33 protein-coding genes are annotated in these 49,526 nt (G+C 72.1%); 24 read left to right on the top strand and 9 right to left on the bottom strand.

Annotation, left to right across the window (positions count from 1 at the left end; all coding sequences use genetic code 11):
• Positions 1–75 precede the first annotated feature (75 nt).
• Both ACWGKJ_RS33005 and ACWGKJ_RS33000 read right to left on the bottom strand, forming a co-directional pair.
• Positions 76–1,185, bottom strand: a complete 1,110-nt coding sequence (locus tag ACWGKJ_RS33005) for a 3-dehydroquinate synthase II family protein (protein WP_385026291.1) — start codon at positions 1,183–1,185, stop codon at positions 76–78.
• A 25-nt stretch (positions 1,186–1,210) separates the two neighbouring features.
• On the bottom strand, positions 1,211–2,044 hold the full coding sequence (locus tag ACWGKJ_RS33000) for a 2-amino-3,7-dideoxy-D-threo-hept-6-ulosonate synthase (RefSeq protein WP_453315890.1): 834 nt from the start codon (positions 2,042–2,044) through the stop codon (positions 1,211–1,213).
• A gap of 257 nt (positions 2,045–2,301) precedes the next feature.
• Here ACWGKJ_RS33000 and ACWGKJ_RS32995 point away from each other — a divergent pair, with 257 nt between their 5' ends.
• From ACWGKJ_RS32995 to ACWGKJ_RS32915, 17 genes are all read left to right on the top strand, one after another.
• Positions 2,302–3,318, top strand: a complete 1,017-nt coding sequence (locus tag ACWGKJ_RS32995) for an aromatic ring-hydroxylating dioxygenase subunit alpha (RefSeq protein ID WP_385026297.1) — start codon at positions 2,302–2,304, stop codon at positions 3,316–3,318.
• A gap of 81 nt (positions 3,319–3,399) precedes the next feature.
• Complete coding sequence (locus tag ACWGKJ_RS32990) at positions 3,400–4,347, top strand: PDR/VanB family oxidoreductase (RefSeq protein ID WP_385026300.1); 948 nt, start codon at positions 3,400–3,402, stop codon at positions 4,345–4,347.
• A 43-nt stretch (positions 4,348–4,390) separates the two neighbouring features.
• Positions 4,391–7,486 carry an amino acid adenylation domain-containing protein gene (locus ACWGKJ_RS32985; RefSeq protein WP_385026303.1) on the top strand — a complete coding sequence of 1,032 codons (3,096 nt, stop codon included), beginning with the start codon at positions 4,391–4,393 and terminating at the stop codon, positions 7,484–7,486.
• 27 nt (positions 7,487–7,513) lie between these two features.
• Complete coding sequence (locus ACWGKJ_RS32980; protein ID WP_385026306.1) at positions 7,514–14,032, top strand: amino acid adenylation domain-containing protein; 6,519 nt, start codon at positions 7,514–7,516, stop codon at positions 14,030–14,032.
• Positions 14,029–15,006: a 2,3-diaminopropionate biosynthesis protein SbnA gene (gene sbnA, locus ACWGKJ_RS32975; RefSeq protein WP_385026309.1), complete on the top strand. Its 978-nt coding sequence runs from the start codon at positions 14,029–14,031 to the stop codon at positions 15,004–15,006. Before ACWGKJ_RS32980 ends, sbnA begins: the two co-directional genes overlap by 4 nt.
• The gene (locus ACWGKJ_RS32970) at positions 15,000–16,277 is read left to right on the top strand and encodes an MFS transporter (protein ID WP_385026312.1); all 1,278 of its coding nucleotides are present in this window, start codon (positions 15,000–15,002) and stop codon (positions 16,275–16,277) included. The genes sbnA and ACWGKJ_RS32970 overlap by 7 nt, the downstream gene beginning before the upstream one ends.
• Complete coding sequence (locus tag ACWGKJ_RS32965) at positions 16,249–17,436, top strand: ATP-grasp domain-containing protein (RefSeq protein WP_385026315.1); 1,188 nt, start codon at positions 16,249–16,251, stop codon at positions 17,434–17,436. Before ACWGKJ_RS32970 ends, ACWGKJ_RS32965 begins: the two co-directional genes overlap by 29 nt.
• 266 nt (positions 17,437–17,702) lie before the next feature.
• Positions 17,703–19,280 carry a 4-hydroxyphenylacetate 3-hydroxylase family protein gene (locus ACWGKJ_RS32960; protein WP_385026318.1) on the top strand — a complete coding sequence of 526 codons (1,578 nt, stop codon included), beginning with the start codon at positions 17,703–17,705 and terminating at the stop codon, positions 19,278–19,280.
• The gene (locus ACWGKJ_RS32955) at positions 19,277–19,768 is read left to right on the top strand and encodes a flavin reductase family protein (protein WP_385026321.1); all 492 of its coding nucleotides are present in this window, start codon (positions 19,277–19,279) and stop codon (positions 19,766–19,768) included. The genes ACWGKJ_RS32960 and ACWGKJ_RS32955 overlap by 4 nt, the downstream gene beginning before the upstream one ends.
• A 14-nt stretch (positions 19,769–19,782) precedes the next feature.
• A complete protein-coding gene (locus ACWGKJ_RS32950) occupies positions 19,783–21,432 on the top strand; it encodes an aromatic amino acid lyase (RefSeq protein WP_385026324.1) in 1,650 nt (549 codons plus the stop codon).
• Positions 21,433–21,434: 2 nt separating this feature from the next.
• A complete protein-coding gene (locus ACWGKJ_RS32945; protein ID WP_385026327.1) occupies positions 21,435–23,126 on the top strand; it encodes a class I adenylate-forming enzyme family protein in 1,692 nt (563 codons plus the stop codon).
• Between the two features lie 10 nt (positions 23,127–23,136).
• Positions 23,137–24,432, top strand: a complete 1,296-nt coding sequence (locus tag ACWGKJ_RS32940; RefSeq protein ID WP_385026330.1) for an AMP-binding protein — start codon at positions 23,137–23,139, stop codon at positions 24,430–24,432.
• A gap of 67 nt (positions 24,433–24,499) precedes the next feature.
• Positions 24,500–25,285 (top strand): 2,3-dihydro-2,3-dihydroxybenzoate dehydrogenase, encoded by a 786-nt coding sequence (locus tag ACWGKJ_RS32935; RefSeq protein WP_385026333.1) that lies wholly within the window; start codon positions 24,500–24,502, stop codon positions 25,283–25,285.
• Positions 25,286–25,344: 59 nt separating this feature from the next.
• Positions 25,345–25,998, top strand: coding sequence for an isochorismatase family protein (locus tag ACWGKJ_RS32930; protein WP_385026336.1), 654 nt, complete (start codon positions 25,345–25,347; stop codon positions 25,996–25,998).
• Positions 25,995–27,911 (top strand): anthranilate synthase family protein, encoded by a 1,917-nt coding sequence (locus ACWGKJ_RS32925; protein WP_385026339.1) that lies wholly within the window; start codon positions 25,995–25,997, stop codon positions 27,909–27,911. Before ACWGKJ_RS32930 ends, ACWGKJ_RS32925 begins: the two co-directional genes overlap by 4 nt.
• A 4-nt stretch (positions 27,912–27,915) precedes the next feature.
• Complete coding sequence (aroF, locus tag ACWGKJ_RS32920) at positions 27,916–28,974, top strand: 3-deoxy-7-phosphoheptulonate synthase (protein ID WP_385026342.1); 1,059 nt, start codon at positions 27,916–27,918, stop codon at positions 28,972–28,974.
• Between the two features lie 33 nt (positions 28,975–29,007).
• Complete coding sequence (locus ACWGKJ_RS32915) at positions 29,008–30,960, top strand: FAD/NAD(P)-binding protein (protein WP_385026345.1); 1,953 nt, start codon at positions 29,008–29,010, stop codon at positions 30,958–30,960.
• Positions 30,961–30,998: 38 nt separating this feature from the next.
• Here ACWGKJ_RS32915 and ACWGKJ_RS32910 read toward each other — a convergent pair whose 3' ends face one another.
• Entirely contained in the window at positions 30,999–31,475 is a 477-nt protein-coding gene (locus tag ACWGKJ_RS32910; RefSeq protein ID WP_453315889.1) for an RrF2 family transcriptional regulator, read from the bottom strand.
• A gap of 166 nt (positions 31,476–31,641) precedes the next feature.
• Between ACWGKJ_RS32910 and ACWGKJ_RS32905 the strand changes: the two genes are divergently transcribed.
• Positions 31,642–33,054, top strand: a complete 1,413-nt coding sequence (locus ACWGKJ_RS32905; protein ID WP_385026350.1) for a class-II fumarase/aspartase family protein — start codon at positions 31,642–31,644, stop codon at positions 33,052–33,054.
• Between the two features lie 51 nt (positions 33,055–33,105).
• Here the strand turns inward: ACWGKJ_RS32905 and ACWGKJ_RS32900 are convergent, their stop codons facing one another.
• Positions 33,106–34,251 (bottom strand): MalY/PatB family protein, encoded by a 1,146-nt coding sequence (locus ACWGKJ_RS32900; protein ID WP_385026353.1) that lies wholly within the window; start codon positions 34,249–34,251, stop codon positions 33,106–33,108.
• A gap of 58 nt (positions 34,252–34,309) precedes the next feature.
• A complete protein-coding gene (locus tag ACWGKJ_RS32895) occupies positions 34,310–35,005 on the bottom strand; it encodes an alpha/beta fold hydrolase (RefSeq protein ID WP_385026356.1) in 696 nt (231 codons plus the stop codon).
• 195 nt (positions 35,006–35,200) lie between these two features.
• Between ACWGKJ_RS32895 and ACWGKJ_RS32890 the strand changes: the two genes are divergently transcribed.
• The gene (locus tag ACWGKJ_RS32890; protein ID WP_385026359.1) at positions 35,201–36,520 is read left to right on the top strand and encodes an MFS transporter; all 1,320 of its coding nucleotides are present in this window, start codon (positions 35,201–35,203) and stop codon (positions 36,518–36,520) included.
• A gap of 47 nt (positions 36,521–36,567) precedes the next feature.
• Here the strand turns inward: ACWGKJ_RS32890 and ACWGKJ_RS32885 are convergent, their stop codons facing one another.
• Positions 36,568–38,013, bottom strand: coding sequence for a purine-cytosine permease family protein (locus ACWGKJ_RS32885; RefSeq protein WP_385026361.1), 1,446 nt, complete (start codon positions 38,011–38,013; stop codon positions 36,568–36,570).
• 329 nt (positions 38,014–38,342) lie between these two features.
• A complete protein-coding gene (locus tag ACWGKJ_RS32880) occupies positions 38,343–38,927 on the bottom strand; it encodes an RNA polymerase sigma factor (protein WP_385026364.1) in 585 nt (194 codons plus the stop codon).
• 64 nt (positions 38,928–38,991) lie between these two features.
• Between ACWGKJ_RS32880 and ACWGKJ_RS32875 the strand changes: the two genes are divergently transcribed.
• Together ACWGKJ_RS32875 and ACWGKJ_RS32870 are read left to right on the top strand one after the other, a co-directional pair.
• Positions 38,992–41,016, top strand: a complete 2,025-nt coding sequence (locus ACWGKJ_RS32875; RefSeq protein WP_453315888.1) for a protein kinase domain-containing protein — start codon at positions 38,992–38,994, stop codon at positions 41,014–41,016.
• A 65-nt stretch (positions 41,017–41,081) separates the two neighbouring features.
• Positions 41,082–41,873 carry a DUF4232 domain-containing protein gene (locus tag ACWGKJ_RS32870; RefSeq protein WP_385026370.1) on the top strand — a complete coding sequence of 264 codons (792 nt, stop codon included), beginning with the start codon at positions 41,082–41,084 and terminating at the stop codon, positions 41,871–41,873.
• Between the two features lie 186 nt (positions 41,874–42,059).
• Here ACWGKJ_RS32870 and ACWGKJ_RS32865 read toward each other — a convergent pair whose 3' ends face one another.
• Together ACWGKJ_RS32865 and ACWGKJ_RS32860 are read right to left on the bottom strand one after the other, a co-directional pair.
• Positions 42,060–42,635, bottom strand: a complete 576-nt coding sequence (locus ACWGKJ_RS32865; protein ID WP_385026373.1) for a DUF4232 domain-containing protein — start codon at positions 42,633–42,635, stop codon at positions 42,060–42,062.
• A gap of 231 nt (positions 42,636–42,866) precedes the next feature.
• Positions 42,867–44,174: an MFS transporter gene (locus ACWGKJ_RS32860; protein WP_385026376.1), complete on the bottom strand. Its 1,308-nt coding sequence runs from the start codon at positions 44,172–44,174 to the stop codon at positions 42,867–42,869.
• A 220-nt stretch (positions 44,175–44,394) separates the two neighbouring features.
• On the opposite strand from ACWGKJ_RS32860, the gene proP reads away from it, so the two are divergent.
• The 3 genes from proP (at position 44,395) to ACWGKJ_RS32845 (ending at position 49,478) form a co-directional block, all read left to right on the top strand.
• Complete coding sequence (gene proP / locus ACWGKJ_RS32855) at positions 44,395–46,020, top strand: glycine betaine/L-proline transporter ProP (RefSeq protein WP_385026383.1); 1,626 nt, start codon at positions 44,395–44,397, stop codon at positions 46,018–46,020.
• 117 nt (positions 46,021–46,137) lie between these two features.
• Positions 46,138–46,596 carry a MarR family winged helix-turn-helix transcriptional regulator gene (locus ACWGKJ_RS32850; RefSeq protein ID WP_385026378.1) on the top strand — a complete coding sequence of 153 codons (459 nt, stop codon included), beginning with the start codon at positions 46,138–46,140 and terminating at the stop codon, positions 46,594–46,596.
• The gene (locus ACWGKJ_RS32845) at positions 46,593–49,478 is read left to right on the top strand and encodes an FUSC family protein (RefSeq protein WP_385026381.1); all 2,886 of its coding nucleotides are present in this window, start codon (positions 46,593–46,595) and stop codon (positions 49,476–49,478) included. Before ACWGKJ_RS32850 ends, ACWGKJ_RS32845 begins: the two co-directional genes overlap by 4 nt.
• Positions 49,479–49,526 lie beyond the last annotated feature (48 nt).

The raw sequence follows: 49,526 nt of genomic DNA, 5'->3' as shown, positions 1-49,526 counted from the left end.
ACCTGAAGAAGGTCGTCCGGGCCGGCGTCGTCGGTGGGCCGCGCTGCGGGCCCGGTCCTGCCGGGCCCGGTCCTGCTACTGCTCGTGGAGGAACTCGCGGATGGGGTAGCCGACATGGCGCTGGTCGGTCAGCGAGTATCCGAGGATCACATCGCCGGGCTTCAGCTCGGTGATGTTGTGGACGCTCCCGCCGGGGCCGAGCACCCTTACGTGCCAGTCGTCCTGGGCGATGACGTTCACGGTGTTCCCGGACGGCGACTGCGCCTCGATCAGCAGCATCGGACGGCTCTCCATCTTGGTCCGGCCCACCACGATGCGCCGGGTGTTGCCCTCGGTGTCGACGGCCAGCAGCTCGGAGCCCGCCCGGAGTTCCGCCAGGTAGCGCGTGCGGTTCTCCGGGGTGAGGGAGTAGGAGTGCAGCGCCGCCGCGTTCACCCGGAACGGGCGGGTCGGCATGTAGGGGAGCGGGTGCGTCTCGCTGCTCACCAGGATCATGCCGGTGGCGTAGGAGCCGACGAGGATGCCCTCGTTCTGCCGGAAGTGCGTGCAGGTGTCGACGCACACCCGGTCGCCGAGCCCGAGGTGCGCGAGCCGGGTGACGGTCAGGTGCTCCAGCTGCAGCTGCTCGGAGGTCTCCTGGCACACCTCCGTGAGCGTCGTGGCCTCGCCCACCGCCGTGGGGTTGAGCAGGACGCCCTCGGGGCCGCGCTCCAGGACGCCCAGGGTGATCTCCGCGTCCTCCAGATCGGCGACGACGGTGACCAGGTTGCCGAGGGCCTTGTCGGTGGCGCCGAGCAGGATCTCCAGCGGGATCTTGCTCGGGTCCTGCTGGAAGTCGACCAGGGTCCAGGCGGACTTCGACGCCACGGCGCAGGCGATGTCGAGGGTCTCCTCGCCGGTGACGGTGACGTACACGCCCTGCTGCGCCTCTTCGAGGCGGGGCGACAGCTTGCCCAGCATGGTGTGGTCGACCACCAGCAGGTCGGCGGCCTCCGCCAGCTTCTCCGCGATGGCCTGCGGGGTCTGCGGCAGGACGAGGCCGACCTTGCGTTTCGACGGTGGGATGGTGGCGAGCAGTTCGGGATCGTCCGAGACGAATCCCTCGATGCCGATGTGCACTGCCTCCTCCACCACGGCTGCGGTGATGTCCTTGAGGCCGCGCAGATCGATCCAGGCGAGCTTCATCGGGTGCTCCTTCGGGGTCGGCGGTTCAGAGTCGGGCGGGTGCGGTGAGCAGGGGTGCGGAGAGTCCGGAGGCCGGGAGGTCCGGCCCGCCGGCGAGGTGTACGGCATCGGAGATGCGGCGGACGGTACGGGCGGGCTGGGCGGATTCGAAGACGTTCCGCCCCATCGCCACGCCCAGCGCGCCCGAGGCCACGACGTCCCCGACGACCTTCGCCAGCCGCTCGTCGTCGCCGAGCGGGGCGCCGCCCGCGGTGATGATGCCGATCGGGCAGCTCGCGACCACATCGGCCATGGTGTCGACCGATCCCGTGTAGGGGACCTTGGCGATGTCGGCGCCGAGGTCGGCGGCCAGGTTCGCCGCGTGGGCGACGAGTCCGGGGTCGGTGGGGTCGGTGACCCGCGGGCCGCGCGGGTAGACCATGGCCAGCAGCGGCAGCCCCCAGCGCGCGCAGCCCTCGGCGGCCCGTGCCAGGTCGGTGAGCTGTCCCGCCTCGGTGTCCGAACCCATGTTGATGTGGATGCTGACGGCGTCGGCGCCGAGCTCCAGCGCCTCTTCGACCTCGGCGAGCCGGACCTTGGCGTTCGCGTCGGGGGCGTGCCGGGTGATGCCGTTCAGATGGATCACCAGCGCCGTGTCGCGGAACACCTCGCGGGGGAGGAAGCGCATACGCCCCTTGTGGACCAGCAGGGCGTCGGCGCCGTTCCCGCTGATCGCCAGGGCGATCTTCCGGAACGCCGCCACCGGTGCCACGGGACCGTCGGCCACGGAGTGGTCGAGCGGCACGACGAAGGTTCGGCCCGAGACCGGATTGATCAGCCTGCTCAATCGCAAGCTCTTTCCGAGTGAATGCTGAGCCATTTCCATGGCGCGTCCTCTCGCCTAGTTGGGCATGGGCCAAGAGAAATGGTTCGGTCTTTGCCGTGTCAAGTGCCAATATCCAGGCCCCTGTTGGGTGCCGCGAATGTTTGACAGGGCGAATCGCATGCGTAATGTTGTTGCCCGTCGCATTGCGCCGGGCCGGTCGGCGAGCCCCCAAAGTGTGGGCGCCGATATGGAGTTGCCGACCGATTGATCTGTAGCCCGTAGTGCGCTTCACTGAGAGCCAGGGGAGTTCCATGAGTGCGTTTCCGCAGAACCATTGGTATGTCGCCGCCTGGAGCACGGAAGTCGGCAGGGAGCTGCTGGGCAGGACGATCTGCGGGGAGCCGGTGGTGTTCTACCGCACCCGCGACGGCCGGCCGGTGGCGCTGACCGACCGCTGTGTGCACCGCCGCTACCCCTTGTCGCTGGGACGTCTCGACGAGGACGGCATCGAGTGCGGCTACCACGGCTTTGTCTTCGACTGCTCCGGGTCCTGCACCTTCGTGCCAGGTCAGGAGCGCATTCCGCGGACGGCACGGGTGCCCGGATACCAGCTGGTCGAGCGTGACAAGTGGATCTGGATCTGGATCGGCGACCAGAGCAAGGCCGATCCCGCGCTGGTGCCCGACGCGCACTGGCTCGACGACCCGGCCTGGACGTCCGTCGAGGACATGGCCTACTCGCCGTTCCGCTACGGGCTGCTCATGGACAATCTCATGGACCTCTCCCACGAGTCCTATCTGCACGCCGGTCTGATCGGGACCCCGGAAATCGCCCGTACTCCGTTCACGACCGATGTCGATCACGAGCAGCACCGTGTCTCGTTCTCGCGGCACATGGAATCCGTGGAATGCCCGCCGTTCTACGAGAGGACCACGGGATTCACCACGCCGATCGACCGCTGGCAGGACGTGGAATTCCTGCCGCCCGCTTTCTGGGTCAACAATGTGCGGGTCGCGCCGCACGGAGTTCCGGACACGGGGGAAGGGGATGAAAGGGCCGCACACGTGAAGATCATTCACGGCCTCACCCCGGAGACCGAGAACAGCACCTGGGATTTCTGGGCCGTGACGAGGGACTTCGCCCTGGACGACGAATCGGTCAGTCACACACTGCTGACGCTCAACCAGGAGGTCGTGCAGCAGGACCTGGACGCGCTCACGGTACTCGAAACCGTGGTCGCCAGCGAGCCGCCGGGGACCCAGGAGCTCAGCGTGGCCATCGACGCCGGGGGACTCGCCGCCCGCGAGATGTTCCGCAAGCTCCTCTAGGCGCCCGGCCGCCCGGCCGCCCGGCCGCTTCCTTCCCGACGTTCCCGAGCCCTGCCCAACCGCGACACGGAGAGCAGACAGATGCAAGGCGACGCATTCGATGTGGTGGTCCGCGCGCGGACCCGACTCGCCCGTTCCGTAGTGGAGTTCGAGCTGGCGGCCCCGGCGGGCTCCCTCCCCGCCGGGACACCGGGCGCGCATATCGACCTGGAGCTGCCCTCGGGGAGGGTCAGGCAGTACTCGCTGTACTCCGGGTCCGGCGTGCCCGGGACCTGGCGCATCGCCGTGCTCCGCGAGGACGCAGGGCGCGGCGGGTCGGCGGAACTGCACGACGAGGTGGCAGTGGGGACACGGCTGCGGGCGGTGGGCCCGCGCAACCGCTTCCCCCTGCACCCGTCCGGCGCGTATCTGTTCATCGCGGGCGGTATCGGGATCACCCCGCTGCTGCCCATGGTGGAGCAGGCCGAACAGCGGGGCGCACAGTGGCAGTTGGTGTACGGAGGCAGGAGCCGGGAGTCGATGGCCTTCCTCCCCCGCCTCGCCCGGTACGGCGAGAAGGTCCGGGTCGTACCGCAGGACACCGAGGGGCTGCCCCGCATCGACACACTCCTGTCCGGCCTGCCCGACGGCGCGCTCGTCTACTGCTGCGGGCCCCAGGGCCTGCTGGACGCGGTCGGCGACCGCTGCTCCGCGATGCCCCCGGGATCGCTGCACACCGAGCGGTTCACGCCGACCGGTGAACGGCCGGCGGACAGCGGGGGTACGGCGTTCGACGCCGTACTGGAGCGCTCGGGGCGGACCGTACGGGTGCCCGCCGGGACCTCCGTGCTGCAAGCGGTCCGCGACGCGGGTGTCGCGGTGCTCGCCTCCTGCGAGGAGGGCACCTGCGGCACCTGCGAGACCGGGGTGCTGGGCGGGGTTCCCGAACACCGCGACACCCTCCTGACGGCCGACGAGCGGGCCGCCAACGATCTGATGCTCATCTGCGTGTCCCGCTCGCACACGCCCCAACTCGTCCTCGACCTGTGAACACCGGCCAACGGCCCGCAGATTCGCGTCAGGAGAGCCACCGATGAACACACCACCGTCCTGGGACAGCCGGATCGAGGACTGCTTCAGGGAACAGGTGGCCGCCCGGCCGGCCGCCACCGCCCTGGTGGACGGCCCGCTCCGGCTGACCTACCGGGAGCTGTACGAGCGGGCGGCCACGGCCGCCGCGGGACTGCGGCGGCTCGGTGTGGAGCGGGAGACACCCGTCGGCCTGGCCTTCGACCGCTCGGCCGACGCCGTCGTCGCCATGCTGGCCGTGGTACTGGCGGGCGGCGCCTATGTCCCCCTCGACCCCGGGTATCCGGCGGACCGGCTGCGGCACATCGTGACGGCCACCGGTCTGCGGATCCTGGTCTGCGCGCCCGGGGAGCGCGAGCGGCTCGCGGCTGCGGGAGCGGACTCCGTACCGGACCTGGCGAGTCTGCTGGCGCTGGGCGAGCGCCCCGACGACCGGTCGCCGGACGCCCCGCGTGGAAGGTCCCCGCTCGCCTACACCATGTTCACCTCCGGCTCCACCGGCCGGCCCAAGGGGGTGATGGTCGAGCACTGCGGTGTGCTCCGCCTGGTCAAGGACACCGACTACGTCGACCTCTCGCCCGACCGGCGGGTGCTGCACGCGGCCTCGCCCGCCTTCGACGCGGCCACCTTCGAGATCTGGGGCGCGCTGCTGAACGGGGCGTCCCTGCACATCGTCGACCGCGAGACGGCCGTGGTGCCCGGGCTGTTCGCCGCCGCGGTCCGCGAACAGGCCATCACCGACGCCTGGATCACGGCGCCGCTCTTCCACCGGATCGCAGACGAGGACCCTACTGCCTTCGCCCCTCTGCGCACCCTGCTGACCGGTGGTGACGTCGTATCACCCGGCCATGTGGCGAAGGTGCTGGCCGCCGCCCCCGGGCTGACCGTGATCAACGGGTACGGACCGACCGAGAACACCACCTTCACCACCACCTTCGCGGTGCCCCGCGGCCACAGCGGGCCGCTCCCGATCGGCCGCCCGCTCCCCGGCACCACCGTGCTGGTCTGCGACGAGCAGGGCCGGCCGGTGGAGCCCGGCACCGTCGGTGAGCTGTACACCGCGGGCCGCGGTCTGGCCCGCGGGTATCTGGGCGAACCCGGGCTGACCGTACGGAAGTTCGTACAGGTCGCCGGGGTACGCCACTACCGCACCGGGGATCTGGTGCACACCGGCCCCGACGGCCTCCTGTACTTCCACGGACGCCAGGACGACCAGGTGAAGATCCGTGGCCATCTGGTCGAGCTCGCCGAGGTCGACGCCGCGCTGCGGGCCCTGCCCGGGGTCCGTGACGCCGTCGCGCACGTGCTCGGCGGGGCGGGGGAGGAGCGCACGCTGGCCGCCTATGTCGTGGCGCCGGGACAGGATCCGGCGCAGCTGCGGCGGACCCTGCGGGAGCGGCTGCCGGACTATCTCTGCCCCGACCGGTTCGTCCCGCTGGACCGGCTGCCTCTCACCGAGAACGGCAAGGTGCGCCGGAGCGCGCTGCCCGCTCCGGGGCCGCGGCACTCCGGCGCCGGAGCGGCCGGCCTCACCGGGCCCCAGCGCGCTCTGGCCGACACCTGGGCGCAGGTGCTCGGACTGCCCCCGGGGAGCATCGGCCCGCAGGACGACTTCACCGGCCTCGGCGGCAACTCGCTGCGGCTGGGCACCCTGCTCGGCCGTCTGAGCCGCGACCACGGGGTGCGCCTGGGCTTCGCCGAGGCCTTCGCGGCCCGCACGCTCGCGGAGATGGCGCAGGCGGTGGCCGCGGCCGGTGACGCCCCCGCGCCCGCCGTCCCGCCGCTCGCCCCGGGCACCTCCGCGCCCCTCCACCCGCAGCAGCGGGGGCTGTTCGCCATCTGGCAGGCCGACCCGGACTCCCTCGCGTACAACGTGCCCGTCCGTATCGACCTGACAGGCCCGCTGGACGAGGAACGGCTCAGGGCCGCCCTGACCACCCTGGTCGCCCGGCACGACGCGCTCCGGATGCGGTTCACGGTCGACGCGTCCGGCGGCGTACGGCAGACTCCGGGAAGCCCGGGCGAGCCGGAGTTCGTCCGCCACCGCGCACCGGCCCCGGGGGCCGTCGCCCGGTTCGTACGGCCCTTCCGGCCGGACGGCGAACCCCTGCTGCGGGCCCTGCTGGTGCCCGGAGAAGGTCCGGACCGGCACACCCTCTACCTCGACACCCACCATGTGGTCTTCGACGGGGTCTCGCTGCGCACCCTGGCCGCCGAACTGCTCGCCCTCTGCACCGGAACCCCCCTGCCGGAACCGGCCGTCGGCTACGCGGAAGCCGCCGGATGGGCCCATGACCGGCTGGAGAGCGGGGCCTGCGCGGCGGACGAGGCGTACTGGGTACGGCAGCTCGCCCACGCCCCGCAGGAGCCGGTCCTGCCGGTCGACCGGGAGCGCGGGCCCGTCAGGGCCGTGGCGGGCGCGGTGGTGCGGCGGGCCCTGGGCGCCGCGGAGTGCCGGGAGGTGCGGGCCGCGGCCCGCCGCCACGGCACCACCGCGTTCGGCGTGCTGTTCGCCGCGTACGCCGCCACCCTGGCCCGGATCTCCGGACGGCAGGACCTGGTGATCGGCACCCCCACCAGCGGCCGGACCCATCCGCAGCTGGACACCGTGGTCGGCATGCTCGTCAACACCGCCTGTCTGCGCGTACGCCTGCCGGACGGCTGCACGCTCGGCGGGCTCGTCGGCCAGGCCGACCGGCTCGCCCGGGAGGCGCTCAGCCACCAGGACTACCCCTTCGAACGGCTGGTGCACCGCCTCGCGGCCACCCCCGGGCCCGGCCGCAACCCGCTCTTCGACGTGATGTTCGCCCTCCAGGACATCGACTTCCACACCTTCGCCACGGAGAGCCTGCACGCCCGGGTGGAGCTGCTGAACCCCGGCACCACCCGCTTCGACCTCAACCTCCAGGCGTATCTGCGGCCGGACGGGCTGCTGCTGGACCTGGAGTACGCGACCGGCCTCTACGACGCCTCATCGGCCGGCTACCTGCTCGACGCGTACCTCACGACCCTCACCGATCTGCTGGAGCGCCCGGACGAGCCGGTGGCCCGCACCGCCACGGCCACGCCGCCCGCGCCCGTCCCGGACTTCGACTTCTGAAGGACCTTGCGAAATGAAGGACTTCTCATGACGACCACGTTCCACCAGAGCCGCACCGTCCAGAGCTTCCCCGAGCAGGCCCAGTACTGGCAGACGCTGCTGGCCGGCTGGGAGCACCCGACCGTGCTGCCGCGCGACTACCTGGGCCGGTCCGCCGACCCGTCCCTGGCCACCGTCTCCGTACCGCTGGACCCGGAGGCGGCCGGGCGGGTGCTGTCGCTGAGCCGCGGCGAACCGGCCCTGGTCCGGGTGGTCTGCACCGCCCTGCTCGCGGTACTCGCCGCCCGCGCCACCGACACCGAAGAGGTCCGGGTGGTCACCGCACGCCCGGCGACGGCTCCCGCGGACGGCGCCGCCTTCCCCGTCGGGCTCACGGTGCGCGGCCGGGACACCCTGCGGGACCTGCTCGGGGCGGCACGTGAGAGCTATGCGGAGGCCACCGCCCGGCTCGATGTGCCGGTGGCCCATCTGCTCCGCTCCGCCGGAGTGACCCCCACCGACTTCGCGGTCTGCGCGGGCGGCGACGTCACACCTTCCGAGACCGGTGAACTGGGCTGCGCGGTCCAGTGGGACGTCCGGCTGCACGCCCCCGCGCCCCGGCTCGACCTGCACTACCGGGACGACCTGTTCACCGCGGAGACCGCCCGGCGGCTGGCGGACACCTACGCCCGGCTGCTGGCGGAGGCACCGCGCACCCCGGACGAGCCCCTCGCCCCGCTGCTCGCGGCCGACCCGGCCGAACACGCTCTGATCGACGGGTTCAACGCCACCGCGGCCGACTACCCGCTCGACCAGCCGCTGCACCGCTTCCTGGAGCGCCGGGCCGCCGAAACACCCGGGCTGACCGCCATCCGCGACGACGGCACCACCTACGCCGAGCTCGACCGGCGCTCCAGCCAGCTCGCCCACCGGCTGCGGGCCGCAGGTGTGCGCACCGGGACCGTCGTGGGGGTCTGCCTGCCGCGCTCACCGCTGCTCCTCACCACCGTCTACGCCGTGCTCAAGGCGGGCGGCGCCTATCTGCCGCTCGACCCCTCGCTGCCCGCCAACCGCCTCGCGTACATGCTGGAACACAGCGGAACCCGCACCGTCCTGGGCGAGCCCGCCACCCGGGACGCGGTGCCGGGCGCCGGGACCTTCGTCGACGTGACCCTGCCGGGGACCTTCGACGGCGATGCGCCCGCGCCCGACAGCGGTACGGGCCCGGACGACCTCTGCTACGTCATCTACACCTCGGGCTCCACCGGGCGCCCCAAGGGCGTGGCCGTCGAGCACCGGGCCATCGTCAACCGGCTGCTCTGGATGCAGTCCGCCTATCCGCTGGACGAGCACGATGTCGTCCTGCACAAGACGCCCTTCACCTTCGACGTCTCGGTCTGGGAGATCTTCTGGTGGTCGCTGGCCGGGGCCTCGGTGTGCACCCTGCCGTCCGGACAGGAGAAGGAGCCGGCCCGGCTGGCCGCCCGGATTGCCGAACACTCCGTCACCACCATGCACTTCGTACCCTCGATGCTGCAGGCGTTCCTCCAGTACACCGAGGACCGGACGGACCGGCTCACCACCCTGCGCAGGGTGTTCGCCAGCGGTGAGGCGCTCGGCACCGCGCTCGCCGTCCGCTTCGCCGAGACGCTGACGGCCGCCACGGACGCGGCGCTCATCAATCTGTACGGGCCCACCGAGGCCGCCGTCGACGTCACCCACCAGCCCTGCGCGCAGACCGACCCCCGGCGCCCGGTCCCCATCGGGCGGCCCATCGCCAACCTGGCGCTGCGGGTGCGGACCAGGACAGGGGCGACGGCGCCCATCGGCACACCCGGTGAACTGTGCATCGGCGGCACGGGACTCGCCCGCGGCTATCTGCACGCGCCGGAGCTGACCGCCGAGCGGTTCACCGCCGACCCCGCGCTGCCGGGCGGACGCGGCTACCGCACCGGCGACCTGGCCCGCTGGCTGCCCGACGGCACCATCGAGTACCTGGGCCGCCTGGACACCCAGGTGAAGATCCGCGGCTACCGGATCGAGACGGGCGAGATCGAGCATGTCGCGGCGGGCGACCCGGCCGTCCGGGACTGCGCGGTGCTCGCGCGGACGGACGGCGCGGGGGACCGGTATCTGTGCCTCTACGCCGTGCCGGGGGAGGGGTTCTCGGAGGACCGGCTGCGCGCCCGGCTGGCCGCAGAGCTGCCCTCGTACATGCTTCCCCGGTATGTGGTCGCGGTCGACGCCATCCCCACCGGGCACAACGGGAAACGCGATCCCGCCCGGCTGCCGGAGCCCGAACGGGCCGCGGGCGACGGCGGGCAGGAGCCGTCGGGCCCGGTCGCCGGGACGCTGGCCGCGATCTGGTCGCGCGCCCTGGGCGTCGAGCGGGTGAGTACGACCGACAACTTCTTCGCACTCGGCGGCGACTCCATCAAGTTCGTACGGGTACTGGCCGAGGCCCGCGGGGCGGGGCTCGACTTCTCCTTCCAGGACCTGTTCGCCCACCCCACCATCGCCGAACTCGAACCCCGGGTGCGCCAGAGCGGCCCCGCGGCCGTCAGCACCGGCCCCGCCGGACTGCTCAGCTCTGCCGACACCCAACTGCTGCCGCCGGACGCGGTGGACGCCTGCCCGCTGTCTGCCCTCCAGTCCGGGCTGCTGTACGAGATCGACGCGGCGGGCGGCAAACCCGGCCTCTACCACGACATCGTCAGCTTCCGTATCGCGGACCCGCTCGACCTGGACCTCTTCCGGGAGGCCGCGGCGCGGCTGGCCGCCCACCACCCGATGCTGCGCACCTCCTTCCATGTGACGGGCTTCTCCGAGCCGCTCCAGATCGTCCACGCGGACGCCCCGGACCTGGTGGGCGTCACCGATCTGTCGGAGCTGGACGAAGCGGCCCAGGAGCGCGAGCTGGCCGCGTTCTACGGCGCGGAGACCGCCACCGGGTTCCGGCCGGGCGCGGTCGACCTGGTCCGGATCCGGCTCCATCTCCTCGGGGAGCGCGGCTTCCAGTACAGCCTCAGCTACCACGCGGCGGCCCTGGACGGCTGGAGCGTGAGCCTGGTGCACCGCGATCTGTTCGCCGCCTACACGGCGCTGCGCGCCGGGAGCGAACCGGACCTGGAAGCGCACGGCACGGGCTACCAGGACTTCGTCGCGCTGGAGCGCGAGGCGGTGGCCTCCGGCGAGCAGCGCGACTTCTGGCTCGGTCTGCTGGAGGACCACGAGGGCGGCCGGCTGCCCCGGCTCCCCGGCGCACTCGGCGACTCCGGCATCACGATGCACGATGTACCCCTGGCCGACCAGGTGTCGGCAGGTGTCCTGCGGGTCGCCGAGTCGCTGCGGGTGCCGGTCAAGACCGTGCTGATGGCCGCGCATGTGGCGGTGCTCGGTTTCGTCACCGGGACCGACGACGTACTCACCGGCTACGAGCACAGCGGCCGCCCCGAGGTCACCGGCGGGGACCGGCTGGCCGGGCTGTTCCTCAACACCCTGCCGTTCCGGGCGCGGATCACCGACGGCAGCTGGGCGGAGCTGATCCGCACCGTCTACCGTGCGGAGACCGGACTGCTGCCGCACCGGCGCTACCCGATGGGCGAGATGAAGCGCCTGCTGGGCCGCCGGGAGCCGCTCTTCGAGGCGATCTTCAACTTCACCCACTTCCATGTCCTGGACGATCTGCGCGGCGAGCACGGCGTCACCCTGGTGCGCAGCCAGGTCGCCAGCGAGACCGAGTTCCCGTTCCGGGCCGAGTTCTGGCAGGACGCCTTCACCGACCGGGTCCAGCTCGCCCTGCACTACCGGCGCAGCGACTTCCCCGCCGAGCAGATCGGGCGGATCGCCGGATACTACGCACGCGCCCTCGAAGAGCTGGTCCGTGACCCGGAGGCCCGCCACCGCGCCGCCGTGCTCCTCGGAGACGACGAACTGCGCCAGCTCACAACGGAGTTCACCGGGCCCCGGCGGGAGCTGCCCGCCGGAACCGCCCTGGATCTCTTCGACGCCCAGGTACGGGCCCGCCCGGACGCCGTCGCCGTACGGCACGGCGGATCGCAGCTCGGCTACCGCGAACTCGACGCGCTGTCCGCCCGGTTGGCGGCCCAGCTGCGGGCGGCCGGTGTGCGTAACGGTGATGTCGTCGCCGTGCCCATGGACCGCGGGACCGACTGGGCCGTCGCCGTGCTCGCCGTCCTCAGGTCCGGTGGCGTCTATCTGCCGCAGGACCCGGCCGACCCGGTCGCCCGGCTGGCCGCCATGGTGCGGCGTGCCGGATGCCGTCATGTGCTGACCGGCTCCCGCCACCAGCAGGCCCTGGGGAAGGGGCTGGCCGCCGAGCTGACGCCGGATGCCGGCGGGGCGCCGGGGGCCGCCGGGACGGCTGAGGCAACCGGGACGGTGGAGCTGCCCGCCGTACTCGCCTACGAGGAACTGCTCGACGCACCGGCGCCCGCGCACACCCCGGCCGTGTCCCCGGCCCCGGCGGACCCGGCGTACCTCATCTTCACCTCGGGCTCGACCGGAGAGCCCAAGGGCGCCCTGGTCCACCACCTGGGCCTGCTCAACCACCTGCTGGCCAAGACCGGCGAACTGGCGATGACCGAACGGGACCGTGTCGCACAGACCGCCACCCAGTGCTTCGACATCTCGCTCTGGCAGCTGCTGTCGGCCTGGCTCACCGGAGGCCGCACGGTGATCTTCGACTCCGGCCTGGTCACCGATCTGCCACGCTTCGCACGGACCCTGGAGGACGAGCGGATCAGCGTCCTGGAGGTGGTGCCCTCCTTCCTGGACGCCCTCATGTCCGAACTCGACGCCAGGCCACGGCCGTTGGAGAAGCTGCGCTGGAACCTCGTCACCGGCGAGGCGTTCCCGCCCGCGCTCAGCCACCGCTGGTTCGCCCGCTACGGCGTCCCCCTGGTGAACGCCTACGGGCCGACCGAGACCTCCGACGACATCACCCACCAGGTGGTCACCGCACCCGTGACCGGTGACCGGGTGCCCGTCGGGCGCGCCATCGCCAACACGGGTGTCCATGTGACAGGACCCGGCGACCGGCTGGTGCCCGTCGGCACCTACGGCGAAATCCTGGTGACCGGCACCGCGGTCGGGCTCGGCTACCTCAACGACCCGGACCGCACGGCTGCCGCCTTCCGGCCCAACACCCTCGACACCACGTCCGAACGGCTCTACCGCACCGGGGACATCGGCCGCTGGCTGCCCGGCGGCATACTCGACTGCGCCGGACGCGTGGACCACCAGACGAAGATCCGCGGGTTCCGGATCGAACTCAGCGAGGTGGAAGGGGCGCTGGCCCGCCTCCCGGGCGTCGACCACGCCGTCGCGCTGGTCCGCCGCGAACACGGCAGGGAGCTGCTGGTCGCCCACTACACCGGCGACGCCGAACCGGACCGCACCGCCTTCCGGGAGGCCCTCGCACCGACCCTGCCCGCGTACATGCTGCCGGACGCGGTGGACCGGGCGGACGCCTTCCCGGTCACCCGCAACGGCAAGGTGGACCGACGCGCCCTCGCCGCGAGGCCCCTCACCACGACCGCCGGGCCCGCGCCCGAACCGGCCGCCGACACGGCCGAGTCCGCCCTGGTGGACGCCTTCGCCGATGTGCTCGGCCTGCCCGCCGAAACCATCGGCGCCACCGGTGACTTCTTCGGTCTCGGCGGCCACTCGCTCGCCGCGATGCGGCTCGCCGCCCGGCTCCCCGGACCCCTCACCCTGCGCGACATCCTGGAATCGCCCACCCCCCGGGCCCTCGCCGCCCGGATCGCGGGCGGCGGCGCGGGCCGTGCGGAAGCGGCCGAAGGCGCGGACGGAACACTGACCGACCTCACGGCGGCTGCCGGGCTCAGCCCCGGGCCCGGCGCGGTCACCGTGGTCTGTGTGCCGTTCGCGGGCGGCGGGGCCGTCAGCTATCTGGCCTTCGCCAAGGCGCTGCACCGGGCGGGTCTGCCCGCCCGGGTCCTCGGCGTGGAGCCGGGCGGCGCCGGCGGCGGCGAACTGGCCGCCGCGATCGCCGCACGGTCCGGCGGCGCGCCGCTGGTCCTGCTCGGCCACTCGGCCGGCGCCGTCCGGGCGCTGAGCGCGGCACTGGCCCTGCGGGGTACCGGCAGCGAGCCCGCCCATGTGTTCGCGGTGGCCGCACTGCCCCAGCCGGACGGGGCCGCGGCGCCCGACCCGGACGAACCGCTGCGCCTCACCGACGGCGAGGTGACCCACTGGCTGGCGGCCCACACCGGTCTGGACATCGGCGAACTGGCCGAAGGGGAGCGGCGCCGCGTCATCGACGGGTTCCGCGCCGACGCCTCCGTCGCCGCCCGCTCCTGGCGCGATCTGTCCGCCCGCGGCGATGCCCGGCTGGACTGCCCGCTGACCGTGCTGCTCGCCGCCGACGATCCGCTGACGCGCGACCACGCCGAGCGCGTGCACGGCTGGGCGCGGTTCACCCGGAGCCTCGCGGTGGAGTTCTGCGGCGAGGGCGGCCACCACCTCAACGCGACACAGCCTCGGTTCCTCGCCGAGCAGATACGGAAGGCGGTCGGCCGGTGACGGCGCAGTGGGCCTACGAACTGGGGACGCCGGACGCCTTCGTCGAACTCCCGGGATTCGCACCCGGGTTCACCACCAGCGTGAAACTGGAGGGGCTGAATCCGGCGGGTTCGATCAAACTCAAGGCCGCCCGCGCCATGGTGGAGGCCGCCGAGGCGAAGGGCGTCCTGGGCCCCGGTACCCGGCTCATCGAGTCCACATCGGGGAACCTCGGCGTCGCGCTGGCCTCGGTGTGCGCCGCCAAGGGCTACCCCATCACCCTGGTGACCGACCCCAACGCCAACGAGCGCAGCATCCGCTTCATCCGGGCTCTCGGCGCCGAGGTGACGGTCGTCGGTGAACGCGACGCCATGGGCGGCTTCCTGCAGACCCGGATCGATCTGATCCACCGTCTGCTGGTGGACGACCCCAAGCTGGTCTGGCTCAACCAGTACGCGAATCCGGCCAATCCGGGCGCGCACCGGGACGGTACAGCGGCCGAGATCTTCACCCGCTTCGGCGAGCCCGACTGGCTCTTCGTGGGCACCGGCACCGGCGGCACCCTGATGGGCTGCGCCGAGTACGTACGCACCCATGGCGCGGCCACCCGGATCGTGGCGGTCGACACGGCCGGCTCGGTCACCTTCGGCGGGCCGCCCGCCCGGCGCTGGATCCCGGGTCTGGGGACCAGCCGCCGCCCGGAGATCTTCCAGGACGACGGCACCTTCGACAAGGTGCTGGTCGAGGAGCGCGACACCGTACGGATGTGCCGCCGGGTGGCCCGCGAGTACGGGCTGCTGCTCGGCGGCTCGTCCGGGACCGTGCTGGCCGCGGTGCAGGCGCTGCGGTCCACCGTCCCGGCCGGCAGCTCGGTCCTGGCCATCTCGCCCGATCTGGGGGACCGTTACCTCGAATCCGTCTACGACGACACCTGGGTACGGGAGCGCTTCGGCGTGGACGCGCTGCCCGCCCCCGAAGGGAGCAGCCCGTGGTGAGCAGCGCGGCCCCGCCGCTGACCTCCCGGCACCTGGTGGCGCTCGTGGTCGTCCGTGCGACGAGCTGTGCGGGGTTCTTCGCCGTACTGCCCTATCTGGGGCTGTGGCTGGTGGAAAGCCGCGGTCTCTCCGGCGCCGACGCCGGGCTTGTGGTCGGGGCGGCGATCCTGGCCAACCGGGCCGGGGGCGTGCTGATGGTGCCGCTGGTCCAGCGGATCGGGCTGAAGGCCTCGGTCGGCCTCGGCTATCTGGGCGCCGTCGCCGTGTTCACCCTGCTCGGCGCCGGGCTCTCGCTCCCGGTGGCCGGCTGGCTGGTGCTCGCCGCGCTGGCCGGGCTCTTCCTGGCGGCGGCGACCACGGCCATGAAGGCGCAGATCGCCGCCTTCGACGCGGGGCAGCGGCTGCGCGGATTCAGCTACCTCAACATGGCTGTCAACGCCGGTTCGGCCCTGGGGCCGCTGCTCGGCGGCCAGTTGCTGGAGTGGCACGCCGACCGGCTTCCGCTGGGCGCGGCGGCGCTCGACGCCGTGGCGCTGCTCGCGGTGCCCGCCCTGCCCGGCCGCTGGCGCGCGGCCGACCGCCCGGCCGGGGGAGGGGCACGTGAGAGGATCCTGCCCGGCCGCCGCTTCGCCGTCTTCTCGCTCCTGGTGTGCGGCACCTGGCTGGCGTACGCCCAGGTCTTCGACGTCCTGCCGACCTATCTGCACACCACCGTGAGCACCGGCCGGATCGGCCTGGTCTTCACGGTCAACGCCATTCTCGTCATCGTGCTCCAGGTGCCGGTCTCCGCCCTGTCGCGGCGCGTCCTCGCCCACCGGCGCGGCGGGTTCGGCCCGCTGTGCTGCGCGGCGAACGTGGTGCTCGCCGCAGCCGTGCTGCTGTTCGCCGCGGGGCGCTTCGGCGGCCTGGGCCTGGTGCTGGCCGCGATGGTGGTCTTCACCCTCTCGGAGCTCGTCTGGAGCCCGCTGTACGACGTCGAGGTCAGCGAGCGCAGGGGCGGTCTCTCCGCCACCGCCGCCTACGCGGTCGCCGGGGTCGCCTGGGGCGCCGCCGAGTCGGCCGGTGCGTGGCTCGGGCTGCTGCTGGTGGCAGGGGACGGCGGCGGCCACCAGGGGTGGCTGCTGCCCTCGATGCCGTACTGGGCCGCCGCCGCGCTTGCGCTCGTCACGGGGGCCGCGCTGCTGCGGGGGCGCGAGCGCCCCCGGGAACCGGATGAACACCGCGAGAACACAGGGAGTACTGATGAGGTGGATCTGCCTGCTCGGGCCTAGCCCCGGCGGAGCCAGGGCGGCCACGCTGCACGGCCGCGAGCTGGTGGTGCTGGTGCCGCCCGGTGTGGCGGTGCCCGCCGAGGTCGCCCGGCACGCGAGCCGGGTCGTCTTCGGCGGGATCACCCGGTACGAGGAGGCCCGGGAGACCGTGGACCGGCTCACCGCCGAACTCGGCCCGCCCGAACTGCTGCTGAGCTTCACCGAGTACGCGCAGGAGACCTGTGCGCGGATAGCCACGGAGCTGGGTCTGCCCTCGGTGTCGCCGCAGGCTGCGGCGATGACGCGGGACAAGGCCCGGATGCGCCACGCGCTGGCCTGCACCCCGTACGCCTGGCCTTATGTCACGGGCACGGCCCGGGAGGTGGCGGACGCGGTCACCGCGAGCCCGGAGGGGACCGCCTGGATCGTCAAGCCGGTGGACGGGGCCGGCAGCGGAGGGGTGGCGGCGCTGGGCTCCCGTGCGGCGGTGGCCGACTGGCTCGGCGGCGCCGACGGCACCCAGCTGTACATCGCGGAACACGAGGCGGGCGGGCCCGAGTTCAGTGTCGAGGCGGTCAGCGCGGCGGGGGAGCACACCATCCTCGCCGTCACCGCGAAGCAGACCACCGGCAGCCCCGGCTTCGTGGAGACCGGCCATGTCGTCCCGGCGCCCCTGGACGACCGGGAGACCGGCCTGCTGCACACGGCGGTCCGGTGTGTCCTGGACACCCTCGGTATCGAGTTCGGCGCCAGCCACACCGAGGTGCGGCTCGACCCCGGGCACGGCCCGGTCGTCATCGAGACCCACACCCGGGTCGGCGGCGACTGCATCCCCGAACTGGTCGAACTCGCCACGGGAGCCGACCAGTACGAGCGGTCCGTGGCCGCACTGCTCGGCACAGCACCGGCCCTGACGGCGGAGCCCGCGGCGGGCGCCGCGGCCATCGCCTTCGTGGTGCCGCCGGTGCCCGGACGGCTCAGGGGACTGGTCACCGGAGCCGCGGAGGGCGTCGTGCGCTGGGAGTTCGAGCACGGCATCGGTGCGGACATCGCCCCGGTGCGCAGTTCGGCGGACCGGCTCGGGTACGTCCTGGTCTCCGGAGCGGGCCCCGCCGAGGCCGCCGAGCGTGCCGCCAAGGCCGTCGCGGCCGTGGACGTGGTGGTGGACGACCGGGTCTGAACCGCCCCCACCCACGACTGACGCGCTCTGTCCCGCCGGCGGGACAGAGCGCGTTGCCGTGCGCCCCTCAGCTCCTTGCCCGCTCGAACACCGGCTGGTTATTCTCGTCGAACCGTTCGAGGGAGTTGAGCCGGACCTGAATTCGTCCGAGCCGCCCACCGGGCCCCGTCCGGAAAAGCCGAGTGTGCTGTGATCGGCGCTTCCTTCGATTTTCCCCTCGAAACGTTCTATGTATCCGTGCTTGCGTCTGTGCAGGGAGATCACCCATGTCCGTCACCCCGCCTGATTCCACAGGCAAGAGCCGTCCCTACACCGGAGCCGAATACCTGGAAAGCATTCGGGACGGACGCGAGGTGTGGATATACGGCGAGCGCGTCGACGACATCACCACCCACCCGGCATTCCGCAACAACGCCCGTATGGTGGCCCGTCTCTACGACGCCCTGCACGACCCGCAGAAGAACGCGGAACTCGTCGTGCCCACCGATACCGGAAGCACCGGATTCACCCACCCGTACTACCGGGTCCCCCGGTCGTCCGAAGACCTTCAGGCGAGTGTCGACGCGATGACGGCCTGGGCGCGTATGACCTACGGCTGGATGGGCCGGACCCCCGATTTCAAGGCCGCCTTCCTCGCCACGCTCGGCTCCAACACCGAGCGCTACGGCCCCTATGCGGCCAACGCCGAGCACTGGTACCGCGAGGCCCAGGAGAAGGTCCTCTTCGTCGGCCACGCCATCGTCAACCCGCCCATCGACCGGGACCGCGGCATCGAGGAGGTCAAGGACGTCTATCTGACGGTGGACGAGGAGACCGAAGCCGGCCTGGTGGTCTCGGGCGCCAAGGTCGTCGGCACCAGCGCCGCGCTCACCCAGTACATCTTCGTCGGCAACTACGGCATGGTGCCCGCGGGCGCCAAGGAGTTCTCGGCGTACTTCATCGTGCCGACCAACGCACCCGGACTGAAGATCATCTCCCGTGCCTCGTACGAGTTCTCGGCCGCTGTCACCGGCAGCCCCTTCGACCAGCCGCTGAGCAGCCGGATGGACGAGAACGACGGCATCATGGTCTTCGACCGCGTACTCGTGCCGTGGGAGAACGTCTTCTGCTACGACGTCGACAAGGCCAACGACTTCTTCCACGGATCCGGTTTCTACTTCCGTTCCATGCTGCACGGCTGTGTACGTCTCGGGGTCAAACTCGACTTTCTCACCGGGCTGCTCGCCAAGGGCCTCGACGCCACAGGCGCCATCGAGTTCCGCGGAGTGCAGACGAGGCTCGGGGAAGTCCTTTCCTACCGGCACACCCTCTGGGCGCTCGTCGACTCCATGGTCCGCAATCCCACCCACTGGCCGGACGGCACCGTGGTGCCCAACACCGAAAGCGCCCTCGCCTACCGGGTGTTCGCATCCACGGTCTATCCCAAGGTGAAGGAGATATTCCTGCGCGACCTGGGAAGCGCGCTTGTCTACAGCAACTCGCATGCGAACGACTGGGGCGTCGAGGAACTGCGGCCCTATCTCGACACCTATGTGCGCGGCCGGAACGGAATGCCGGCGGTCGAGCGTGTCAAGCTGATGAAGCTGATCTGGGACGCCGTGGGAAGTGAATTCGGCGGCCGGTGGGAACTGTACGAAATGAACTACGCCGGCAGCCACGAGAACATCCGGATCGAGGCACTCAAGCGGTACCAGGCCACCGGCGGGTTCGCCCACTGCACCGAGCTGGTCGAGCAGTGTCTCTCGGACTACGACGTCAACGGCTGGACCTCCCAGGACCTGGCCGGCCCCGAGGACGTCAGCGTCATCGGCGGACACCCCGAGGCACCCGCGGCGAAGCCTTGACCGCCGACGGCCCGGGGCAGGTGCTGCGCGAGGTCATGGGGGAGTTCGTCACCGGTGTCTGCGTGGCGAGCACCTGGGCCGCCGAGGGCCACGACGCCATCGTCGTCAACTCCCTCACCTCCGTCTCGCTCGATCCGCCCCTGGTCTCCGTCTGCCTGCGCGAGGACTCCACCTTTCTGCGTGAGCTGCGGTCGGCGGGCGTCTGGGCGGTGTCCATCCTCCCGGAGTCGCGGCACGCGCTCGCCCGTGCGCTCACCGCCCCCGCCACCCGCCGCCCGCGCCCCCAGGACGCCGCCGAGTGGACACCGGGGGACCGCACGGGCTGCCTCACCCTGGCGGACGCCCCCGGGGTCATCGAATGCGAGAACTACCGCCAGGTGGCGCTGGGCGACCACGTTCTCGTCGTGGGCCGGGTGGTGGGCCTGCTGCGCCGTCCGGTCATGCCTCTCGTCTTCCACCGAGGCTCCTTCTCTCTGCCCCTTGCCTGAAAGGCGAACCGTTCATGACGATTTCAACCGAGCCCCTCCGCCCCACAGGTGACGACGCCGCGAACGGCGCGCTGCCGGAGCTGGACGGCCGCACCCTGACCCTGGACGACGTGGTCCGGGCCGGCGGCTCCGCCGGCTCCGCGTTCCGGGTCAGCGAGGACGCGGCGAAGCAGCTGGCGCACTCCCGCGGGCTCAAGCTCGACCTGATCGCGAACCGCAAGCCGATCTACGGGGTGACGACCGGCTTCGGCGACAGCGTCACCCGCCAGATATCCCCGGAGAAGGCCGCCGAGCTCCAGCGGAACATGATCCGTTACCACCTCAACGGCACCGGCCCCAAGGCCCCCGACGCCGTCGTCAGGGCCACGCTGCTGATCCGCGCCAACTGCCTGGCCCGCGGCAACTCGGGCGTCAACCCCGTCGTCATCGACCGGCTGCTCGACCTGATCCGCCACGACATCCTGCCGGAGGTCCCCATCCGCGGGTCGGTCGGCGCGAGCGGGGACCTGGTGCCGCTCTGCTACGTGGCGTCCGCGCTGATCGGCGAGGGCGACGTCAGCTACCGCGGCGAGAGCCGCCCGGTCGCCGACGTCTTCGCCGAACTGGGCATCGAGCCCCTCGTACCGGAGGCCAAGGACGGCCTCGGTCTCATCAACGGCACCTCCTACAGCTCCGCGTGGTCGGTACTTGCCATCGCCGAGGCCGAGCGGCTGGCGCGGGTCGCGGACATCTGCACCGCCCTGGCCAGCGAGGCGCTGCTCGGCAACCGCGGCCACTTCGACGCGTTCATCCACGCCCAGAAGCCGCACCCCGGCCAGACCGCCAGCGCCCGGCAGATCAGCGGACTCCTCGACGGCTCGCGGCTCGCGCTCTCGCACGGCCAGGTCGTCGACCTCAACCAGGAGCTGGACGACCGCGGTTACCAGCAGCTGCGGCGCAGCATCCAGGACCGCTACTCGATCCGCTGCGCCCCGCATGTCAACGGCGTCCTGCGCGACACCCTCGACTGGTCCAGGCGGTGGGTGGAGACCGAGATCAACTCCTCCAACGACAACCCGCTGTTCGACCTGGAGACCAACAGCGTGCACAGCGGGGGCAACTTCTACGGCGGCCATGTCGTACAGGCGATGGACTCGCTCAAGGTCGCGGTGGCCAACATCGCCGACCTGCTGGACCGCCAGCTGGAACTGGTGGTGGACGAGAAGTTCAACAACGGCCTGACCCCCAACCTCATTCCGCGCTTCGCCGACGACGAGTGGCAGGCCGGCCTGCACCACGGGTTCAAGGGCATGCAGATCGCCTCGTCCGCGGTCACCGCCGAGGCGCTGAAGTCGTCCAACCCGGTGAGCGTCTTCTCCCGTTCCACCGAGGCGCACAACCAGGACAAGGTCAGCATGGCCCCGATCGCGGCCCGCGACGCCTTCGCCATCACCGGGCTCGTCGGCGAGGTCGCCGCGATCCACCTGCTCGCCGCCTGCCAGGCGCTCGACCTGCGCGGCCCCGAGAACATGGCGCCGCGGACCCGCGCGGTCCACCGCCTGGTCCGTCAGCACGCCCCCTTCGTGGACCGGGACCGCCGTATGGACGGCGACATCACCGCGGTCATGGGGCTCATCACCGACGGCTCCCTGATCGAGGCCGCCGACGCAGCGGAGGAGTTCTGATCATGCCGCTCAGCCCAGGCACCCTGCTCGACGCGGATGCCCGGCGGAAGCTGGCGGGCCTGCCCGGGCTCGGCGGCGGGAACGTCTGGCACACCGCAGCCCGGCTCAGCCCCTGGCCCGACCTGCCCGCCGTCGTCGCGGACCGGCCGCTGGTCAACGCGGACGGCGAGCTCCAGAGCGAGTTCAGCCTCCGGCAGCTCGACGAGCTGTCCCGGGTCTGGTCCGCCTGGTACCTCGACCAGGGGGTACGGCCCCGCGACCGGGTCGCCGTCTACCTCAGCGACTCCTTCGAGGACCAGCTCCACCTGGCCGCGCTGGCCCAGATCGGGGCCATCGCACTGGTCATCAACGGCCGCATGGAGGCCGACACCGCGCTGCGGCTGATGGCCAGGACCGGGCCGGTCGGCCTGTACACCGACGAGACCCACCGGGGCGCGCTGGCCGGCCGGGAGCGTACCGCCGGAGTCCGCTGGACCCGCACCCGCGCCGACGCGGCGGTGCTGGGCCACTGCACCCTGCCGGACGCGGCCCGCTTCCACCACGCACCGGACGACCCGGTGATGCTCTGCCACTCGTCCGGCACCACGGGCGACCCCAAGCCCGTCATCCACGCCCACTGGCAGAGCGTCGCCGGGGTCTGCCACCGGCTCACCGGCCATGCCGAGCCGCCGACGTCCGTCCTGCTGTCGGCCGCCCCGCACTCGCACGCCGGAGCCACCGCCTTCACCTTCTACGCCCTGCTGGCCGGACTGCCGCTGATCGCGGTGGACGACCCCAGCGGCCCCGGAGTGGCGCGGGCGGTACGGACCCACCGGCCCACCACCGTCCTCGCGTTCAACCAGACCCACTCCGCCCTGGCGACCATGGAGCTGGACCCCGCGGACTTCGCTTCGGTGGCCTACTGGATCAACATGGGCGACGCCGCCCACGACGCGCACATCCGCAGGCTCATCCGGCTCGGCCACCACCGGGTGGACGGAGAGCTGGTGGCGGGCTCCGGATTCGGCGACGGCCTCGGCTCGTCCGAACTGGGCTGGGCGGCCCTGCGCCGTACCATCACCGCGCAGACCCCGCCCAGCCCCCGCCTCCTGGGCCGCCCCGAGGAGTGCGCGGAGGTCGTGGTCCTCCGCGAGGACGGCGCCGCCGCCGCACCCGGCGAGGTCGGGATGCTCGGCGTACGCAGCGAGACCGTGGCACCCGGCTACTGGAACGACCACGACACGAACTACCGCAGCAGGCTGGCCGGTTACTGGCTCTCCGGGGACCTGGCCTACCGCACGGCCGACGGCGACTTCTACCACGCGGACCGGATCGTGGACGCCATCCACACCCCCGGCGGGACCGGCTACTCGGTCCTCATGGAGGAGACGCTCCTGCTCCAGCTGCCCGAGGTCGCCGACTGCGCTGTGGTCGCGGGCGGAGCCGGGGGCGTGACGCTGCCCGTCGCCCTCGTACGGCTGCGCGGCGAAGCCGACCCCGGCGACCTGCTGCGCAGGGCCAACAAGGCGCTCGCCGATATCGGACAGCCCCCGCTGGCCCTGCTGGAGACCGCCCGTGACGCGTCGGACATCCCGGTGGGCTCCACCGGCAAGGTCCTCAAGCGTCTGCTGCGCGAACGCTACGGCGATCTTCGCGGCCACATCGAAACCCACCCGACCGGCGTGGCGGCAGAGCTGCCCGTCCCCCACTCCTGAGAGAGCGGCGATGAGTTCAGATCTGCCCGGCATCGGGGACTGGCACAGCTTCGCGGAGCTGCGGCTGCTGCAGGACCGGCTCCTCCCGGCCGTACTGGAGCGTGCCTCCCGTTCGCCCTTCTACCGCGGCCGGCCGGCCGCGGAGCAGTCAGCGGGACTCGCGGAGCGGGCCCTGACCACCAAGTCCGACCTGCGCGACAGCTACCCGTTCGGGATGCTGGCCGTGGACCGCGACCAGCTCGCCACCTACCACGAGTCCAGCGGCTCCACCGGAACACCGACCCCGTCGTACTACACCGAGCGCGAGTGGGTGGACCTCGCCGAGCGCTTCGCCCGCAAGTCGGTGCCGATGTCGTCGGCGGACACCCTGCTGGTCCGTATCCCGTACGCGCTCGTGATCGCCGGTCATCTGGCCCACCAGGCCGGGCTGATGAAGGGCGCCACGGTGATCGCGGGTGACTGCCGCACGATGGCGGCGCCCTACTCACGGATCATCCGGGTACTGCACGACCTGGGCGTCAGCCTCACCTGGTCGACCGCGAGCGAGTGCCTGGTCTGGGCCGCCGGGGCGCGGCTCGCGGGATACGACCCGGGCCGGGACTTCCCCGCCCTGCGCGCGCTGTACGTCGGCGGCGAACCCCTCAGCGGGGCCCGCCGCGACCGGATCACCGAACTCTGGAACGCGCCCGTCGTCGAGGAGTACGGCTGCACCGAGGTCGGCACCATGGCGGGCACCTGCCCGCACGGCCGGATGCACTTCTGGGCCGACCGGGTGCTGCCCGAGATCCTCGACCCGGACACCGGTGAGGTGACCCGCGAGGGGACCGGCCGGCTGGTCATCACCCCGCTCCACCGCGAGGCCATGCCGCTGCTCCGCTACAACCTGGAGGACCAGGTCGAGCTGCGCCACGAGGAGTGCCCGTGCGGCTGGTACCTGCCGACGGTCCGGGTGCTCGGCCGGGTCGCGCACGGCCTCACGGTCGCCGGCCGGGGCGTCTCGCCGCTGCAGGTGGAGGAGGCGGTCTTCCGGCTGCCCGCCGAGTACGGCGTGCTGTTCTGGCGCGGCCGTGCGGAGCCCGGGCTGCTGCGGGTGCAGCTGGAGGTGGCCGACGCGTACGCGGGGGACGCCTGCGCCGAAGCGGCCCGGCATCTGAAGGAAGTGCTCGACGTACCCGCCGAGGTGACCGCGCTGCCGCCCGGCAGCCTCGTCCCGGAGCCCCTGCTCCTGGGCCGCCTCGACGCGATGAAGCCCCGCAAGCTCTTCGGGCCCGACGAGGACTGGGACGCGGCCGTACTGGCCGGCTGACCGCACGTCACCCGCAGACCACCGCACACCCCTATCACTGGGCACAGCACAGGAGTTGATCGGCAGGATGGACGAGAAGGAGTTCTCCGGCAAGGTGGCACTGGTCACCGGGGCCGGTGGCGGCATCGGCCGCGCGGTCGCCCAGGTCCTGGCGGAGGCCGGGGCCCGGGTCGTCGCGGTGGACCTGGACGGTACGGCCGCCGAGGAGCTGGCCACCGATCTGCGGGCGGCCGGCGGCAGCGTCGTGGCCGTGGCCGCCGACGTCTCCGACAGCGCGGCCGCCACCGCCGCCGTGGCCACCGCGGCCGAGCACTTCGGCCCGGTGGACCACCTGGTCAACGTGGCGGGGGTGCTCAGACTCGGCCCGGTGGCCACCCTGAGCGACGAGGACTGGCGGGCCACCTTCGCGGTCAACACCGACGGCGTCTTCTACATGTCACGGGCCGCGGCCCGGGTGATGCGGGAGCGCGGATCCGGGGCGATCGTCACGGTGGCCTCCAACGCGGCCAGGGTGCCCCGTTCGCACATGGCCGCCTACGCCGCCTCCAAGGCCGCTTCGGCGTCGTTCACCAAATCGCTCGGCCTGGAGCTGGCCCCGTTCGGGATCCGCTGCAATGTGGTGAACCCCGGCTCCACGGACACCCCCATGCTGCGCGGCATGGGCACCAACCGCGACGGGTTCGGGGCCACGATCGCCGGAGCCCCGGAGAGCTACCGGGTCGGCATCCCCCTGGGGCGCGTCGCCACGCCGGTGGATGTCGCCGGAGCGGTGTCGTTCCTGCTCTCCGAGCGGGCCGCGCAGATCACCCTGCACGAACTGTGCGTCGACGGCGGCGCGGCCCTCGGCGCGTAGCACACCCGGCCAGCAGCGGAAGCGACAGAGCACAGAACAGAAACGAGGAGAGGGACAGCATGGGCATCCCGGACATCACCGCCTACCCGATGCCTGCGGCGGACGGACTGCCGGACAACACCGCACCGTGGGTTCCCGACCCGGCCCGCACCGTCCTGCTCATCCACGACATGCAGCGCTACTTCGTCGAGGCGTTCCCGGCCGGCCGCTCGCCCGCGAGCGAGCTGACGGCGAACATCGTCAGACTCCGTACGCGCTGCGCCGAACTGGGTGTGCCCGTCTGCTACACCGCGCAGCCGGGCGACATGACGGCCGGCCAGCGTGGCCTGCTCCAGGACTTCTGGGGCGGCGGCATGACGGCGGAGGCCGAACAGCGCGCGATCGTGCCGGAGCTCGCCCCGGAGCTGGGCGACCACATCCTGACCAAGTGGCGCTACAGCGCCTTCCAGCGCACCCGCCTCCTCGACATCCTCCGGGAGCAGGGCCGCGACCAGCTCGTCATCTGCGGGGTCTACGCGCACGTCGGCTGTCTGACGACGGCCAACGACGCCCTGGCGTACGACATCCAGTCCTTCCTGGTCGCCGACGCCGTCGCCGACTTCAACGCCGACTACCACGCACAGGCGCTGCGCTACGCGGCGGAGCGCTGCTCCGTGGTCCTGCCGGCCGACGCGGTGCTCGCGGCGCTCTCCAAGGAGGCGGTGACACCTTGACCGCGTCCGTGGCCGGCGCCCCGGCGGAGTTCCAGGACCGGCGGCCCTTCGCCCTGCTGTCCCGGCCCTCGACGACCCCCGCGGGGCAGCTGGAACTGCTGCGCGGGCCGGTGTCCGTACTCAGCGGTCTCGACGCGCTGCCGGCGCCCGGTGCGGACAGCGGGCCGGTCCTCGTTCTGCTGCCGTACCGCGCGGCGGCCGAGCGCGGGATGGAGTGCCACGACGACGGCGCGCCCATCCTGGCCATGGACGTCACCGAGCAGAGCACGATCCCGGAGTCCGCTCTCGGACGGTACGGCCCGGAGGTGCCCCTGCGGCTGCGCGACGGCGGATTCGACATCGCCGACGACCGCTACGAGGACATCGTCCGCACCGTACTCAACCGCGAGATCGGCACCGGCGAGGGCTGCAACTTCGTCATCAGCCGCACCTTCACCGGGACCCTGGAGAGCTACACCCTCGACTCCGCGCTCGCCCTCTTCCGCCGGCTGGTCGAGCGGGAACGGGGCGCCTACTGGACGTTCCTGGTGCACACCGGCGACCGGACCTTCGTGGGCGCGTCGCCGGAACGCCACATCACCCTCGACGACGGCACGGCGGCCATGAACCCGATCAGCGGCACCTACCGCTACCCGCCGGAGGGCCCCACGCCGGAATCGGTGCTGGAGTTCCTGGGCGACGGCAAGGAGACCGACGAACTCACCATGGTGCTCGACGAGGAGCTCAAGGTGATGGGCGGCATCTGCGACCGGGGCGCCCGCGCCGTGGGACCGCTGCTGAAGGAGATGGGGCACCTCGCCCACACCGAGTACTTCATCGTCGGCCGCACCTCGCTCGACCCGGCCGAGATACTGCGGCGCAGCCTCTTCGCGCCCACCGTCGTGGGGAGCCCGCTGGCCAACGCCTTCCGGGTGGTGCGCAGATACGAGCGGACCGGCCGCGGCTACTACAGCGGGGTGATCGCCCTGCTCGGCAGGGACGGCCGGGGGCGGCCCTCGCTCGACTCCGCGATCCTCATCCGTACCGCGGAGATCAGCGCGGCGGGATCGGTGCGGATCGGGGTCGGCGCGACCCTGGTGCGCCACTCGGACCCGGCGGCGGAGGTGGCGGAGACCCGGGCGAAGGCCCAGGGCCTGCTGTCGGCGATGGGGCACACACCGCGGCGCCCCCGGCCCGCCACCGAACCGCTGCTGGGGCGGCACCCGGAGATCCGGGCGGCCCTGGAGAGCCGCAACACCGGTCTCGGCCGGTTCTGGTTCACCGACGAGGAAGCCCGCACCGCGCTGCGCCCCGCACTGGCCGGTCGCAGCGTCCTCGTGATCGACGCCGAGGACAGCTTCACCACCATGCTCGGACACCAACTCGCCTCCGTGGGGCTTGAGGTGACGCTCCGTTCGTATGCCGACGAGCTGTCCCCCGAGGACTTCGACCTGGTGGTGCTCGGCCCCGGTCCCGGCGACCCCCTCGCGGCCCGCGACCCGAGGATCGGCCGGCTGCGGGAGATCGGCGCGCGACTGCTCGCCGGCCGTACCCCCTTCCTTGCGGTCTGCCTCGGACACCAGGTCCTCAGCTCCCTGCTCGGCCTGCGTGTCGTCCGCCGCGCCCGCCCCAACCAGGGCGTCCAGCGCAGGATCGACCTGTTCGGCGGCGCGGAGCGGGTCGGCTTCTACAACACGTTCGTCGCGCTCAGCGACGCGGACCGCTTCGAGCATCCGCACAGCCCCGCCAAGATCGATGTCAGCCGGGACGCCGGTACGTGCGAAGTGCACGCCCTGCGCGGCCCCGGATTCTGCTCGCTGCAGTTCCACGCCGAGTCCGTGCTCACCGAGCACGGGCCGCACCTCATCGGTGATCTGCTCACCTCGCTGCTCGGGGACGCCGGTTCCCGCCAGCTCACCCAACGTTCGGAGTAGGAACATGGTCATAGTGATGTCGTCGGACGCCGCGCCCGAGGACGTGGCCGCCGTGCTGGCCCGGGTGAACGACGCCGGGGTCCGCTCCTACATCAGCAGAGGACGCGACCACCTCCTGATCGCGGCCGTGGACGACGGGGCAGCCACCGCACCAGCGGCGGACGTCCTGCGCGCCCTGCCGGGGGTGCGGGCGGTGACCGCGCACCCCACGCCGTACCCGCTGGTCAGCCGGGACAGCCTGGCCGAGCGTTCCGTGGTGGAGGTGGGCGGGGTCCCCATCGGGGCCGGCACCTTCACACTGATCGCGGGGCCCTGCGCCGTGGAGACCGAGGAGCAGACCCGGGCCGCCGCCCGGATGGCACTGACGGCGGGCGCCGCGCTGCTGCGCGGCGGCGCGTACAAACCCCGTACCTCGCCCTACGACTTCAGGGGCCTGGGCGAGGACGGCCTGCGGATCCTCGCCGACGTGCGCGCGGAGACGGGACTGCCGGTGATCACCGAGGTGATGGACCCGCGGGACGCCGAAACCGTCGCGCGCTACGCCGACATGCTCCAGATCGGGACCCGCAGCATGCAGAGCTTCCCGCTGCTCGAAGCGGCGGCGGACACCGGGAAGCCGGTGCTGCTCAAGCGGGGGATGAGCGCCACGGTCGAGGAGTGGCTGCTGGCGGCCGAGTACATCGCCCACCGCGGCAACCTCGGCGTGGTGCTCTGCGAACGCGGGATTCGTACCTATGAGCGGGCCACGCGCAATACTCTGGACCTCTCGGCTGTGCCGGTGGCCCAGCAGCTGTCGCATCTGCCGGTCATCGTCGACCCCTCGCACGCGGGGGGACGCGCGGGTCTGGTCGTACCGCTGGTCCGTGCGGGGGTCGCCGTGGGGGCCGACGGAGCCATGGTCGACGTCCATCCGACACCCGAGGCCGCGCTCTGCGACGGGCCGCAGGCGCTCGGCGACACCGACCTGAAGGAGCTCGGCGAGACCGTACGAGAATGGGCCCCGCTGGCCGGCCGGCTCACCCTGTGCGCACCCCCGAACCCGTCGCTCCCGCTGATGTCCTGACCGGTCGCCGGCCGCCGAACACAAGGAGGAACGTTGCTGTCCAGAAGTGCTGACCTGTGTGTGGTCGGGGCGGGGCCGAGAGGGATATCGGTCGTGGAGCGGATGTGTGCCAACGCCCCCGTGCTCGGCGCCCCCGGCGACCGGGTGACCATCCACCTCGTCGACTCCCGGCACGGCGGCGGCGGTCAGGTGTGGCGCACCGATCAGCCGGCCGAACTCCTCATGAACACGGTCGCGTCCCAGGTCTCCATGTTCATGGACGACAGCGTGGAGGGCGAGGGCCCGGTGGTGAACGGGCCGAGTCTGCACGAGTGGGCGCGCGCCCTGGACGGTGCGCGGCAGCCGGGCCGCTACCCGGAACAGGTGCTGGCCGAGGCGGCGACGCTGGGCCCGGACTCCTACGCCTCCCGGTCCCTGTACGGCCACTACGTGGACTGGGCGCTGGCCCGGGTCCGCGCCGGGCTCCCGGACTCCGTCGAAGTCGTGCTGCACCGCGCGGTCGCGGTGGCCCTGGACGACGACGGCGACGGGACGCAGACCCTGCGCCTGGACGACGGCACCAGCCTGAGCGGTCTGACCGCCGTGGTCCTCGCCCAGGGGCACGTGGGGATGGAGCTCACCCCCGACGAGAAGGACCTGTCGGTCTTCGCGCACGAGCACGGCCTCGGCTACTTTCCGCCGGGCAACCCCGCCGACACCCCCGAGGACTCCATCAGACCCGGTGAGTCGGTGGCGCTGCGCGGGCTCGGGCTGAACTTCTTCGACCACATGGCGATGCTCACGGCCGGCCGCGGCGGCCGTTTCGAACGGGTCGGCGGACGCCTGGTCTACCGGCCGTCGGGAGCCGAACCGGTGCTCTACGCGGGATCACGGCGCGGCGTCCCGTACCACGCACGCGGCGAGAACCAGAAGGGACCGGCAGTCCGTCACCAGCCGGTCTTCCTCACCCCGCAGGCCGTACGCGCACTGCAGGCCGAGAGCGCGGCGGGGCGCCGGCTCCGGTTCCGTCGCGACATCTGGCCGATCGTCTCGCGGGAGGTGCGCCTGGTCTACTACCGCACCCTGCTCGCCGAACGTGACGGCGCCGCGGCCGCCGACGCCTTCGCCGGGGTCTTCACCGTCCTCTCAGCGGGCGAAGGCGACGAGGCCGAGTGCGCGCTCCTCGACCGCTACGACGTGGCCCGGCAGCTGCGCTGGGACTGGGACCGGGTGATCCGGCCGTACGGAACCCGGACCTTCAGCGGGCCCGACGACTACCGGGCATGGCTGCTCGGCTATCTCCGCAGCGACCTCCGCGAGGCCGCCCGCGGCAACGTACGCGGCCCCCTCAAGGCCGCGCTCGACGTGCTGCGCGACCTGCGCAACGAGATACGGCTGATAGTGGACCACGGCGGGATCACCGGCAGTTCGTACCGCAGCGACCTCCAGGAGTGGTACACACCGCTCAACGCGTTCCTCTCCATCGGCCCCCCGGCGAGCCGGATCGAGGAGATGATCGCGCTGGTCGAGGCGGGCGTACTGACCCTGCTCGGTCCGGGCTTCCGGGTGCTGCCCGACGCCTCGGGCAAGTGTTTCCAGGTCGAGTCGACGGCCGTCCCGGGCCCCGCCGTCCAGGTCACCAGCCTGGTGGAGGCGAGGCTGCCCGAGGTCGACATCCGCAGGACCACCGATCCGCTGCTGCGCCATCTGCTGGGCACCGGGCAGTGTTCGGCGTACGGACTGGCCGACGAGAGCGGCCCCGAATACCGCACCGGCGGCCTCGCCGTCACCCGGCGGCCCTACCACGTGGTGGACGCCGAAGGCAGGGCACACCCCCGGCGCTTCGCGTTCGGTGTGCCGACCGAGACCGTGCACTGGGTGACAGCGGCCGGGATCAGACCGGGGGTCAACTCGGTGATCCTCAGCGACGCCGACATCATCGCGCGTGCGGCGCTGCGGGCGGCTCCGGAGCCCGCCAGGGACGCCGTCCCGGCAGGCTCCCAGTGAGCCGGCCCTCAGGTGACCCGGCCTTCAGCGAGCCGGCCTCAGTGAGCCAGCTGGGGAAGCCGCTCCGCGTTGCGCGTACGCACCGAATCGGGGAGCCGCGCGACGAGTTCGGCGATGGTGACCGAGCGCAGCGAGGCGCGCCAGGCTTCGTCGGCCTGGCTCATCACGGTGCTCACCATGCAGGTGCGCCGGCACTCCTCGGGGGAGGAGGCGCCGGTGCCGCGCTGCCGGATCTCCTGGCAGATGAAGGGGGCCGCGGTGCCCTCGATGGCCTCCACCACATCCAGGGTGGTGATCGACTCGGGGGTGCGGGCCAGCCGGTAGCCGCCCTTCGGGCCGGAGTTGGCGTACAGCACGCCCGCTCTGGTCATCGCCTGGAGGTGTTTGGAGAGATATGCCTCGGGCAGGCCGAAGTGCCCGGCCAGCGCATCGCGGCGCATCAGCCCGCCGGGCGGCACCTGCGCGAGCAGCATGGCACAGTGCAGACCCCACTCCACGCCTTGTGACAGCTTCATGCGGACAGTCTAGTCATGCAATATCCGGAATACCCACAAACTTTCTGCGCCCTGGGGCAGGGGACGCCGAGGGCCGGGGCACGGGGCCCGGGGGACGGGCCCTGGAAATGGGGACCGAGAGAGGGAGCCCGGACACGGGCTCCGGAGCACGGGAGAAGGACGAGCGATGAACCACACGCCCGAGACGGCCGCGTTCCTGGACACCGGCCTGCTGACGCCGGTGCGGGCGGGGACCCCCGTCGAGGCCGAGACCGCCGACATCGCCTGGCTCCAGGCCCTGCTGGACGCCGAGGCCGGGCTGGTCAGGGCCCAGGCGGAGCTGGGCCTTGTGCCCGGCACGGCGGCCGGGACGATCAGCAGGCTGGCCGACGCCTCCCGGCTCGGCCTGCGCGAACTCGCGGTCCGCACCAGGGGCGCGGCCAACCCGGTGGTAGCCGTGGTGGAGGCCTTCACCGCCGTGGTGAAGGCCGAGGACCCGGACGCCGCCGAGTATGTGCACCGGGGCTCCACCAGCCAGGACATCATGGACACCGCGGCCATGCTGGTGGGACAGCGGGCCGGCACACTGATCCACACCGACCTGCTGCGGACCGCCGATGCCCTGGCCGCGCTGGCCGGCCGTCACCGGGACACCCTGGTCGCGGGCCGCACGCTGGGCGCGCACGCCGTACCGACCACCTTCGGGCTGAAGGCGGCGGGCTGGCTGGACGGAGTGCTGAGGGCCGCCGACCGGCTCGGGGAGGTGCTCGGCTCCGGGCTGCCGGTCCAGCTGGGTGGCGCGGCGGGGACCCTGGCGGGCTACGTGGAGCAGGCCCGGATCCAGGAGGTGGCCGATCCGGTCGCGACCGCGCCCCGCCTCCTCGCCGCCTACGCGGCCGAACTGGGCCTGGCCGAGCCGCTGTTGCCCTGGCACACCACACGCGCCCCGCTCGTGGAGCTGAGCCAGGCACTGGTGCTCTGCACCGGGGCGCTGGACAAGGTGGCGGTGGACGTCCAGGTGCTCTCCCGTACGGAGATCGCCGAGGTGGCGGAGCCCGCGGCGCCCGGCCGTGGGGTCTCGTCCGCGATGCCCCACAAGCGCAACCCCGCCCTGGCCACGCTGATCCGTACCGCGGGCCTGCAAGTCCCCTCCCTGGCCCTGGTACCGGCCCAGGCGATGGCTGCGGAGGACGAGCGCCCGGCGGGCGCCTGGCACGCGGAGTGGCAGCCCCTGCGGGAGAGCCTGCGGCTCACCGGAGGCGCGGCGCACACCGCGGTCCAGCTGGTGGAGGGCCTGACGGTCTTCCCGGAGCGGATGCGGGCCAACCTCGGGCTCACCGCAGGTCTCGTGGTGTCCGAGCGGGTGGCCGCCGTCCTCACGCCCGCCCTGGGCAAGGCCGCCGCACGGGAGCTGCTGAACCGGACCGGGGCCGAGGCGGTACGCACCGGGCGGCCGCTGGCCGAGCTGCTCACCGGGGCGCCCGAGCTGGCCGGTGTGGCCGGGGCCGCGGAGGTGCTCGACCTGCTGGACCCCGCCCACTACACCGGCGCGGCCGGAGCGCTGGTCGACCGGGCGCTGGCGGCCTACCGCGCGCGGTAGGCCGGCCGGCCAGGGGGCAAGCCCGGCCGGCCAGGGGGTCGGCCCAGGAGGTCAGCCCACGGCTTCGCTCATCCGCCGGGTGATCTCCGCCAGGAGGGCGGGGGAGGTGCCGAAGTTGAGGCGTACGAAACCCTCGCCCTCCGGGCCGAAGGCGCGGCCGTCGTTGAGCAGGACCCGCGCCTTCTCGTGGAAGAACGTCCGCGGATCCGAGGGCAGGTCCAGGTCCCGGCAGTCCAGCCAGGCCAGATAGCTGGCCTCGGGCACCCGGTAGCCCACGCCGGCCGGCAACTGCTCCTTCAGCGCGAGGGCGTTGGCCGCCAGCACGGGGCGCAGCTCCGAGAGCCAGGAGTCGCCCTCCCGCCAGGCGGCGAGGGTGGCCGCCACCCCGAAGTTGTTCGGCTCGCCGTACAGATGGGACGGGGACGACAGCGCCTCACGCACCCCGCGCGGCCCGATGTGGCCGACGGCGCACCGGACCCCGGGCACGTTGAACGCCTTCGTGGCGGAGGTCAGCGTGACCGTACGCGCGGCCAGTTCGGGTCCGAGCGAGGCGAAGGGGATGTGCTGGTGCGGTTCGTGGACCAGCTCGGAGTGGATCTCGTCCGATACGACCAGCATGTCGTGGCGCAGCACGATCTCGGCCAGCGCCTCAAGCTCCGCCCTGCGCAGCACGTGTCCCGTCGGGTTGTGCGGACTGACGAGCAGCAGCACCCGGCACCCGGTGACCGCCACGTCCTCGGCGAGCCGGTCGGCCGAGAAGGCCCAGCCGTCCTCGTGCGGGACGTACGGCGCGGCCAGCAGCCGCCGGTCCATGGTCTCCAGGGTCCGCAGGAAGGGCGGATAGGTGGGGGTGTGCGCGGCGATCGTGTCGCCCGGCTGTGTCGTGACCATCAGTACGGCCTGGAGGGCCTGGTTGATGTCGGTGAACTCCCGCACCTCACCGGGGTCCAGGACCAGGCCGTACCGCTGCTCCATCCGTTCCGCCAGCGCCGCACGGAGCGGGTTGCGCCCGGGGTGCGCGTCCCAGGACGGGTATCCCAGGTCCTCGGAGACGCAGCGCAGCAGCGCGTCGCGCACCACCGGGGCCGGCGGGAAGTCCATCTCCGCGATCCAGGCGGGCAGCACGCCGGGTCCGGCCTCGCCCCACTTGGTGCCCGGCCGGCGGGACAGGACTTCGGCGTCGACATCATGGAACATCGGTGCACTCTCCTCTTGCTGGATGGGTGATGTTGCCTACAGCCAGTCCGTACCGTGTTCACAGCCAGTCCTTGACCGCGGCCAGGAAGCCGTCGAAGTCGTCCTGGTGGACGACGTGACCGCTCCGGGGTACGACGCGCACTCCGTAGTCGAGCGCACGCAGCTCCCGGGCCACGGGTGGCGGCACCATATGGCTGGGGTCGGCGAGCACCACCATGCCGGGTACCCCGGGCGGGCCCGGGTTCCGGCGCGGCAGTCCCTCGATGGCGTCCAGGGTGCGCGGATCCCACTGGGCCAGCGAGGCGACCTTCGCCTTGCGGGCCTCCGGCTCCCAGCGCACCATGGCCTCCTCCACCTGGGCGGGCGACCACTCCTTCTGACAGCGGAACTCGCGCAGGGTCGACTCCAGGGTCTCGTTCCAGGCCGGCTCCACGTACACCACGCGGCCCGGCTTGAGTCGTTCCCCGACGAGGGAGAGGAGCAGGCCGCCGAGCGAGTGGCCGATGGCGAGGTCGGGCCCGGCCGGTACCGACTCCACGAGTGCGTCCGCAAGGTCCTGAAGGGTGTACCGGTCGAGCCGGGGGGCCCGCCCGTGGCCCGGGAGATCGGGGGCCAGAACGCGGTAGCCGCGCTCGGCGAGCGCCGGTGCCACCCGCCACCAGCTGCTTGAATCCGCTGTGATGCCGTGCACCAGAAGGGCGTAGCGATCGCCGTCGCCCCAGGTGCGGACCGGGGTGTGGGTTGTCGTGGCCATCCGGCTGCCTCTCCTTCGGTCTGCCGCTGCTGCATTCTTCGATATCGCGGATACAACATATCCACGTTAGCCGGGGAGGGCCGACCCGGCCGGGGGGGAGCGTTGATAACAGGATCCCTTGTGTCCTGGCTCGCCCGGTCCATGCGGCCGATGGTGTGAACGTCGAACACCACCGAACTGCCGAGGAGTCAGGCGATGTCCAGGGATGTGCACAACCCCGAAGCGGCCGGCCCGCCGGTCCCTCCGCAGGCCGCGCCGCCGCCCACCGCGGAAAGGGCCGCGCCGTCCCCGGCCGCGGCGGAGGCACCGCCGCCCCCGGCCGTGACGGAGACCGCGCCGCCGCCCGCGGTGGAGCAGGTGGACGAGAAGGCAGCGAGTGTGCCGCGCGCCTTCGTCGTCGCCTGCTTCCTCAGCAACTTCGACCGGTTCGCGATCACCCCGATGCTGGTGGCGGTCGCGGCCGGTCTCCACGTACGGCTGAGCGAGGTCGTCCTCATCGCCAGCGGCTACTTCTTCGCCTATGGTGCGGCCCAGCCGGTGTGGGGGATGCTGTCCGACCGGTACGGGCGGATGCGCGTCATCAGGGCCACGCTCTGTGCGACCACCCTGTGCGGGCTGCTCTCGGCGGTGGCTCCTTCGCTGACCGTGCTGGTCGTCCTGCGCATCGCCACCGGTGCCTTCTTCGGTGCCGTGGTGCCCACCTCGCTCACCTATGTGGGGGACACGGTGCCCGCGGCCGTACGCCAGCGGGCCCTGTCGGACCTCCAGCTGGCCCTGGCCATCGGCACGGCGGCCGCCACCCTGGTCGCCGGAAGCGTCGCCCAACTGCTCAGCTGGCGTGTGATGTTCGCGCTCCCGGCGGTCCTGGCCGCGTGCGCGGTGTACGCGATGCGCGGGATGTCCGAGTCCCGGGTGGCGGGCACCCTGCGGCGGCCGGGCGAACAGCTCGCCACCGTGATGCGGCTGCGCTGGGCCTGGGTGGTCATGTTCTTCGGCCTCGTCGAGGGCGCGGTGCTGCTCGGCTGCTTCACCTTCCTGGCGCCCGCCCTGCAGGACCGCGGGCTCAGCACCGTGAGCGCGGGCGGGGTCACGGCGCTGTACGGGGCGGGCACCCTGGTCTTCTCGCGGGTGCTCAAGCGGGTGGCCATGCGGGCGCCCTGGGCGCTGCTCACCGCGGGCGGGACGATGATGTGCGCCGGCTTCCTGGTCGCCGCCGTCACCCCCTCCGTCGTGGGCATCGGGGTGGCGGCCGTCCTGCTCGGCGGGGGCTGGGCCTTCTTCCACTCCTCGCTGCAGAACTGGGCCACCACGCTGGTACCGGAGGCTCGGGGCACGGCCGTCGCGCTCTTCGTCGCCGCGCTCTTCGTCGGCAGCGCCGTCGGCTCCGCGCTCGGTGCGAACCTGGCCCAGCACGGCGCGTACGCCCAGCTGTTCGCGGTGGCCGCGCTGACCGCGGCCCCGCTCACCCTGGTCGCGGCCCTGGCCAGGCGGCGGTACACACCGGCCGGTGCGTGACGGGCGGTACGTGTCCCGCCGGCGGGACACGTACCGGCGTGCGCCGCTCAGCGCGCCGCCCCCGCGGGCTCGGCGCTGCCGCTGACCCCGGCCGGGATCCGGCCGGGCGGCGGCACACCGCGGCCCCGCCGGGCCACCGCCGCGTAGAGGATGCCGGGCACCACGAGACCGATGATCCAGGAGATGTCGGCGCCGCCCAGCCGTTGCACGAGCGGGCCGGTGTACAACTCGCTGGAGAGGAAGGGCAGCTGGACGAGGACACCGAAGGCATAGGTGAGCAGGGCGCGCAGGTTCCAGGCGCCGTAGACGCCCTTCGGATCGGCCAGTGCGGGAATGTCGTAACCGTTTCTGGAGAGCAGGTAGTAGTCGACCAGATTGATGGCGCTCCACGGGGTGAAGAAGACCAGCAGAAAGAGCAGGAAGGTGGAGAAGGATTCCAGGAAGTTCCCCTTCCCCAGGAGTGCGAGAGCGGTACCGGCGACCATGATTCCGAAGACGTAGCAGCTTCTCGCACGCGGGCTGACGGGGCGTTGCCTGCGGAATCCGCCGATGCCGGTCACCAGGGACATGAATCCCCCGTAGGTGTTCAGCACATTGACGGTCAGTTTGCCGAAGGCGATGGAGAAGTAGAGGAGCGAGGCGATCAGCGCCGAGCCGCCCATCCTGACGATGCCGCCCACCTCGTCGCCTCCCCGGCCGCCGCCCCAGGCCGCTGTCAGCGCGCCGAACGACATCGACCACTGGGAGCCGAGCACCGTACCGCCCATGGTCGCCCAGAAGACGGCGGACGGCCGCGTCCTGCGCGGCAGGTAGCGCGAGGAGTCCGCGACATAGGGTCCGAAGCCCAGCTGCCACGACGCCGAGAGCGAGATGGCCAGCAGGAAGGACGGCGCGGAGAAGTGGTGGTCGGCGAAGAGCCGCCCCAGCGGCGCCTGTTGGACCAGCCGCACCCCCAGGTAGACGAAGGCGAGCGCCCCGACCAGCCCGGCCACCTTGCCGACCCGGTGGATCAGCCGGTAGCCCACGGCGGCGGTGACCGCGGTGGCGGTGGCGAAGACGATGATGCCGGTGGTGTCCCCGAGATGGGTCAGATGCCCGACGGCCTGCCCCGCCAGCACACTGCCGCTGGCGAAGAAACCGATGTACATCACCACGGTGCCCACCAGGGGGATCGCCGCGCCCCGCACCCCGAACTGGGCACGGCTGGAGATCATCTGCGGGAGGCCGAGCTGCGGCCCCTGCGCGGCGTGCAGCGCCATCACGGCGCCGCCCAGCAGATTCCCGATCAGTAACGCGATGACGGACCAGAAGACGTCATTTCCGAAAACCACCGCGAGAGATCCGGTGACCACCGCACTGATCTGCAAATTGGCGGCGAACCACAGAGTGAAGAGACTCGCGGGCCTCCCATGTCTTTCACTGTCGGGAACGACATCCACAGAACGCTGTTCGACCAGTCCGCCCGCAGGGCTGACCGCATTTCCTCTCGGCATGACGGCCTCTCCAGAAAGAGAAGGGGAGTGGAGTGGTCATGATGGCAAGCGGAACTGGTGGGCAGTCAAGGAATCGACGGCCGACCCCGTGCGTAAGTGAGCCGGTGGGCGGGAAATGCGGTGAATCAATGATTATGCGTGTCAGTAAACCGCCGGGACGGTAATTCGCTGAATTCGGCCGCAGCTCAATACGGAAGGGCGCGGCCCCGTGGCGCCCGCGCCGGACGGCGGGTGTGCGACAGCACCGTGTGCGCGATGTCTGTCATGTCTGTTATGTCCTGGCATGCCAGGACATAACAGACATAGCGGGACCGGGGCCCGTGGAGCCCTCAGGCTTCGGCACCGCCGGGCGCCTCGTCGGCGTATCCGCCCACCAGCCAGGGCCTGACCTGCTGGCGGGCGCGGTGCAGCCGGGATTTCACGGTGCCGACGGGCAGGTTCATCCGGTCGGCGATCTCCGCGTAGTCGAGTTCGCAGATGTCCCGGTAGACCAGGGGCGTCACCAGCTGCGGAGCCTCCCGCTCCAACCGGTCGAGCGCTTCGAGCAGATCGACGCGCGAGCCCGCGATCACGCTGGTGGTGCGCGGGTCGGGGTGGGTCGCCTCGGCCGTGGTGAGCGGGGTCTCGGCCGCGCGCCGCTTGAGCTCGCGGTACTTCTGGCGTGAGCAGTTGGCGACCACCGTGTACAGCCAGGTGCTGAACTTGCTGCGGCCCTCGAAGCGGTGGATGTTGCGTGCCACCTGTACGAGTACGTCCTGGGCCGCCTCCTCCGCGTCCTCGCGGTACAGCAGGAACCGTGCACAGCGGCGCAGCACATCGGGGCTGATGTCCCGGAGCAGCGCGTCCAGGGCGTTCTGGTCGCCGGCGGACGCGCGGACGGCCAGGGCCTCTGTCTCATCGGCGGGCCGGTTCACTGGACGGCCTCCGCCGGTCGGGCCGGTTGGACTCGCTGGGGGATCACCCATGCATGATAGCCACATGTCCGTACCAGAAGAGATTGGCCGGTACCGCGTTCAGCGGCGTCTCGGCACGGGGGCCTTCGCCGTGGTGTGGCTGGCCCACGACGAACGGCTGCACGCCGATGTCGCGGTGAAGGTGATGGCCGACAACTGGTCGTACCGGCTGGACATCCGGGAGCGTTTCGTGGCGGAGGCGCGACTGCTGCGCCGGGCCAACTCCGGCGGTGTGGTCCAGGTCTTCGACATCGGTGATCTCCCGGACGGACGGCCCTACTTCGTCATGGAGTACGCGGACCACGGCACCCTGGACGACGTACTGACCGCGGGGGAGCTCGATGTCGACGAGGCGCTGCGGCTGACCGCCGAGGCGGCGCGCGGTGCGGCCGCACTGCATGACGCGGACATCGTGCACCGGGACATCAAGCCGTCGAACATCCTGCTCAAGGGCCGGCCGGGCGGCCATGAGCGGGTCCTCATCGCCGATCTGGGCCTGGCGAAGAACCTGGCGCAGGCGTCCGGCCTCACCGTGATCGCGGGCAGCAGCGGCTATATGGCGCCCGAGCAGGCCGAACCGTACGACGGCATCGACGCGCGTGCCGATGTCTACAGCCTCGGGGCCGTCCTCCACCATCTGCTCACCGGTACGGTCCCCGGCCCGCCCGGCAAGGTGCTCCCGGCCGATGAGCTGCGCCCGGGTCTGCCGGCGCCGGTCGTGGCCGCGGTACGGCGGGCCATGGAGCCGGACCGGGAGGAACGCTGGGAGAGCGCAAGGGCGTTCACCGATGAACTGGAACGGCTGCGGAAGCTGCCGGAGTCCTCGTCCGGGACGGCCGGTCCCGGCCCGGCGGGGGGTTCGCAGGGGCCCGGGGCTCCGGGGGGCGCGACGGGACCGTCCGCGTCGGCCCTGGGCGGCTCGCCGGTTCCGTCTGCCCCGGGTGGCTCGCCGATGCCCGGGGCAGACGGCGGCGCGCCCGCGTCTTCGGCATCTTCGTCATCGGTCCCGGGCGGCTCACCCGCGCCCGCGGCCCCGGGCGGCTCACCCGCACCCCCGGTCCCGGGGGACGCGGCCGTACCTCCGGGGCCGGCCGGGCCGCCGGTGCCCGGGGCCGGGGGCGGTTCGCCGATGTCTCCGGGGCCCGGGGGCTGGCCCGTACCCGAGGACCCGGGCGGCTCCCCCGTACCGTCCGCCTCGCAGCCGTTCTCGCCGGCGCCCGCCGGGTATCCGGAGTTCGCGCCGTACCCCGAAGAAGCCACGTTCCCCGGCGAAGCCGGATTCCCCGGAGCCGACGCCTCCCCCGGAGCTGACGGGCACCCCCGACTTGCCCCGGCCGGGGAGTCCGCCGCCTCCTTCGCTTCGCCCCATGTCTCCGGTGTCTCCGGGCCGTCCGCGTCCGGGGCCTCCCCGGTGCCCGCAGCGGCCGGTGGCGGCCCGGACGCGGCGGCGCCCGGCCGTACCCGGCGCCCCAGGACCCTGCGGACCGTGCTGACCGTGCTGACGGCCGTGGTCGTCGTCGCCGGGGCGGGCACGGCGCTGACCCTGTGGGAGCGCAGGCCGCCGAGTACGGAGCGGGTCAGCGACGCCACCGGGAAGCTCAGCGTGGAGGTCCCGCACGCCTGGGCCGTGCAGCTCGCCGACTCCGGCTGGTCACCCGGTGCCCTCGGCCTCGACAGCACCCACCGGGCGGGGCTGACGGTGGCGGACTCGGTCGCGGGCTGGTCCGATCTGCGGACCGACGACAGCGGGGTCTTCGCCGGTGCGGCCGGTTCCGGCGCGGACAGTGCGGCGGAACTGACCGCGAAGGTGAAGAAGAGCACCCACCCGGGCTGCCGGGACTCCGGCACCGCGACGTACTCGGACAGCCGGTGGCGCGGCACCGTCCGCACCTGGGATTCCTGCGGAACCGCGGGCAGAAGCCTCAAGGAGGTCGCGCTGGTCCCGGTCGCCAAGGGCAGTCCGCCGGTGTACGTGCAGATCAGGTGTGCCGAGAGTTTCGGCAAGGACGCCACCGACCGGATTCTGCGGAGCGTGCGGACGGCGGCGTGAACTTTTCGGTCCTTCCGGTCATCGGAGGTAGTCAGAGAGTAATCGGAGAAGGGACGGTCGGCGCCATGCCGAATCCAGGACAGCGGGGCAGGGAAGACCAGGTGACCGGAGCCTTCGGGAGGGGCGGATCCACCTCCCGGCGGAGCCTGGCCGCCGGGGCCGCCACGGCGGCCGTCGCGGGCGCGCTGCTGCTCAGCGGCTGTGCGGGCAACGACTCGGGTCCGCAGAAGGTGGCCAGCGTCGGAGGCCCGGTGACCAGCGGTGCGTCGGCGGCTCCGTCCGGCAGCAGCCCGAAGCCGAGCCCGCCCGGGGCGACACCCGGAGACGGATCGGGATCGTCCGCTTCCTCGTCCGGGGCGAAGACCCCCGGCGGCGACAACCCGACGCCGACGAGGAGCGGTGGGGGCGGAAACGGCAAGCCCTCCGCCCCCTCCGCCCCGGCCCGCTGCCACACCTCCGAGCTCGGTCTGTCGATCGGAGACGACCACCCGGGAGCGGGGCAGGAGAACTTCGCACTGGTCCTCACCAACAAATCCGGCCACACCTGCACCGTCAGCGGTTTCCCGGGTCTCGCCTTTGTCGACAGCGCCGGCCATCAGGTCTCGGTGGACCCCGAACGCACCGGCTCGTCCGGCGGCCCGGTGAAGGTGGCTCCCGGGTCGTCCGCCTGGGCGCCGCTGTCGTTCACCAACCCGGAGGTGACCGGGTCGGGCACGGTGACTCCGCCGACCGTCCGGGTCACTCCACCGGACGAGAAGGTCGCGCTGATCGTGCCGTGGAACGGCGGCCCGGTGCCCTCGGACGGCAAGGTCTCGACGCCGCAGGTCGGGGCGTTCTCGGCCGGCTCGGGTGGCTGAGAGCCGGACGCGGGACCGTAGCCGGGCAGGAGTTCGGGGGCGGGCGGGAACGCGTCGCCCCGGACGGGAACACGGGCACCGGAAGGAACACGGGGACCGGGAGGGGCGGGCCGCGCCCATGCGGCCCGCCCCACCCCGTGCGTCCCGGATCCCCGGACCGCCGGATGCCCCGATCACATGCCCCGGTCAGCCGTTGAGGCTGATGTGCGAGGCCAGGGCGGTGACATCGAGGTCACCGTTGTCGACCCACTGCGGGAACTTCAGGGTCTTGTGCGTGGTGGAAGCCGGCGGAGTGACCACCAGATAGGCCGCGTGCCGGGCACCCGATGTGCCGGTGTTGGCGTGGGTCCAGGCGATGACGGACTCGGCGCTCTGGCCGTTCTTGAGCGTCAGCGTCTGCTTGGCCGGACCCTTGGCGTACCAGGTGCTGCCCCAGTGCACCGAGGTCGCGAGCGTGTGGTGGCCGGCGTCCTGGAGCCCGAGCCCCGGGTAGCCACGCAGGTCGCAGGTGTGGCCGCTGGTGTTCTTGAGCTTGAGGACGACGCCCTCGTGGTTCATCCCGCCGGCCAGCCCCTGTCCGAAGGAGGCCGTGAGCCCCGAAGTGGCGCAGGTGGGCACGGACGCCGCCTGGGCGGCTCCGGCCCCGGCGAGCCCGAGCCCGGCGACAGCGGCGACGGCGAGCCCCGCACCGCCTATACGGCGGGCCGTGCGGGTGCGGGCGCCTGCGCGCCGGGCGGTGCTGTTCCGATGCTGCTCAGCCATGTCGATCGATCTCCACTCTCAATGGTGCGCTTCTCGATGGTGCGCTTCTCGTGCGTGCGGTGCGCGTTGTCTCCGCGCGATCCCCGTGTGCTCCGCGTACTTCAAGCAGTGGGATGCCATCGGCGCCCAGAAAGTTCACGGTAAATCCGTCCAGATACGACGGGGCCCCGACGCCTGCGCCACCCCTTCGCCCGGGCCTCTGATCCGGCCCGGGCAGCCCGGCCGGCCCGCTCAGGCGAAGGCGCGCTCCGCCTCGATCTCCTCCAGGGACTTGCCCGCCGTGTCCGGTATGAAGAAGAAGCCGACCGACCCGCTGATGATCAGGAACACGGCCAGCATTCCGGCCACCGGCCTGATGCCGGTACTGGCGAGCGCCGGTACGAACAGGCTCCAGATGCCGACGAAGGTCCGTGAGAGACCGAAGGTGAAGCCCTGCGCCGTGCCGCGCAGCATGGTCGGGAAGAGCTCCTGGCTGAAGATCTTGTAGAGCGGCTCCCCGGCGAATGTCCCGCCCACCGCGAACAGCACGATGTTCAGGATGATCACCGGGATGGTGAACGGCAGTACCAGATAGCTGACATAGGCGATGACCTGCATGGCGCCGCCCGCGCCCCACATCCATTTGCGGGTGAGGTGGCTCCGGTCGACGTAGCTCATGAACAGCAGCGCCGCACCGATGCTCACCACGAACCCGGCGCAGGCGAGGGCCACCCCGGCCGACTGGCTGCCCGCATGCAGCGTCCTGATCATGTACGGGGTGAAGATGCCGTTGGTCGCGGCGGCCAGCCCCCAGAAGAGGTAGATCGTCCCGGTCCAGATCAGCGCGTTGCGGTTGGGGCCCCGGAACAGGGCGCCCGTGGTGGGCCGGGCCGTCATCCCCGACGCGAAGGCCCTTTTCCAGCGCGCCGACTCCGCGAGACCGCGCCGGAGCGCCCAGGTCACCAGTGCCACGACGAACAGCTGGAGGAACACCAGCCGGATACCGAGGAGTCCGAACGGGGCGAGGACGAGCGCGAGCAGCAGCACGATGACAGGGCCCAGGCTCCAGGCGATCTGGGTGAATCCAAGGAGCTTTCCGCGCGCCGATGCCGGAGCGAACTCGCCCACCAGCGCGAGAGAAGTGGGGACGTCGGCGCCCACGGCGAGACCGACGACAAAAGTACCCAGGAAGAGCATCAGCGGATTGACCGCGAGTGCGATGCAGAGAATTCCCGCCGCATAGACGAGCAGGTCGTACTTGTAGATGCGTTTACGGCCGAGTGTGTCGCCGAGCCGTCCGCCCACGAACGCGCCGATGGCACAGCCGATCGCATTGGGCCCGAGCGCTGCCAGCAGCCCCACCGCATTCGAACTCAAGTGCAGATATGCCTGGAACATCGCGAGCCCGGCGCCCAGGGCGACGATGGATCCGGCATCCATATAGGAGGCCATACCGGCCAGCACCGACCATTTCCACTGCTCGGATGTGACTTTTACGCCTTCTTTTTCCGCTGTTTCCCCCGCTGCCGTACCGAAATCGCCTGTCTCCTGGGGGATCATGCCTTTCTCCGGATCTGCTCGTGGTTCGCGGCCGGTGGCCGGCGGTCTGTGGTCGGAAGCCGGGCTGTTTGCAGCTGCATTGTCCTGGCAATGCGGGGTACGGAGTGGTCCGGCACTCCGTCTTACGGACCGTTGTGCCCGACGGTGCGCCGACACGCGGTCTCCTGTGTTTCCCGGAAGGAACTGGACAGGGGAGGCCGAGGCGATGATGAACGCGGCAATGCCGCTCTGCAGACGGGATGACATGAGCAAGGGACGCCCCCGCCGGGAAACACGGCCGTCCGGCGGATCGAACTCCGCCAATGACCGGCTCCTCCGTATCCTGCTACGGCGCCGCAAACGGTCACTGAGCCCCGATGACGTGACGGTCACCGACAAACCCGAGGTGCGCCGGGCGGTGTCCGCATCCGCTCTCGGCAACATGATGGAGTGGTTCGACTTCGGCGTGTACGCCTATTTGGCGGGCACCCTGGGAAAGGTCTTCTTCCCCGCGAGTTCGCCCGGCGCGCAGGTCGTGTCCACCTTCGCGACCTTCGCTGCCGCATTCCTCGTGCGCCCCCTCGGCGGCCTGGTGTTCGGACCGCTCGGCGACCGGATCGGGCGTAAACGCGTACTCGCCGCGACCATGATCATGATGGCGATCAGTACATTCGCCGTCGCTTTCCTGCCCAGCTATGACTCGATCGGATTCGCCGCGCCGATCCTGCTGCTGATCTGCCGGCTCGTGCAGGGTTTCTCCACCGGCGGCGAATACGCCGGAGCGACGACCTATATCGCCGAGTACTCGCCCGACAAGAGGCGCGGATTCCTGGGCAGCTGGCTCGACTTCGGTACCTTCGTCGGCTACTCGCTCGGCTCCGGCATCGTGACCATCCTGACCGCGGTTCTCGGGGACGACGGGATGGTGCACTGGGGCTGGCGTATCCCGTTCCTGGTGGCCGGGCCGCTCGGCCTGATCGGTCTGTACATGCGGCTGCGGCTTGAGGAGACCCCGGCCTTCAAGCGGCAGGCGGAGGAGGACGCGGCCGAGTACGCGGCGGAGCCGCACGAGGAGGGTGACGAGGACCCGGTGGAGGTGGCCCGGCAGTCCGGTCACGGGCGGCTGAAGGAGATCTTCACCCAGCACTGGCAGGCGGTGCTCATCTGTATGGGGCTCGTCCTGCTCTACAACGTCACCAACTACATGGTGACCTCGTACCTGCCGACCTTCATGACCGAGACGCTCGGCCAGGACGCGCTCACCGCCCAGCTGCTGGTGCTCGGCACCATGGTCGTGGTGGTGCTCACCATCACCACGGTGGGCCGCAGCTCCGACCGCTGGGGCCGCAGGCCCGTCTTCATGGCGGGCAGCATCGCGCTCATCGTCCTCTCGGTCCCGGCGTTCGTCCTGATCCGGCAGGGCGGCATCCTGCTGCCCGCGTTCGGCTGTCTCATCCTGGGCCTGCTGCTGGTGTGCTTCGCCGGTACGTCGGCGTCCACCCTGCCCGCCCTCTTCCCGACCCGGCTGCGGTACGGCGCCCTGTCGATCTCGTTCAACGTCTCGGTCTCGCTCTTCGGCGGTACGACGCCGCTGATCGCCTCGGGTCTGGTCGAGGCCACCGGCAATGACATGGTCCCGGCGTACTACCTGATGGTCGCCGGGGTCATCGGCTTCATCGCCACCTACTTCCTGCACGAGACGGCGGGGCGGCCGCTGCGCGGCTCCGGTCCCATGGTGGAGACCCCCGACCAGGCGCGCTCGCTGGTCGCGCAGAGCCGTACCGAGGCCGGACGGCGGGCGAGGGACGTGTGGATCCATCTGCGCCATCCCTGGGCCCGGCGGAACGGCGGCGACCACCAGGGCTGAGACCGGAGGGGCCCGGTGTCCGCCGGGGCTCCGGCCGGGCCCCGCGGGCGGCCGGGCTCCCGGGCCCCGGCGGAGGGGGGTGCGGAGGCATCCCTGACGGCAATATATAATTGCGATATGCATCTATCTCCGGCCTCCGACGAACAGCGGATCGAGGACGCGGCCCGAGGGCTCCTGCGGTGCATCGGACGGCTCTCCCAGGCACTGTTCCGGGCCGGAGAATTCGGACTTCCGCGCAGCCACACCGCCGTGCTCGACGCCCTGGAGCCCAGGCCCCGCCGGGTCACCGAGGTCGCCGCCTACACCGGCATCGCCCAGCCGCGGGTGACCGTCGTCCTCCAGGAGCTGGAGGAGCGCGGACTCATCGAGCGCGAACGGTGCGCCAGGGACCGGCGTGTCGTCGAGGCGTCGCTCACCCCCGCCGGCGGAGAGCTTCTGGAGCGGGCGCGGCAGCGGATGGCCTCGGCCCTTCTCGAAGGGCTGGGGACGAACGTCGATGATCCGGAGCGGGCCGTGGGACTGGCCCGGGATGCGGTGTCCACCCTTCTGCACGCCGTCGAACCGGAGGTCAGTTGACCACCCCAGCCACCCCAGCAGCCTCAGCAACCGAAACCACCGGAGCCACCGGAGCCACCGGAGCCGGCGGGGCCCCGGACCCGGCAGCCGGACCGGACGGCGGCCGGCCGCCCCGTACCGGAGGCTCCGTCGCACCCCGCCGGGTCGGCGGGCCGAGACGCTGGTGGGACTGGGTGCTCGCCGCCGACCCCGGACTCGGCCAGCTGCAGGCCGGCTGGCGCTCGCTGGTCGCCGTCACGACCGGGCTCGCCGTCGGTTACGGGATGTCCGTCGCCCTGACCCTGCCGGCCATGCTCGGCATGATGGTCGGCGGGATGATGGGCCTGATGAGCGCGTTCGCCATCGCGGAGAACACCCCGCTCCGGCTGACCCGCGCCATCCTGTGGATGCCGTTCCCCTACTCGGCGGTGCTGCCGCTCGCCGCGTGGCTGCACCAGGACCGTGCGTTGGAGCTCACCCTGATGGTGGTGGCGCTCGCGCTGACGTTCTTCCTCGCCCGGTTCGGGTCGCTCGCGCTGCTCACCGGCATGATGCTCTTCAACTCGTTCATGGTCGGGATGATGGCGAACATCCCGCTGAACCTGTGCGGGAAGCTGTTCGTCGTGGCGCTGGTCTCATCGGCCGCCATCCTCGCCGCCCGGCTGCTGCTCTGCTGCCCGATGCCCCGCGAGGACCTGCTGCGGACCCAGCGCGCGTTCGTCGTGGAGGCGCGCCGGGTCGGTGACGCCGCGACCGCCGCGCTGGATCCGGACGCCGACCACGAGGTCGCGATCAAGCGGATGCGGCGCAGCCTGCGCCGCCTCAACATCACCACCGTCACCATCGACGGCCGCCTCGCCCAGCCCGAGGTCGCCGCCGACCCGCACACCGCCGAACTGCTCCACCAGTACCTCTTCGACGCCGAACTCGCCCTCCAGGGCATCGGCCAGGCGGTGCAGCGGCTCGCCGCTCTGCCCGTGCCCCCGCATCTGCGGGAGGCGATGGTCGTCGCGCTGGTCGTCGCCCGCGACACCCCGCTCGGCCGGGCCGACGCGCTGCACCCGGCGGCCCGGCTCATCCAGCAGCAGGCGACCGACGTCCTCAGCGACCGCGACGCGACCCCCGACGAGGCCGAGGCCGCGGTGCTGGCCCGGCGGGTCGGCCATCTCCTCGACTCGCTCGCCGACTCCCTGGCCCACTGGCTCGACCTCGGCTGGAACGCGCCGAAGGCACGGGCCAAGGTCCCCTTCCAGCCCACCGTGGCCCTGGAGCAGAACCGCCCGGCCGGCACCGGCGCGGTCGCCCGCAGGGTGGTGGCGTCCCAGGAGCTGAAGGGCTGGCGGCGCGTCGTCCCGTACGTACGCGTCCCGCTGCACGCGGCGGTGGCCTGCGCCATCGTCTGCCCGATCACCGACGCCATCGATCCCCGGCGCTTCTACTGGGGCCTGGTCGGCGTGATGATCACGCTCTTCGGCACCAACACCACGCACGAGCGGCTCCGCAAGCTCGCCCACCGCATGGTCGGCACGGTCGCGGGCGCGGTGATCGGCATCTGGCTGCTCCGGCTCATCGGCCCCGGCCACGTCTACTGGACGCTGCTGGTCATCGTGGCAGGGCTCGCCCTGGGCGCCTGGGGCATGCAGCGCCAGTACGCCTACTGGGTCGTGGGGCTCGTCACCGCGCTCGTCCAGCTGTACGGGATGACGACCCCGTACGGCCGCATGGACCATCTGCTGGCCGAGCGGCTGCTCGACAACGGGCTCGGCATCCTCGTCGCCACCGCCTGCGCCGCGCTGATCTTCCCGCTCTCCACCCGGAAGGTCGCCCAGGAGGCCGACCGCGGCTATGTCGCGGCGCTTGAGCACCTGGTGGCCCAGGTCCGCGAGCGCTGGGAGGACCCCGAGGCCCCGGTCCGGCTGCGCGGGGCGGCCCGCGGGGTCGACGCGGCCCTCTTCCAGGTCCGCAGTGTGCACCGGCCGCTGGTCCGGATGCCGCTGGGGGTACGGGGGCGCGCCGCCGAGAACCGGCTCGCGCTTCTGGCCACCGCCACCGCGCACGCCCGCGCGCTGGCCGCCGCCGCCGATGTCGACATCGATCTCGGTCCCGGGCTCACCGGGCAGGTCGAGCGGATCACCGAGACGCTGCTTGAGTCGCTGCGCGCACTCGACCGGCACTTCTCGACAGGTGAGGCCGCCGGTACCTGGGTCCGGGTGAGTCCGCTCGTCCGCGACCTCGAAGGCCGGCTGCGGGCCCCGGCGGGCCCCCGGGCCGACCGGCTGCACACCGCGCTCAGGGAACTGGCCGCGCTGGACGAGGTCCTGGCCGGATTCGCCGAGGGCCGCGGTCTGCGGACCGTCGCCGCATCCACCGAGCAGTCCGCCGCGCCCGCCGAGGCCCCGAGGACGACGCCGCCCACACCACGTGAGCGGCGCACCCAGGAGGTTCTGGCGGCGTGGGCCGCACACACCCGGCAGGCCGGTGTGCAGAAGCCGGGAGCCGCGGCCGGTGCGCACGCGCCGGTCACCTCCCCGTCCCCGCACCCGGCAGCGCCGGTGGCGGCCGGGGATGCCGGGCGGGGTGCGGTGCCCGCGCCCCGTCAGGGCGGCGGACGCCGGCCGGCCCGCGGCGCCGGTGGCCCGGTCACCGTCAGCGGTTCCGTGCGGTGTGCGGACCACCCGGTCGACTGCGACGCGTGGATCACGGTCGTCAGCTCGCGGGGCAAGCGCCAGGCGGGGGTGCGGGCGTCCGGCGGCCGCTACCGGATCACCGGTCTTGAGCCCGGTACGTACACGCTCATCGCGGCCGGCTCGTCCCATGCCCCGCGTGCCGAGTTCCTCTCGGTGACCCGCACGGAGGGCGAGATGCACCACGACATCCGGCTCCACCCGGCGTCGGGGCGGTGACGGACCACCGCCGGCCGGAGCGGCTGCGCGGGCGCACTGCCCGTACAG

The organism is Streptomyces sp. NPDC054757 (assembly GCF_053612185.1).
Note: the sequence above shows the minus strand (reverse complement) of the source record. Positions and strands in the feature narration are given on the sequence as shown.

What these genes read in the sequence shown, in the direction of transcription:
- ACWGKJ_RS33005 (WP_385026291.1), bottom strand. Translation starts at nt 1,185, where the DNA reads ATGAAGCTCGCCTGGATCGATCTGCGCGGCCTCAAGGACATCACCGCA.
- ACWGKJ_RS33000 (WP_453315890.1), bottom strand. Translation starts at nt 2,044, where the DNA reads ATGGCTCAGCATTCACTCGGAAAGAGCTTGCGATTGAGCAGGCTGATC.
- ACWGKJ_RS32995 (WP_385026297.1), top strand. Translation starts at nt 2,302, where the DNA reads ATGAGTGCGTTTCCGCAGAACCATTGGTATGTCGCCGCCTGGAGCACG.
- ACWGKJ_RS32990 (WP_385026300.1), top strand. Translation starts at nt 3,400, where the DNA reads ATGCAAGGCGACGCATTCGATGTGGTGGTCCGCGCGCGGACCCGACTC.
- ACWGKJ_RS32985 (WP_385026303.1), top strand. Translation starts at nt 4,391, where the DNA reads ATGAACACACCACCGTCCTGGGACAGCCGGATCGAGGACTGCTTCAGG.
- ACWGKJ_RS32980 (WP_385026306.1), top strand. Translation starts at nt 7,514, where the DNA reads ATGACGACCACGTTCCACCAGAGCCGCACCGTCCAGAGCTTCCCCGAG.
- ACWGKJ_RS32965 (WP_385026315.1), top strand. Translation starts at nt 16,249, where the DNA reads ATGAGGTGGATCTGCCTGCTCGGGCCTAGCCCCGGCGGAGCCAGGGCG.
- ACWGKJ_RS32960 (WP_385026318.1), top strand. Translation starts at nt 17,703, where the DNA reads ATGTCCGTCACCCCGCCTGATTCCACAGGCAAGAGCCGTCCCTACACC.
- ACWGKJ_RS32950 (WP_385026324.1), top strand. Translation starts at nt 19,783, where the DNA reads ATGACGATTTCAACCGAGCCCCTCCGCCCCACAGGTGACGACGCCGCG.
- ACWGKJ_RS32945 (WP_385026327.1), top strand. Translation starts at nt 21,435, where the DNA reads ATGCCGCTCAGCCCAGGCACCCTGCTCGACGCGGATGCCCGGCGGAAG.
- ACWGKJ_RS32940 (WP_385026330.1), top strand. Translation starts at nt 23,137, where the DNA reads ATGAGTTCAGATCTGCCCGGCATCGGGGACTGGCACAGCTTCGCGGAG.
- ACWGKJ_RS32935 (WP_385026333.1), top strand. Translation starts at nt 24,500, where the DNA reads ATGGACGAGAAGGAGTTCTCCGGCAAGGTGGCACTGGTCACCGGGGCC.
- ACWGKJ_RS32930 (WP_385026336.1), top strand. Translation starts at nt 25,345, where the DNA reads ATGGGCATCCCGGACATCACCGCCTACCCGATGCCTGCGGCGGACGGA.
- aroF (WP_385026342.1), top strand. Translation starts at nt 27,916, where the DNA reads ATGGTCATAGTGATGTCGTCGGACGCCGCGCCCGAGGACGTGGCCGCC.
- ACWGKJ_RS32910 (WP_453315889.1), bottom strand. Translation starts at nt 31,475, where the DNA reads ATGAAGCTGTCACAAGGCGTGGAGTGGGGTCTGCACTGTGCCATGCTG.
- ACWGKJ_RS32905 (WP_385026350.1), top strand. Translation starts at nt 31,642, where the DNA reads ATGAACCACACGCCCGAGACGGCCGCGTTCCTGGACACCGGCCTGCTG.
- ACWGKJ_RS32900 (WP_385026353.1), bottom strand. Translation starts at nt 34,251, where the DNA reads ATGTTCCATGATGTCGACGCCGAAGTCCTGTCCCGCCGGCCGGGCACC.
- ACWGKJ_RS32895 (WP_385026356.1), bottom strand. Translation starts at nt 35,005, where the DNA reads ATGGCCACGACAACCCACACCCCGGTCCGCACCTGGGGCGACGGCGAT.
- ACWGKJ_RS32890 (WP_385026359.1), top strand. Translation starts at nt 35,201, where the DNA reads ATGTCCAGGGATGTGCACAACCCCGAAGCGGCCGGCCCGCCGGTCCCT.
- ACWGKJ_RS32885 (WP_385026361.1), bottom strand. Translation starts at nt 38,013, where the DNA reads ATGCCGAGAGGAAATGCGGTCAGCCCTGCGGGCGGACTGGTCGAACAG.
- ACWGKJ_RS32875 (WP_453315888.1), top strand. Translation starts at nt 38,992, where the DNA reads ATGTCCGTACCAGAAGAGATTGGCCGGTACCGCGTTCAGCGGCGTCTC.
- ACWGKJ_RS32870 (WP_385026370.1), top strand. Translation starts at nt 41,082, where the DNA reads ATGCCGAATCCAGGACAGCGGGGCAGGGAAGACCAGGTGACCGGAGCC.
- ACWGKJ_RS32865 (WP_385026373.1), bottom strand. Translation starts at nt 42,635, where the DNA reads ATGGCTGAGCAGCATCGGAACAGCACCGCCCGGCGCGCAGGCGCCCGC.
- ACWGKJ_RS32860 (WP_385026376.1), bottom strand. Translation starts at nt 44,174, where the DNA reads ATGATCCCCCAGGAGACAGGCGATTTCGGTACGGCAGCGGGGGAAACA.
- proP (WP_385026383.1), top strand. Translation starts at nt 44,395, where the DNA reads ATGCCGCTCTGCAGACGGGATGACATGAGCAAGGGACGCCCCCGCCGG.
- ACWGKJ_RS32850 (WP_385026378.1), top strand. Translation starts at nt 46,138, where the DNA reads ATGCATCTATCTCCGGCCTCCGACGAACAGCGGATCGAGGACGCGGCC.